Source organism: Mesorhizobium sp. WSM4808, assembly GCF_055811675.1.
This window is the reverse complement of the sequence record NZ_JBVVQX010000009.1, coordinates 78,056-135,726: the sequence shown is the minus strand read 5'-3', so window position 1 is coordinate 135,726 and position 57,671 is coordinate 78,056. Positions and strand designations below refer to the sequence as shown.

Annotated in this window: 50 protein-coding genes and 1 pseudogene (1 of these 51 cut by a window edge); 19 read left to right on the top strand and 32 right to left on the bottom strand. The window is 62.4% G+C overall.

What is annotated here, in order from left to right; translation table 11 throughout:
- The 4 genes in view from AC0L2U_RS18010 to AC0L2U_RS17995 are tightly spaced (at most 37 nt apart) and all read right to left on the bottom strand, a layout consistent with a single transcriptional unit that may run on beyond the window.
- Positions 1-1,390, bottom strand: the 5' portion of a protein-coding gene (locus tag AC0L2U_RS18010; protein WP_473602342.1) for an ABC transporter permease. Its footprint begins 725 nt before the window's first position; 1,390 of the gene's 2,115 nt are visible here — the first part of the coding sequence; it begins with the start codon at positions 1,388-1,390; its stop codon lies off the left edge, out of view.
- A 13-nt stretch (positions 1,391-1,403) separates the two neighbouring features.
- Positions 1,404-2,420: a sugar ABC transporter substrate-binding protein gene (locus AC0L2U_RS18005; protein WP_164873851.1), complete on the bottom strand. Its 1,017-nt coding sequence runs from the start codon at positions 2,418-2,420 to the stop codon at positions 1,404-1,406.
- 37 nt (positions 2,421-2,457) lie between these two features.
- Positions 2,458-3,465 carry an ABC transporter permease gene (locus AC0L2U_RS18000; protein ID WP_127270346.1) on the bottom strand — a complete coding sequence of 336 codons (1,008 nt, stop codon included), beginning with the start codon at positions 3,463-3,465 and terminating at the stop codon, positions 2,458-2,460.
- Positions 3,466-3,468: 3 nt separating this feature from the next.
- Positions 3,469-4,788, bottom strand: a complete 1,320-nt coding sequence (locus AC0L2U_RS17995; RefSeq protein WP_473602438.1) for a hydroxymethylglutaryl-CoA reductase, degradative — start codon at positions 4,786-4,788, stop codon at positions 3,469-3,471.
- A gap of 142 nt (positions 4,789-4,930) precedes the next feature.
- Here AC0L2U_RS17995 and AC0L2U_RS17990 point away from each other — a divergent pair, with 142 nt between their 5' ends.
- Positions 4,931-6,307 carry an aminotransferase-like domain-containing protein gene (locus tag AC0L2U_RS17990; protein ID WP_127380140.1) on the top strand — a complete coding sequence of 459 codons (1,377 nt, stop codon included), beginning with the start codon at positions 4,931-4,933 and terminating at the stop codon, positions 6,305-6,307.
- Between the two features lie 28 nt (positions 6,308-6,335).
- On the opposite strand, the gene AC0L2U_RS17985 is transcribed toward AC0L2U_RS17990, so the two are convergent.
- A complete protein-coding gene (locus AC0L2U_RS17985; protein ID WP_206622034.1) occupies positions 6,336-6,509 on the bottom strand; it encodes a DUF736 family protein in 174 nt (57 codons plus the stop codon).
- Positions 6,510-6,663: 154 nt separating this feature from the next.
- On the opposite strand from AC0L2U_RS17985, the gene AC0L2U_RS17980 reads away from it, so the two are divergent.
- On the top strand, positions 6,664-7,065 hold the full coding sequence (locus AC0L2U_RS17980) for an HU family DNA-binding protein (RefSeq protein ID WP_473602341.1): 402 nt from the start codon (positions 6,664-6,666) through the stop codon (positions 7,063-7,065).
- Positions 7,066-7,252: 187 nt separating this feature from the next.
- Positions 7,253-7,360, top strand: a pseudogene (locus AC0L2U_RS17975) (transposase domain-containing protein); the annotation flags it as partial.
- Positions 7,361-7,510: 150 nt separating this feature from the next.
- On the opposite strand, the gene AC0L2U_RS17970 reads toward AC0L2U_RS17975, so the two are convergent.
- Entirely contained in the window at positions 7,511-9,481 is a 1,971-nt protein-coding gene (locus AC0L2U_RS17970) for a BTAD domain-containing putative transcriptional regulator (protein WP_473602340.1), read from the bottom strand.
- A gap of 151 nt (positions 9,482-9,632) precedes the next feature.
- On the opposite strand from AC0L2U_RS17970, the gene AC0L2U_RS17965 reads away from it, so the two are divergent.
- The 3 genes from AC0L2U_RS17965 (at position 9,633) to AC0L2U_RS17955 (ending at position 12,293) form a co-directional block, all read left to right on the top strand.
- Positions 9,633-10,631 carry a DMT family transporter gene (locus AC0L2U_RS17965; RefSeq protein WP_473602339.1) on the top strand — a complete coding sequence of 333 codons (999 nt, stop codon included), beginning with the start codon at positions 9,633-9,635 and terminating at the stop codon, positions 10,629-10,631.
- A gap of 112 nt (positions 10,632-10,743) precedes the next feature.
- Complete coding sequence (locus tag AC0L2U_RS17960; protein ID WP_127810440.1) at positions 10,744-11,445, top strand: hypothetical protein; 702 nt, start codon at positions 10,744-10,746, stop codon at positions 11,443-11,445.
- Between the two features lie 41 nt (positions 11,446-11,486).
- Positions 11,487-12,293 (top strand): DUF1194 domain-containing protein, encoded by an 807-nt coding sequence (locus AC0L2U_RS17955; protein ID WP_127810441.1) that lies wholly within the window; start codon positions 11,487-11,489, stop codon positions 12,291-12,293.
- Between the two features lie 107 nt (positions 12,294-12,400).
- Here AC0L2U_RS17955 and AC0L2U_RS17950 read toward each other — a convergent pair whose 3' ends face one another.
- The 8 genes from AC0L2U_RS17950 to AC0L2U_RS17915 all read right to left on the bottom strand — a co-directional run bounded on the left by AC0L2U_RS17950 (position 12,401) and on the right by AC0L2U_RS17915 (position 20,976).
- Complete coding sequence (locus AC0L2U_RS17950) at positions 12,401-12,703, bottom strand: DUF982 domain-containing protein (RefSeq protein ID WP_473602338.1); 303 nt, start codon at positions 12,701-12,703, stop codon at positions 12,401-12,403.
- Between the two features lie 139 nt (positions 12,704-12,842).
- Positions 12,843-13,829 (bottom strand): ABC transporter ATP-binding protein, encoded by a 987-nt coding sequence (locus AC0L2U_RS17945; protein ID WP_128288106.1) that lies wholly within the window; start codon positions 13,827-13,829, stop codon positions 12,843-12,845.
- Between the two features lie 8 nt (positions 13,830-13,837).
- Positions 13,838-14,797 carry an ABC transporter ATP-binding protein gene (locus tag AC0L2U_RS17940; RefSeq protein ID WP_013531724.1) on the bottom strand — a complete coding sequence of 320 codons (960 nt, stop codon included), beginning with the start codon at positions 14,795-14,797 and terminating at the stop codon, positions 13,838-13,840.
- Positions 14,794-15,765, bottom strand: coding sequence for an ABC transporter permease (locus tag AC0L2U_RS17935; protein ID WP_127397495.1), 972 nt, complete (start codon positions 15,763-15,765; stop codon positions 14,794-14,796). The genes AC0L2U_RS17940 and AC0L2U_RS17935 overlap by 4 nt, the downstream gene beginning before the upstream one ends.
- On the bottom strand, positions 15,765-16,781 hold the full coding sequence (locus AC0L2U_RS17930) for an ABC transporter permease (protein ID WP_127810443.1): 1,017 nt from the start codon (positions 16,779-16,781) through the stop codon (positions 15,765-15,767). The genes AC0L2U_RS17935 and AC0L2U_RS17930 overlap by 1 nt, the downstream gene beginning before the upstream one ends.
- 39 nt (positions 16,782-16,820) lie before the next feature.
- Positions 16,821-18,482 (bottom strand): ABC transporter substrate-binding protein, encoded by a 1,662-nt coding sequence (locus tag AC0L2U_RS17925; protein WP_128288101.1) that lies wholly within the window; start codon positions 18,480-18,482, stop codon positions 16,821-16,823.
- 18 nt (positions 18,483-18,500) lie between these two features.
- A complete protein-coding gene (locus tag AC0L2U_RS17920; RefSeq protein ID WP_127810445.1) occupies positions 18,501-19,406 on the bottom strand; it encodes a proline iminopeptidase-family hydrolase in 906 nt (301 codons plus the stop codon).
- A gap of 55 nt (positions 19,407-19,461) precedes the next feature.
- Positions 19,462-20,976, bottom strand: a complete 1,515-nt coding sequence (locus AC0L2U_RS17915) for a leucyl aminopeptidase (protein WP_127810446.1) — start codon at positions 20,974-20,976, stop codon at positions 19,462-19,464.
- A 234-nt stretch (positions 20,977-21,210) separates the two neighbouring features.
- Between AC0L2U_RS17915 and AC0L2U_RS17910 the strand changes: the two genes are divergently transcribed.
- Both AC0L2U_RS17910 and AC0L2U_RS17905 read left to right on the top strand, forming a co-directional pair.
- Positions 21,211-22,113 carry a LysR family transcriptional regulator gene (locus tag AC0L2U_RS17910; protein WP_127397238.1) on the top strand — a complete coding sequence of 301 codons (903 nt, stop codon included), beginning with the start codon at positions 21,211-21,213 and terminating at the stop codon, positions 22,111-22,113.
- Positions 22,114-22,356: 243 nt separating this feature from the next.
- Entirely contained in the window at positions 22,357-23,814 is a 1,458-nt protein-coding gene (locus AC0L2U_RS17905) for an NCS1 family nucleobase:cation symporter-1 (RefSeq protein WP_127268714.1), read from the top strand.
- Between the two features lie 35 nt (positions 23,815-23,849).
- Here the strand turns inward: AC0L2U_RS17905 and AC0L2U_RS17900 are convergent, their stop codons facing one another.
- The 5 genes from AC0L2U_RS17900 to tpiA form a co-directional block, all read right to left on the bottom strand.
- Positions 23,850-24,386 carry a DUF1697 domain-containing protein gene (locus AC0L2U_RS17900; RefSeq protein ID WP_127268715.1) on the bottom strand — a complete coding sequence of 179 codons (537 nt, stop codon included), beginning with the start codon at positions 24,384-24,386 and terminating at the stop codon, positions 23,850-23,852.
- 18 nt (positions 24,387-24,404) lie between these two features.
- On the bottom strand, positions 24,405-26,033 hold the full coding sequence (locus AC0L2U_RS17895) for a CTP synthase (RefSeq protein ID WP_164895606.1): 1,629 nt from the start codon (positions 26,031-26,033) through the stop codon (positions 24,405-24,407).
- Positions 26,034-26,178: 145 nt separating this feature from the next.
- Positions 26,179-27,306: a L,D-transpeptidase gene (locus AC0L2U_RS17890; RefSeq protein WP_127398848.1), complete on the bottom strand. Its 1,128-nt coding sequence runs from the start codon at positions 27,304-27,306 to the stop codon at positions 26,179-26,181.
- Positions 27,307-27,517: 211 nt separating this feature from the next.
- Entirely contained in the window at positions 27,518-27,988 is a 471-nt protein-coding gene (secG, locus tag AC0L2U_RS17885) for a preprotein translocase subunit SecG (protein WP_128364538.1), read from the bottom strand.
- A 171-nt stretch (positions 27,989-28,159) separates the two neighbouring features.
- On the bottom strand, positions 28,160-28,927 hold the full coding sequence (gene tpiA / locus AC0L2U_RS17880) for a triose-phosphate isomerase (protein WP_127268769.1): 768 nt from the start codon (positions 28,925-28,927) through the stop codon (positions 28,160-28,162).
- A 145-nt stretch (positions 28,928-29,072) separates the two neighbouring features.
- Here tpiA and AC0L2U_RS17875 point away from each other — a divergent pair, with 145 nt between their 5' ends.
- From AC0L2U_RS17875 to AC0L2U_RS17855, 5 genes are read left to right on the top strand one after another with little or no spacing between them, the layout of a single operon-like run.
- A complete protein-coding gene (locus AC0L2U_RS17875; protein WP_128288098.1) occupies positions 29,073-30,965 on the top strand; it encodes a SurA N-terminal domain-containing protein in 1,893 nt (630 codons plus the stop codon).
- Positions 30,962-31,972, top strand: coding sequence for an anthranilate phosphoribosyltransferase (gene trpD, locus AC0L2U_RS17870; protein WP_127397779.1), 1,011 nt, complete (start codon positions 30,962-30,964; stop codon positions 31,970-31,972). Before AC0L2U_RS17875 ends, trpD begins: the two co-directional genes overlap by 4 nt.
- A gap of 10 nt (positions 31,973-31,982) precedes the next feature.
- The gene (gene trpC, locus AC0L2U_RS17865; RefSeq protein ID WP_128288097.1) at positions 31,983-32,795 is read left to right on the top strand and encodes an indole-3-glycerol phosphate synthase TrpC; all 813 of its coding nucleotides are present in this window, start codon (positions 31,983-31,985) and stop codon (positions 32,793-32,795) included.
- 2 nt (positions 32,796-32,797) lie between these two features.
- Positions 32,798-33,280, top strand: coding sequence for a cyclic pyranopterin monophosphate synthase MoaC (gene moaC, locus AC0L2U_RS17860; RefSeq protein WP_127271357.1), 483 nt, complete (start codon positions 32,798-32,800; stop codon positions 33,278-33,280).
- Positions 33,280-34,485 carry a molybdopterin molybdotransferase MoeA gene (locus AC0L2U_RS17855; RefSeq protein ID WP_127810451.1) on the top strand — a complete coding sequence of 402 codons (1,206 nt, stop codon included), beginning with the start codon at positions 33,280-33,282 and terminating at the stop codon, positions 34,483-34,485. Before moaC ends, AC0L2U_RS17855 begins: the two co-directional genes overlap by 1 nt.
- 49 nt (positions 34,486-34,534) lie before the next feature.
- Here the strand turns inward: AC0L2U_RS17855 and AC0L2U_RS17850 are convergent, their stop codons facing one another.
- The gene (locus AC0L2U_RS17850; RefSeq protein ID WP_128288095.1) at positions 34,535-35,365 is read right to left on the bottom strand and encodes an alpha/beta hydrolase; all 831 of its coding nucleotides are present in this window, start codon (positions 35,363-35,365) and stop codon (positions 34,535-34,537) included.
- Positions 35,366-35,675: 310 nt separating this feature from the next.
- On the opposite strand from AC0L2U_RS17850, the gene AC0L2U_RS17845 reads away from it, so the two are divergent.
- The 4 genes from AC0L2U_RS17845 (at position 35,676) to lexA (ending at position 40,603) form a co-directional block, all read left to right on the top strand.
- Entirely contained in the window at positions 35,676-37,301 is a 1,626-nt protein-coding gene (locus AC0L2U_RS17845) for an AMP-binding protein (protein ID WP_473602337.1), read from the top strand.
- Positions 37,298-38,134, top strand: coding sequence for a tryptophan 2,3-dioxygenase (gene kynA / locus AC0L2U_RS17840; protein WP_127397045.1), 837 nt, complete (start codon positions 37,298-37,300; stop codon positions 38,132-38,134). Before AC0L2U_RS17845 ends, kynA begins: the two co-directional genes overlap by 4 nt.
- 71 nt (positions 38,135-38,205) lie before the next feature.
- Positions 38,206-39,453 (top strand): kynureninase, encoded by a 1,248-nt coding sequence (gene kynU, locus AC0L2U_RS17835; RefSeq protein ID WP_127810454.1) that lies wholly within the window; start codon positions 38,206-38,208, stop codon positions 39,451-39,453.
- A gap of 409 nt (positions 39,454-39,862) precedes the next feature.
- The gene (lexA, locus tag AC0L2U_RS17830; protein WP_127272195.1) at positions 39,863-40,603 is read left to right on the top strand and encodes a transcriptional repressor LexA; all 741 of its coding nucleotides are present in this window, start codon (positions 39,863-39,865) and stop codon (positions 40,601-40,603) included.
- Here the strand turns inward: lexA and AC0L2U_RS17825 are convergent.
- A complete protein-coding gene (locus AC0L2U_RS17825) occupies positions 40,597-43,059 on the bottom strand; it encodes a ComEC/Rec2 family competence protein (RefSeq protein WP_127810455.1) in 2,463 nt (820 codons plus the stop codon). The two genes, lexA and AC0L2U_RS17825, sit on opposite strands and share 7 nt — an antisense overlap.
- A gap of 102 nt (positions 43,060-43,161) precedes the next feature.
- Between AC0L2U_RS17825 and gltX the strand changes: the two genes are divergently transcribed.
- Together gltX and gltA are read left to right on the top strand one after the other, a co-directional pair.
- Entirely contained in the window at positions 43,162-44,586 is a 1,425-nt protein-coding gene (gene gltX / locus AC0L2U_RS17820; RefSeq protein WP_128288094.1) for a glutamate--tRNA ligase, read from the top strand.
- A gap of 185 nt (positions 44,587-44,771) precedes the next feature.
- Entirely contained in the window at positions 44,772-46,100 is a 1,329-nt protein-coding gene (gene gltA / locus AC0L2U_RS17815; protein ID WP_127270290.1) for a citrate synthase, read from the top strand.
- Positions 46,101-46,168: 68 nt separating this feature from the next.
- Here the strand turns inward: gltA and lpxB are convergent, their stop codons facing one another.
- The 11 genes from lpxB to pyrH form a co-directional block, all read right to left on the bottom strand.
- The gene (lpxB, locus tag AC0L2U_RS17810; RefSeq protein WP_292335566.1) at positions 46,169-47,347 is read right to left on the bottom strand and encodes a lipid-A-disaccharide synthase; all 1,179 of its coding nucleotides are present in this window, start codon (positions 47,345-47,347) and stop codon (positions 46,169-46,171) included.
- Entirely contained in the window at positions 47,340-48,257 is a 918-nt protein-coding gene (locus AC0L2U_RS17805; protein WP_128288093.1) for an LpxI family protein, read from the bottom strand. Before AC0L2U_RS17805 ends, lpxB begins: the two co-directional genes overlap by 8 nt.
- Positions 48,229-49,062 (bottom strand): acyl-ACP--UDP-N-acetylglucosamine O-acyltransferase, encoded by an 834-nt coding sequence (lpxA, locus tag AC0L2U_RS17800; RefSeq protein WP_127810460.1) that lies wholly within the window; start codon positions 49,060-49,062, stop codon positions 48,229-48,231. The genes AC0L2U_RS17805 and lpxA overlap by 29 nt, the downstream gene beginning before the upstream one ends.
- 13 nt (positions 49,063-49,075) lie before the next feature.
- On the bottom strand, positions 49,076-49,543 hold the full coding sequence (fabZ, locus tag AC0L2U_RS17795) for a 3-hydroxyacyl-ACP dehydratase FabZ (RefSeq protein WP_127327354.1): 468 nt from the start codon (positions 49,541-49,543) through the stop codon (positions 49,076-49,078).
- Positions 49,536-50,594, bottom strand: coding sequence for a UDP-3-O-(3-hydroxymyristoyl)glucosamine N-acyltransferase (lpxD, locus tag AC0L2U_RS17790; protein ID WP_027036658.1), 1,059 nt, complete (start codon positions 50,592-50,594; stop codon positions 49,536-49,538). Before lpxD ends, fabZ begins: the two co-directional genes overlap by 8 nt.
- Positions 50,595-50,669: 75 nt before the next feature.
- Positions 50,670-53,039, bottom strand: coding sequence for an outer membrane protein assembly factor BamA (bamA, locus tag AC0L2U_RS17785; protein ID WP_127268628.1), 2,370 nt, complete (start codon positions 53,037-53,039; stop codon positions 50,670-50,672).
- A gap of 217 nt (positions 53,040-53,256) precedes the next feature.
- Entirely contained in the window at positions 53,257-54,399 is a 1,143-nt protein-coding gene (gene rseP, locus AC0L2U_RS17780) for an RIP metalloprotease RseP (protein ID WP_127273216.1), read from the bottom strand.
- A 104-nt stretch (positions 54,400-54,503) separates the two neighbouring features.
- Entirely contained in the window at positions 54,504-55,319 is an 816-nt protein-coding gene (locus AC0L2U_RS17775) for a phosphatidate cytidylyltransferase (protein ID WP_127327352.1), read from the bottom strand.
- Entirely contained in the window at positions 55,316-56,050 is a 735-nt protein-coding gene (locus tag AC0L2U_RS17770; RefSeq protein ID WP_473602335.1) for an isoprenyl transferase, read from the bottom strand. The genes AC0L2U_RS17775 and AC0L2U_RS17770 overlap by 4 nt, the downstream gene beginning before the upstream one ends.
- Before the next feature lie 34 nt (positions 56,051-56,084).
- Positions 56,085-56,639: a ribosome recycling factor gene (gene frr, locus AC0L2U_RS17765; RefSeq protein WP_013531759.1), complete on the bottom strand. Its 555-nt coding sequence runs from the start codon at positions 56,637-56,639 to the stop codon at positions 56,085-56,087.
- A gap of 99 nt (positions 56,640-56,738) precedes the next feature.
- Positions 56,739-57,461 carry a UMP kinase gene (gene pyrH, locus AC0L2U_RS17760; RefSeq protein WP_013531760.1) on the bottom strand — a complete coding sequence of 241 codons (723 nt, stop codon included), beginning with the start codon at positions 57,459-57,461 and terminating at the stop codon, positions 56,739-56,741.
- Between the last annotated feature and the right edge of the window lie 210 nt (positions 57,462-57,671).

The window sequence follows — 57,671 nt, the reverse complement described above, 5'->3', positions numbered from 1 at the left end:
TGGTTTCGTCGGTGACCTTCGCCACCGCCCCGTCCGGCGAGACGCGGTAGACGCCCATGCCGCCGACGCAGGTGAGCAGGTCGCCATTCGGCGCGAAGGCTAGCCCCAGCGGATGACCGCCGATACGGGCGAAGACCTCGCTGCGCGTATAGTCGGGCGCGAGGAAACGGACGATCGTACCGTGCCGCGTACCGGTATAGAGATTGTCGTCGCGGTCGAGGACGACGTCCTCGGGACCTTCGACCGCGCCAAGCCCTATGAGCTCCGCAGCGCCAAGCCTGTCATTGACGGCAAGCACGTCGGTTCCGGTCGGCGGCGTCAAATTCGGCAGCTTCAGATAGGTCGGGGAGACATAGACTTTGCTCAACAGCTTGCCGCGGTTCTTCACCCATTTGGCGTCGAACAGCACGGCGGCGATCAGCACCAGACCGAGGATCAGCTGGTTGACCGAGCCGGGCATCGACAGGCGGATGAGGCCGCTGGTCAGGATCAGCACCAGGATGGAGCCGATCACCGCATTGCCGACCGAACCGCGGCCGCCACCCAGCGAAACGCCGCCAAGCACCACGGCGGTCAATACGGAAATCTCCAGCCCTATGCCGGTGTCGGCGCCGGTGCTGCCGAGCCGGGCTGAAAACAGAAAGGCAGCGATCGCGGTCAGCAGGCCCGATGCGACATAGGCGAGGCAAACCGTCAGCTTGACGTTGATGCCGGCATTGTAGGCGGAGCGGCGCGCACCGCCGACGGCGCGCAACCGCCATCCTGGCCTTAGCCTTGACAGGACGATATGCGCGCCAAGGGCGATGACGGCGAAAATGGCGAAGGAGACGGGCAGGCCGTAGAAGGTGCCGAAGCCGATCAGGTCCCAGGTCGGGGAGACCGGTATCGAGCCGACGATCGCGCTGGCAAGCCGGGGAAAGATGATGTCGTAGAGCGCCCGGTAGATGACCAGTGTCACCAGAGTGGTTATGAAGGCGCGCAGCCTGAGATAGCCGATCAGCACCCCGTTGAGCAGCCCGCAGACGAGGCCCGTGGCTAGCGTCGCGATCAATGCCACGCCGACCGGCAGGCCGGCAACGTTCATCGATACCAGGGCGGCAAGCACGCATAGCGCGAACATCGAGCCGACCGAGAGGTCGATGCCGCCCGAGAGGATGACGATGGTGAGCGCCAGTGCGATCAGGCCGAATTCCGACACCTGGCGGGCGAGATCGGTAAGGTTGCCGACCGAGAAATAGCCAGGGATGATCCACGTCATGACGAGGATCGTGACCACCAGCGCCAATGCCGGAATGACGTTGTCGATCCAGCTCTTGGTCAGCAATTCGCCGAACAGGCGGTCCGGCAAAAGCCGGTACCGCAGCCGTGAAAGCGCATCGCTGGTGGCCATAAGTCAGGATTCCCTACTTCAGATCGTCCAGCGTCCAGCAATTGCGCTGGTTGACGTTGGCCTTGGTGATCTGCGTCAGAGGATTGAAATAGAGCGTCTTGGTCTCGCCGGCGGTACCGTCGGAGAGCAGCAGCCTTGCGATCTCCGCATTCAGGATTTCGCCCTGCAGCGGCACGTTGTAGCTGATGTAGAGATTGAACAGGCCCTTCTCGACATTCTCGCAGCCGACCCTGTTGCCGCCGCCGCTTGTGACGAGGAAGACCTGGTCGCCCTTGCCGGCCTGCCGGATCGCAGACGCCGTGCCGGTGTCCTGATTGTCCCAGATGCCGATGGCGCCGCAAAGATCCGGATGCTGTTGCAGCACGGTCTCCATGATCGAGCGCGCCTTTTCCGGATTGTATTCGGTGGCCTGCTGCGAAACGACCTGGATGTCGGGATGCTGGTTCAAGACACGGTAGATGCCGTCGAGTTGGAACACGTCGGATGCCGCCGTCGGCACGCCGGTGTCGATAGCGACCTTGGTCGAAGCACCCTTGCCGGGGCTGCATTTGTCGACCACGGCCTGCGCCGCCTGTTCGCCGATCTCGGTCCAGTCGGCGCCGACATACGAATCGGTCTGGGTGTTCGATTCCAGGTTGATCTGCACAACTTTGATGCCGGCGGCCTGCGCCTGAGCCAGCAACCGGGCGTAGGACTGGATGTCGGGATTGTGCGCGACGATCAGGTCCGGCTTCTCGCTGATCAGCGACTGCAGCGCGCGGGTTCCCGCGTCGGTGCTCCAGGCGGGGTCGCGGATCTCGAAATCATACTTGAGGCGCTTGGCCTGCTGGCGCATCACCGCCGCCCAGCCTTCGGTCAGGTCGAAACCCATCGACAGCGGCAGGAAGACGACCTTCTTGCCTTCCAGCGTCTTGTGGAACGTCGTCGAGCGCGGATTTTCCAGGCCCTTGTCCTGGGCGCTGGCGGTGACGATACCGGCAAGCGCGATGCAGGCCGCGGCCAGCCACTTTGTCGTTTTCAGAAGTCGCATGGTTTCCTCCCATTGCATTTTGGCGTTGAAATTGGTGTCAGAGATCCCCTTGCTGGGACGTCTGCTCGTCGCGTGGGTTGACGAGCGAGTCGATGACGATGGCCAGAAGCAGGACCACGCCCTTGACCAGGTTCTGGATCGTGTAGGCGATGTTCATGATCGTCATGCCGTTGAGCAGGATGCCGACGAAGATCGTGCCCAGAATGACGTTGCGAACCTTGCCGTGGCCGCCATTCAGGCCGATGCCGCCCAACACGACGACCAGAAGGATGTCGTAGATCATCGTCGAATTGAAAAGCCGGGCGTTGATCGCCGACGCCGACGAGGCAAGCACCAGCCCGGCGCCGTAGGCGATCAGCGCGCTGATCGCATATTGCGCGACGATCATCGGCCGGTTGGAAATGCCGGTGATCCTGGCGGCGCCCGGATTGTTGCCCATGGCATAGGTCTGCCAGCCGAACCGCGTGCGGCTGAGCACCAGATGCAGCGCCAGGCAAAGCATGGCAAAGACCACCACCGTCACCGGGACGCCGAGGATGCGGCCCTGCCCGATCAGCGAGAACCATTCGGCGCCTGGCGGCACATTCTGCATCTCCAGCGTGAAGAAGAAGGTTCGGCCAAGGCCGTAGATGACGGAGCCGGCGGCAAGCGTCGCGAAGATCGGCGCGACCTCGCCGAAAGCGATCAGCATCCCGATCAGCACGCCGGCGACCACCGCGAACAGCGCGCCGATCAGCAGCGCGAATTCCAGCGAATAGCCCGAGCGGGCGATCACGAAGGCCCAGGACACCGACACCACCATCGTTGCGATCATCGAGACATCGATGCCCCTGGCGATGACGACCAGCGCCATTCCCAGCGCCAGGATGCCGAGAATCGAGACGCTTCTGATCAGGGCTAGGATGTTGCCGGGGCTGAAGAAGGACGGCAGCAGCAACGAGAACAGCACGAAGGCCAGCACCGCCAGCACCAGCACGATGCCTTCCTGGCTTTTGAGCAGGCTGGAAAGCCGAGCCTGATTTCCGCGTGCGGCTGCCTCGCTCACCGCTCAGGCCTCCTCTTTGCCCAGTCTGAGCAGGATTTCCCTGGCGCGATCGACGCGCACATCGTGATCCGCCGCAAGTTCCTTTGCCACCGCATCGATATTCGCGCCGCTCGCGCCCGCCACGATGGCTATGTTGCGGGCATGCAGCGCCATGTGTCCACGCTGGATGCCTTCGGTTGCCAGCGCCCTGAGCGCCGCCATGTTCTGCGCCAGCCCGACCGCGACGGTGACCTCGGCAAGCTCTTGCGCCGTGGTCACGCCGAGGAGTTTCAGCGCTGCGCGCGCGGCCGGGTGCGTCTTGGTGGCGCCGCCGACCATGCCCAGCGCCATCGGCATTTCCAGCGTCCCCACGAGGTTTCCGGCGGCGTCGATCTCCCAGCGGCTCAACGACGTATAACGGCCGCCGCGCGCCGCCCAGGCGTGGGCGCCGGCCTCGATCGCCCGCCAGTCGTTGCCGGTCGCGACGACGATTGGATCGATGCCGTTCATGATGCCCTTATTGTGCGTGGCCGCGCGGTAAGGATCGACGATCGCCAGCGAACAGGCCTCGACGATGCCGGCAACGATACGCTCGCCGGTGAACTCCTTCGTCGCCAGTGCCTTCGGCGTCAGCCGCACCCGCGCCCGCGCCAGCCTGAGGTCGGCCAGGTTGGAGAGGATGCGCAGCCGGACGGTGCCACCCGAAATGCGCTCGATCATCGGTGCGACTGCCTCGGCCATGGTATTGACCGTGTTGGCGCCCATCGCGTCGCGCACGTCGACGAGCAGATGCAGCACCACCATCGGTCCGACTTGCGTCTCCTCGAACACCTGCACTTCAATCTCGCTGCAGCCGCCGCCGAGGCCGATCAGCACCTGGTCCTTCTCGTTGGCGGCGGCGATGATCTGGTCGCGGGCGGACAGCAGCCTGGCGCGTGCGCCGTGCGGATCGGACAGACCGAGTATCTGCACCTGTGCCCGCATGATCGGTGCGGTGCTCGATGTCTCGAAGCCGCCGCAACCGCGGGCGATGCGCGCCATGTAGGAGGCGGCGGCGACCACCGACGGCTCTTCCACCGCCATCGGGATGAGGTAATCGCGACCGTTAATTGTGAAATTGGTGGCGACGCCGAGCGGAATCTCGAAAGTGCCGACCACATTCTCGATCATGCCGTTGGCGAGATCGAGCGGCAGGACGCCGCCGCGCAAGGCATCGCGATCCGCCTGCCCAAGACGAGCGGCGTCGCCGACCGTCGCCAGGCGATCGGCCGGCGACAGGTCGCGGAATTTCTCGATGCGGGAATTCAGCCGCGGCTCGACACCGCTGTCCTGGACAGCCACCATCACGATCGCCTCCCTGCGAATGCTTGTCGTTGAGGCAGCTATCGTTTAACTGATACCATCTATCAAGGTACAGCTACAGGAAACAGCGACAAACTGTACCAGTCCATATCAGGGCACGCAGCCCATCGGAGGATGTTCTGGGATGACGCGCGCCGAGGCCGTGGCGGCAGAGATCAGAAGGCGCATCGAGACCGGCTCGATTGCCGTCGGCGCCAAGCTTCCGTCGATACGCAAGGCCGCCGAGCAATTCGACGTTTCCAAGAACACCATCGTCGATGCCTATGACCGGCTGGTATCCGCGGGCATCGCGTTTTCGCGGCCCGGCGCCGGCTTCATGGTTGCCGAGCGTCGCCGGCAGACGCCGAGCGAGCGTCCCCGCCATGTCGCGGAAGCGGTCGACATCGCCTCGCTGCTCAATGCGCAGTTGGAGGAGAGCTTTTCGATCCGCGTCGGCGACGGGCGGCCGCCCGCCTCATGGATGGAGGAATCGGAAGTGCGGCGCCATCTCGGGCTGCTCGGCCGGCACCAGAGGTCCAGCAGCGACGGCTATGGTTCGGCGATGGGCCTGCCGGCGCTGCGCGAGCGCCTCGCCTTCGACCTCATGGAGCGCGAGGTGCAGGCGAGCCCGGACCAAATCCTGCTGACATTCGGCGCCAACCACGCACTGGACCTGATCATACGCCGCTTCCTCGTCGCCGGCGATACCGTGCTGGTCGACGACCCCGGCTATTACCCGCTTTTCGCCAAGCTGAAGCTGGCGCAGATCCGCATGATCGGCGTGAAGCGGACGCCGACCGGTCCGGACCTCGACGATCTCGCCGGCAAGGCCGAGCGCGAGCGTCCGAAGCTGTTCTTCACACAATCGCTTGCGCACAATCCAACCGGCAGCTCGACCAACCTGCCGACGGCTCACTCGATCCTGACGATCGCCGCGCGCTGCGACATGCTGGTGGTCGAGGACGACCCGTTCGTCGACCTGCCGACGGTCCGTGGCGTTGGCCTTGCGCCTCTCGACCAGTTGCGGAACGTCATCTGCGTGCGCACCTTTGCCAAGACGTTGTCGGCCAGCCTGCGCTGCGGCTATATCGCCGCGCGCCCCGACCTTATCGCTTCCCTTGCCGAGTTGAAGATGCTGACGACAGTCAACAGCTCAGGACACATTGAGCGGTTGATCCATGGATTGATCAGTGAAGGTCACTATCGGCGCCACCTCAAGCGTTTGGCGCAGCGTGTGCAGCAGGCCACCGAGACGGTCGTTCCCCGCCTTCAGAAGATGGGTCTTAAGCTCTTTGCCGAGCCGACAGGTGGATACTACGTCTATCTGGAACTTCCCGACTATGTCGATGACATCGCCCTCGCCCGGGAAGGCGCTCGCCAGGGGATTTTTATCGCACCTGGTACCGTGTTTTCGCCGGAGCGCCAACCTGCCAAGGCAGGCATCCGCGTCAACATCGCCTGGGCCTCGGATCCTCATTTTTTTGACTTCATGCTGGCAGAGCTTAGGCATCGGCGGACTTGAACATGACAAAGCCCCGCCTTGGCGGGGCTTAGTGCTTGACGGACCACTCCGCGGCGCGTCGTGACCAGATGAGCGAGAAGTCGCCCCCGGTGTCGGTCTCGGCCAAGCTCGCGTAGAGCGGAGCGGGGAAGTTGGGATCGTCGAGCTTGGGCAGCTCCGAAGGCCAATTGATTGCTGAGGGCAGCGGCTTCCAAGCCGCCAAATGCCGTGACGATTCCCGTCACACCCGATCCTCCACCGCATGGCCGAATGTGCAATTACGCCTCACACCGGCGAGGCATTGCTGGGAAAGGGTCGTCTACACGCCGGGCGTCTGATGCCGAGGTCATGCGCTGCGGGACTTTCGAGACAGAGTGGTGGAAATTCCCGGTTCGAGCGTTGGTTTGCACCGGATTCAGTTCCATGACCCGATGACAGTGTGGAATTTCCTGTGCCATAAGGCCAATCGGTTGAACCAATTCAGAAGGGATGGAACGATGGCTGTAAACACGATCGATATTGCCGAACGCCTTGCAGACGCGCACGGCCTGTCGAAAACCCAAGCGAAATCCGTGGTCGAGGATGTGTTGAAGGGCATTGCGGAAGCCGCTGCCAAGGGCGAGGAAATCAGCCTCAATGGCTTCGGCAAGTTCAAGGTACAGAACAAACCAGCACGTGATGGCCGCAACCCGTCGACTGGAGCCACGATCAAGATCGCCGCATCGAAGAAGATCGTCTTCCAGCCGGCAAAGGCTCTCAAGGACTCGGTGAACGGCTGACCATTTTATGACGATACATCTCGTCTGATAGTAACGCGCCGTTCTGTTGGGCGATGGTGTCTCATGCCAAGATCATCAGTTTCTCATTGCTGCCGTTCTTAGGTCGGGGTCCCAAGCCGCGCCATTGGCGCGGCCGGAAAATTCTCCAACACCTATTTTATCACAATCTAATGTGAGCCTCGCAATCTGCAAACTCAATGACGTCGACCCACTCGGCTATCTCGCCGACGTGCTCACTAGGGTCTTCAACCGCCATCCGAACAGCCAGATAGACGGCCTGCTACCTTGGACCTATATCTGGGCGCTTGAGCTAAGGACGTGGCCTGAGAACACCGCTTACGATCCACACATCCCGACCTCCTTCAGAAGCGCGCGCATCTCGACGGGAGTTGCACGACAGAAAGTTCGAAAACCTTCCAGGCACCCCAGGCAAACTGGACTGTGGCTAGGAACTGGGGAGGCCAGCCCTCGACAGCATCTCAAGGAACCGGGAATGGTGATGATCCTTCACATAGCGCGGCACAAAGCCAGGGCAGACATTGCTCAGATTGAGATGCGGAAGTTGTGACAGGCAATGGTGGATGGCCCGGGACGCTTCTTCGTTGTTTCCGGTGGCCGACGCGGTCGCGGCCCAATAAAGGGCGCCGCGAACGAAGCCCGGCTTTGTCCTGACCACTTTGCGGGCAGCTTCGAGCGCCCGCTGGTTGTCTCCGCCAGCGAAGAGCGCCACAACCAGGCCGTGGTGGCGCCAGAAATCGATCACATCGTGCGTTCCGAGCCGGATTGCTTCGTTGGCCTCGCGCACCGCTTCGTCGACCTGTCCGCGCAACGCAAAGAGCATCGAAATATCGCCGTGGCCAGTCGGGTAGCTTGGGTTGAGGCTGATCGCGTGGCGGCATTCGGCGATCGCCTCGTCGATACGACCGCAACTTTCGAGAGCGAACGACAAGATACATCGGGCAATTTCATCGTCCGGTACCGCCCGCACCGCGGCTTCCGCACGCTCGATCACCCCTCGCTCCCGAGGCAGCGCACCAAACGCCACGCCCATGGATATTACGATCGAGAGCGTCCGCTTTGCACGGGCGTTGTCGGGACCAAGCGAGAAGGCCTTCTCGGCAAGCTCTATCCCGACCAGAAGTGAGTCCCGAGTCATCTCAAAATATTTCATGAGAGCTTCGTTGACCAGCCTGCGCACTTCAGGGGCACCCGGCGGGCTTTTGTCTCGAACCTTCCAGTTGGTCAGTTGAAGTTCGAGGATCACGGCAAGTACAACAGACTGTGCGATCCTGTCCTGGAATTCGAGCGCGTTCTCGGAGTGGCCGTCGAACTTCTGGGCCCAGACGTGGTGGCCGCCGGCGGCATCGACGAGCTGGACATTCACCCTCAACCCATTGCCGGATCTCTGGACGCTGCCGCTGAGCATATATCGCGCCCGGAGTATCCCTGGCGTCTTGGCTTCTTCGCCCGGACCGCTCTTTTCGGGCGGAAGCGCGGCGAGCACGACATAGTCGGCCACTTCGGAGAGGGCTGTCGTGATGTCCTGGACAAGTCCCTTGGCGAAAAAGTCGTCGCCTTGCTTTCCGGTCAGATTGACGAAGTCGGCAACGCTGATGGAGGGACGCCCAAGGCGCTGGCTGGCCGGAACACCACTTGTCGACTGCACATTTGAGGTGTCGTCGGCGGCAAGCAACAGAGATTGCCAAAGCGCCCGCGTTTCAGGGCCGGCTTCGACGCCGAACTCCTTCTTCAGCATGCTTCTGCAAGCTTCGTATGTCCTGATTGCCCTGTCGCGTTGGCCACATGCGAGCAGCAATTCCATCTTGAGCCGATAGGATTCTTCCCGTGTCGGTTCCATGGTCACAATACGATCGGCCAGGATCAGCCCGGCATCAGGGTCGACGAGACGGGCCAGTTTTTCGAAGGACTCAAGCGCGCGGCCGAGCAGCCTGTCGCGTTCCGATGTGATCCAGTCATCGAACGCATTGCTTCCCAGGTAAAGCCCGTCGAGGAAGGGCCCGGTGTAGTTCGCCAAGGCCTTCGCGAGGTCCTGGGCGGAACGTGCCGAGAGACCCGTTTCGAACTTCTCCACGTCGACTTGAACGGCCTCTGGCCTCAGGGCGATCAGCTCACCGCTGGAATGAATGAGATCCACCCCCTCTCGCGCCAGATCCTGGCGCAGGACACTGAGGGCTTGCCGAAGGCTGTTGCGCGAATGTTCGCCGTCGCTGTCGCCCCATAGGAGGTCAGCCAGCCTCTCCCGCGTCGCCGCCATGCCAGGACATCGGGCCAGATAGGCGATGATTGCCGGCCCTCGTTTCCCGGTCAGCCGAAGCGGACCGGCCGTTTCATTTTCAATCCGGAAACCGCCGAAGAGTGAGATTCTATTTGCAGCGCCCCTGTCCTCACTTTGCATTTGCTATCCCAGCCTGACGAAATCCTAACTCAAAACTAACGCTTCGCAACAGTCGGCCTTCGCGCTCAAGCGCTGCCGTAACGGCAGGCTGTTTAGGCTTTGCTAAATTAAGGTGACCAAGTCAACGAAAGGCTTGGTTCGAGGGGGACGCGTGTCCAGGACAAGAGCCAATTTGCTGCTGCTATTCGCAGCCGCTTTGTGGGGCTTCGGCAATGTCTCGCAAAAGATGGTGCTTGTGCATCTCGACGCGCTGAGTGCGGTGGGTCTGCGCTGCCTGATCGGCGGCCTGCTTGTGTTGCCCTTTGTCTTGATGGAGAGGCGGCTTCCGCTCGGGCCGGACTATTTTTCCAGCTTGGCCAAGGTGTGCGCGCTGTTTGCCATCTCCATCACGCTCCAGCAGCTTTGCTATCTCGGCGCCTCCGTCACCAATGCGAGCTTCCTGGTCAGCACGGCAACGGTAATGACACCGCTGGCCGCCTGGTTTCTCGTAGGCGAACGTCCGACAGCGAGTCTCACGGTCGCCGCCGGGCTGACCGTTGTTGGAGCCCTGCTGTTGTCGGATGGGATTGCCGGGTTCAGCAATGGCGATCTCACCGCTGTCCTCTCGGCTGCCTGCTATGCGCTCTGGGCAGTCGAACTGGGTCGGCACATGCAGGTGCATGCGCGGCCGTTCACCGCAGCCGCGACACAGTTCTTCGGCGCCGCCGCCTTCGCCCTGCCGCTCGGCGCAATGCAAGGCAATCTGTCGTTGGCCGCCGCATTCGCAGCCGGCCCGGAACTGGCGATCCTCGGCGTGTTCTCCACTGCGATTGCCTTCGGCATACAGACGGTTGCCCTCCGCTTTACGCCGGCCAGCCACGCCGCCGTGATCGTCAGCGCAGAAAGCGTTTTCGGGGCGCTGGGCGCGGCGATCTTTCTCGGCGAGCGGAGCTCGTCCGCGAGCGCATTGGGTGCCGCCATCATTCTGGGTGCGATCCTGTCCGTGGCACTGTCGAACCGAGCGCCGCAGGCACGCACGTCCTTGCGAACCGCTTCGGTTCAACCCTTCGACGGGGCCCCTGTCTTTGCAGCTGCCGCCGCAAATTGGGCAGGCGATCGTCACCCCAACAATTCAGGTCCAGTGGAGGAATGTGATGACCCTTGCCGGTGATGCGAAACCTATTCCGGCCCCGGTTGCCGCCCGACACGGGGGCAGTGGCGTCGATCAGTCAGGCGGCGGTGGCTTTGCCGATGGCGGCCGGACTTCTCGCGGGGGCGCAGTGATGGACGCGCGGAGAATCCTTCTTCCGATCGCACATTTGGCATCGGCGCTTCGCGCCCGCATGAGGGGACCGGGCGGCTACTACAACAGCGGCAACGCGCTCGGCCTCATTGTCGGTCTCGCGATCCAGATTGCCACCGCGCCGGTCGGCTTGCATGAGGGAAGCAGCGTCACCATGGCGGTGATCGAATACTTCGCTGGCAGCCATGGCACTGTTGCGCTGACCTTGACCACCCTGGTCTTCTTCTGGGGCGGCGAGGCCTATCACCGGGCCTGGGCAAGGCCGGATGCTCCCGATCCCGCCCTCAACCGTCTGGGCGACTTCCTGTCGGGCCTGGGTGCGATCGGGCTCGGCATTGCCCTGTTGCTGCTCGGCGATCCATTGCTTGCGGCGACCTCCGGCCTGCTGCATGCGCTGGGCAAATTCGGCAGCACCTTCCACAGGCCCGGCACGCCAATTCCGATGTGGCCGGCCGCTTGGCCCGATCCGTTCCGCAGTGCGGTGCTCGCCAGCCGGTTGCCGGCAATGCTGGCGACGACAGTGGCCCTCGGCCGTGCTTTGCCTGAGGTCTGGTCGGGCGGCTCCTTCGCGGCCCTCGCCATGCCACTGACTTTGCTCGGCTGTTATCTCTTGTGGACCAAGGCCGATCTGCTGCTGTTCGGCGTGGGCACCAAGGCGATCCACCAGATTTCCACATGTTGAGCTCGCTTTTGAAACGACCGGATGTCGAGATGGAGAATGACATGTTTGGCAGTGTGTATCATCAGGACGCCGGCCCCCCATCCTTTCGCAAACGGGTGCGGGCGACAGGCTGGGGCAGTCTCCTGACGCCGGCCGGTTCAATCTCGAGAGTGACAGGAATACTTGCAGCTTCGCTGTTTTGGGGAGCCTCGGCCCATGCCGCGAACGTTGACGTCGCCATCGTGTTCGCGGTCGACTTCTCGTCATCCATCGATCCGAAGATTGCCGATATGCAACGCGAGGGACATGCCGCGGCACTCACCTCGCCAGAGATCATCGCCGCCATCAGCCGGAATTATGTTGGCTGCATCGGCGTTGCCTATTTTGAATGGTCGAGCCCCGGACACGCACGCGTCGTGCTGCCGTGGACAAGCATCTGCGGACTGGAAGATGCCAAAGCGGCGGCTGCGGTGATCAGCAGGAAAGGCGATGCCGGCTTCATCCGCAGAGGGCGAGGCGGAACATCCGTTTCCTCGGCTATCGACATCGGCAGTCTCCTGCTCGACCAGTTTCCGGGAAAGGCGGCCAAGAAAGTCATCGATATCTCCTCCAATGGCGAGAACAACGACGGGCTTCCCGTCCAGCCGAGCAGGTCGAACGCCATAGCCAAGGGATATACGATCAATGCAATCGCCATCCCGACGGAGGATGAGAATCCCGACGAACCTCTGGCATCCTATTTTGCCAGATCGGTGATTGGCGGTTCCCAGGCCTTTGTCATGACGCCGAAGGGGCCAGACGACTACACGATGGCGCTTCGCCGCAAGCTCGTGACTGAAGTAAGCATGAACGACGAGCGTCCGCTGTGAAAGTGTGCCACGCAGGACGAACTTTCGACCCGCCAGACCGAGCGCATTGCACAACAAGACCCGCCCCGCTGCAGCGCGAGTCCTTGTAGGTCCGTCAGGACAATAGCCTATGGCCGCAACGCGTGCACCCTTGCCTCGCCTTCGCCGGGCACCGGCAACGCCATGTCGTCATCGAGAAGACGCGTGATGCGGGCAAAGCCGGTGAACGCTTTCCTTGCTTCCTCGGCCGACATCTGACCCGACAAGGCGGCCGAGCAACAATTCAGCGCGCACTGATAAACCGGACCGCGCCGTCCTGTCGGCCATTTCCGCAAGAACATCATGGCTTCGGCAACATTATCGATTTCTTCCACAGGGTGTCCTTGCCCGCGCGAAATCCGCACGGGCGAAAAGAAATGCAATTGATCCATCGTTTCCTCCCGGTCGACCGCAATGCGCTCGATCGAACCCCCCCAAACGCGCCAACAGCCGGTTTGGTTCCAGATAAAAATGGAATCTTTTAGAAATCTATCAGGCGAAGGCGATCACCCGTGCGGTCGTGAGTGTCGCCTACATCGTGGGGAAGTGGCAGGCGACTTTGCGACCGGGTCGGTATTCCCGCAGCTGTGGCCGCTCCGAACGGCAGCGCTCCGCCGCGATTGGGCATCGGGGATGGAAACGGCAGCCCGTTGGAGGGTTCAGAGGGCTCGGTACGTCGCCGGTGAGGATGATGCGCTTGCGCGTCCCACCGGGCGTCGTCTCCACGACGGGAACCGCCGAGATCAGTGCCTGGCTATAAGGATGGGCTGGTGCCGCAAACACCTCTTCCGCCGGACCTTCCTCGACGATCGAGCCGAGATACATGACCGCGATGCGGGTCGACACCTGGCGCACCACCGACAGGTCGTGGGCGATGAAGATGTACGTGAGATTGAGCTTCTCCTGCAGATCGGCAAGCAGGTTGACGATTTGCGCCTGCACCGACACGTCGAGCGCGGAGACGGGTTCGTCCAGGACCACGAGGTCCGGATTCAATGCAATAGCCCGCGCGATGCCGACGCGCTGGCGTTGTCCGCCGGAAAATTCGTGCGGAAACCGCATGACGTGATCCGGCAGCAAGCCGACAAGGTCGAACAGTTCCGCCACGCGTTTGGTGATCTCGCTCGACGAGGGCCTGCCATGGATGCGCAGCGGCTCGGCCACCAGGTCGCCGACGCGCCGGCGCGGATTGAGCGACGCCGACGGATCCTGGAAAACCATTTGCAGGCGGCGCCGCAGCGGCCTGAGTTCGGACAGCGACTTGGAGGTGATGTCGTTGCCTTCGAACAGAAGCTCGCCGTCCGATATGTCGTAGAGCCTCACCAGGCAACGCGCCAACGTGGACTTGCCGCATCCGGATTCGCCGACCAGACCGACCGTCTCGCCGCGCCACACGGTCAGGGAAACATTGTCGACCGCATGAACGGTTCGCTTGCCTTCGGCGGAGAAACGGCTGCCGATGGAAAAGCGCTTGCCCAGCGAACGCGTCTCGAGGATTGGGCGGTTCTTGTCGATCATCGGTCCGCTCATGCCTGTGCCACCCTGAAGCATGCCGCGGCATGGGTGCCGCTCCCGAGGTCGGGCTTGCCGGCCTCGCAGGGCTCGTAGTGAACCGGGCACCGCGGCCCGAACGCACAGCCCTGCGGCAATCGCAGCAATGACGGCGGCGAACCGGGAATGGCCGGCAAGCGCCGTGGTTTTTCGCCGGTCAGCGGCGGGATCGAACCCAGCAGCGCGCGCGTATAGGGGTGTCGCGGATCGGAAAACAGCTCCGCGCGACTGCCGCGCTCCACCACGCGGCCGGCATACATGACCATGACCCGGTCGGCGAGTTCGGAGACCACGCCCATGTCATGTGTGATGAAGACGACCGCCGACTTGTGCGTCGCGCGCAGCTTGCGCACCAGATCGAGAATGCCGGCCTGCACCGTGACGTCGAGCGCGGTGGTCGGTTCGTCAGCCACCAGAAGCGCCGGATTGCAGGACAAAGCCATTGCGATCACCGCCCGTTGACGCATGCCTCCGGACAGTTGGTGCGGGTAGCGCGACATCGCCTCGTGCGGGTTCGGAAAATTCACCTCGGCCAGCAGTTCCTCCACGCGCTCCATCGCCTTGGACTTGCTGATGTTGCGATGCGCGCGGATCTGTTCGGCGATCTGCCAGCCGATCGTGTAGACAGGCGTCAGCGCCGTCATCGGATCCTGGAAGATCATCGCGATCTCGTTGCCGCGCAGCCGCCTGAGTTCGCGCGCGGGCAGTCCCACGAGTTCGCGGCCTTTGTAGCGGATCGACCCTTCGATGGTGGCGTTGGGATCGGTGATGAGACCCATGACGGCCAGCAGCGACACGGTCTTGCCGGAACCGGACTCACCGACGACGCCGAGGATTTCGCTTTCCTCGAGGTCAAAGGAAACGCCATCGATGGCCCGCACCAGGCCATCATTTGTGCGGAAGGAAACTCTGAGGTCGCGCACCGACAGTATCATGATGTCCTCAGGCGCGGATCGAGAAGGATGTAGACGAAATCGACGACCGCATTGGCGACAACCACGAACATGGAAGCATACATCACCGTTGCCATGATCATCGGAAGATCGAGATTCTGCAGCGCGTCATAAGTGAGCTTGCCGATGCCGTGCAGCCCGAACACCACCTCCGTCAGCAAGGCCGAGCCTCCGACCAGCGCGCCGAAATCCAGGCCGAACAGGGTGACGAAGGCGATGAGCGACGTGCGCAAGGCATGGCGCAGCAGGATACGGGTTTCCGACAGCCCCTTGGCCCGGGCCGTGCGGATATAGTCTTCCTGCAGGGATTCGATGATTGCCGCGCGCAGCACGCGCCCGTAAATACCGATATAGAGAATGGACAGTGTGATCCAGGGAATGACCAGGGTCAGGAACCAGCCCTTCGGATCATCGGAGAAATTCTTGTAGCCGAGCGGTGGCACCCAGGAGAACGCCCAGCTGTCGTGATAGCGGCTCTGGGTGATCAGGTTCATCACTTCGCCCAACCAATAGACCGGCATGGAAATGCCGAGCAGCCCTAGCGCCATCAGCAGCTTGTCCAGCCAGCTGCCGCGCGTGGCGGCGGCGGCGATGCCGATGATGATGGAGACCACCACCCACAGGATCGCCGCTCCGAACACCAGCGAGAGCGTGACCGGGATCGAATCCATGACCGCCGGCACCACCTTCCAGCCACGATTGACGAAGGAGGTCAGATCGCCGGTGACGAAGATCTTCTCCATCATCGTCACATATTGCACGTAGAGCGGCCGGTCGAAGCCGAAGCTGTGGCGTACCGCCTCCAGCACTTCGGGCGATGCATTGCGGCCGGCGATGCGCGCCGCCGGGTCGGCGCCCGGCGTTGCGAAGAAAATCAGGAAGACGATGACCGAGATGCCGAACATCACGAACAGCATCTGGCCGAAACGGCGCAGGATTGCGTAGATCATCAGTCGCGCCCCAGCCGAACCTTGGAGCGCGGATCGAGCGCGTCGCGCAGGCCGTCGCCGAAGACATTGAGCGCCATGACGGAAACCGCGATCGCCAGGCCCGGCACCAGCGCCACCAATGGCCTGGTGTAAAGCAGCGCCTGTCCGTCCTGGATGATGGTGCCCCAGCTCGCGGCCGGCGGCTGCACGCCGATCGACAGGAAGGAAAGTGCCGATTCCGTAAGCATGTTCAGCGCCATCATAAGCGGCACGAAGACGATGAGCGTGGTGGTGACGTTGGGCAGGATGTCGCGCCACAGGATGCGCCACCCCGGCACGCCCAGATTGATCGCGGCCAGTACGAACTCGCTCTTGCGCAGCGCCAGAACCTGCCCGCGTATTGGGCGGGCCACGTAGGGCACGTAGACGATGCCGATGATGATGACAGGCAGCCACAGGCTGCCGGACTCGATCTGGATCGGTCCGATCGTGATGCCATGCGCGATGGTGACGATGGAGAGCGAAATCGCCAGCAGATAGATCGGGAACGCCCACAGTATGTCGAGGAAGCGCGACAGCACCGTGTCGGTGACGCCGCCGAAATAGCCGGCGATCAATCCCGCCGCCGTGCCCAGGATCAGGGTGAAGATGGTGGCTGCTCCGGAGATCAGCAACGAGCTCAGCCCGCCATAGAGCATCCTGGCCATGACATCGCGCCCCTGGCTGTCGGCGCCGAGGAAATAATTGCCCAGCCGCCAGGTCGGGCCGAGCGGTGTGTAACCAAGCCCCAGCCCTTCCGTCGATTGTTCCATCACCGGAACGTCGGCACCGTCGATCTGGATGACGGCGTCGAGCGTCGAGGCGAAGGGGTCCACGCCTGCCCATTTTGCATAAAGAGGCGCACTGAGGCAGGCAAGGACGATGAGGAGGAACACGGCCAGCGACGCCATGGCAGCCCTGTCCCTTGCCAGCTTCGCAAACGCGACGGCCCAGGGCCCTCGCGTCTTGCGCGGCATGGCGACAGCTACGTTCGACACGGGCGTGCCCCTCCGCGGTTCGTTACTGCACCCAGGCCATCACTGTACCCAGGATTGGGTGATCATCCAGTTGAACTGCCGGTTGAACTTGAAATTGCCGAGACGTTTGCTGACAAAGTCAAGCCGCTTCGGCGTGAAGAGGCCAACGGCGGGTGCCTTGTCGGTGACTTGCCTGTCGATTTCAGCCCACATTTTGTCGGCGGCTTTCTGATCGGTGACGCCGAGGTCCAATGCCTTTTGCATCTTGGCGTCGATTTCCTTGTCGCAGAAGCCGGCGATGTTGATCGAGGCATCCGAACCTTCACGGAAGGAGGCGCAGCTGAACAGGATGTTCAGGAAGTCCGAAGCCGCAGGATAGTCCTTGTACCATTGGGTAACGGACATCTGCACCTTGTTGTTGGTGTTCTGGATGTAGGTGAACTGGATGTTCGACGAGATCGGCTTGACGTCGGCGACATAGCCGATGCTGGTCAGAACGCTCTGCAGATAGACGCCGATGGACCGCGAAATGGCGGTGTCCTCGACGATGATCGTCACCTTCTGGCCCTTGGTGCCGGAGTCCTCGACGAGCTGCTTTGCCTTGTCGAGATCAGGAGCCGACCATTTGGCGCCCGGATTCTTGGTGAAGGGGCAATAGTCTTCATGGCCGGGGAAGTCCGGGGGCAGGACCTGACAGACCGGCGAGGCCAGCACCTTGCCGCCGAACAGCTTGACCAGCGTGTTGCGATCGATCGCATAGGCAACGGCCTGGCGGGCTTTTTCATTGTCGAAGGGTGCGAGACGGTTGTTCAGCGGCGCGTACCACCAAGCCGAAAGCGGTGAGATGTGCAGCTGGTCCATGGACTTGCTGCCCAGTTCGCCCAGGCGATCGCTGGGCAGAGCGTCGAACATCCAGTCCGCTTCGCCGTTCTGGATCGCGGTGACGGCTGCCTCTTCGGACAGGCCGAAATCATATTGGACGACATCCGGATAGCCGTCCGGCTGAGCTTCTTCGCTCCACTGCTTGAAATTGGGGTTGCGGGAAACCGTCATGCCCTTGTTCGGGTCGAAGGCGGAGATCATGTACGCGCCGGTGCTGGGAATGGGCTTGGAACCCATGTCTTCGGCGGGCGTGTCCGCCGGCAGGACCACGGCATGCGGCAAGGCAAGCTTGTAGAGCAGCTCGGCATCCGGCTTGGTGATGTTGATGGTGATGGTGCCGGCCGCTTCGTCGCCGACAACGCCGCCTTCCAGCGTGCAGCTCTTGGTGTCGGCCAGGCATTTGTCGGCACCGACGATACCGGCATAGAACGTGCCGGAGGTCGGTCCGGAAACCTTGAAGATGCGCTGGAAGGAAGCAACGATGTCCTTCACGCCAAGATCCTGGCCGCTGGAGAACTTGATGCCCTTGCGCAGCTTGAAGGTGAAGGTCTTACCGTCATTGCTGACCTGCGGCAGGGCCTCGGCCAGATCGGGAACGATGGTGAAGCCGTCCATGCCCTCGGCCTTGCGGAAGGCCACCAGGCCGTCATAGATCGGCTGGTACATCTGCCAGCCCTGGTCCGTGTAATTGATGTGCGGATCGAGCGTTCCGGCCGCGGAGCGGGCCAGCAGGCGGATGGTGCCGCCTCGGTGCTCCTTGAGATATTCGGCCTGTGCCGGGGCCAGCCATGTACCGGCCAGCAATGCCGCGGCTGTTGCCGCCAGAAGCAGTTTCTTCATGTCTTCATTCCCCTTTTTTCAATTGTCGTTGTGGTCCAGGAAGTCTCCCACTACCCGCATGCATGCATCTTGCTCTTCGACATGCGGCATGTGGCTGGAATGCTCGAATATCTCCCAGCGCGACCCCTTGATGCCGTCCTTGTAGGGCTGCACGGTCGCGGGCGTGGCCTCGTCGTGACGTCCGGAGATGATCAGCGTGGGAACATCGATGGCCGGCAGACGGTCGACGATGCTCCAGTTCTTCAACGTTCCGATGACGTGGAACTCGTTCGGTCCATTCATCAGATTATAGACGGTCGGATTGCGCACGACCTGGGCGAAACTTTCCGTGACTTCGGGCGGGAAAGGCACGACCCGGCAGACATGCCGCTCGTAGAACATCATCGTCGCCGCCTGGTACGCTGCGTCGTCCGTCGTGCCGGCCTGCTCGTGCCGGGTCAGGGTCTCCTGCACATCCGCAGGCAGATCCGCACGCAACCGGTTGGCCTCTTCGACCCACAGTTTCATGGAAGCCGGCGAGTTGGCGATGGTCAGCGACTTCAGGCCCTGCGGCCGCGTCACGGCATATTCGGCGCCCAGCATGCCGCCCCAGCTCTGGCCGAGGACGTGGAAGCCCGTCCGAATGCCGAGATGGTCGACCAGGTTTTCAAGCTCGTCGATGAACAGCCCAGGTGTCCAGAAATCGGCGCCTTTCTCAGGCAGCAAGGTGGAATTGCCGCAGCCCAACTGGTCGTAGTGGATGACGGCGCGATCCCTTCGCGCAAGAAGCTTGTAGGCATCGACATAGTTGTGAGCGACGCCCGGGCCGCCATGCAGGATCACCACAGGCGCCTTTTCGCCACCGAGATCACCGGTGACCCGATACCAGGTCTCGAAGGCGCCGAAAGCGGCCCGTCCTTCCATGCCTATGATCTCAGATGACATCCCAGTTCCCAGCGCGGTTGAAGGCATCTTGTATTTGTCCGTGACGGCAGGCGCCCTAACTCATGTTGCGGGTGACCTGCACCCATTCTTCCAGCATCTGCACGCCAAATGCCGTGGCGCCTTGCCTGCCGAGAGGCCGATCGGTGTCGGTCAGTTCCTTGCTGGCGATGTCGAGATGCACCCAGGGGCGGTCTTCCGTGAAGTGACGCAGGAAGGCCGCCGCATAGGGAGCGTCGCCGTCTTCCATGTCCTTGGCATGATGCCTGAGGTCCGCGAACGGCGATTGCAGACCCTCATCATAGGCCCGGTCGAGCGGCAGCCGCCAGAACCGCTCGCCGACCGTTTCTCCGGCCGCGATCATCTGTGAAGCGATGGCATCGTCGGTGCTGAATAGGCCTGCGAATATCGACCCCAGGCCACGCGTCACCGAATAGGTCAGCGTCGCCAGATCGACGATCACCGAAGGGTTGAAGCGCGTGGCTGCATAGTAGAGGCAGTCGGCCAGAAGCAGGCGTCCCTCCGCATCCGTGTCGAACACTTCCACTGTCTGTCCCGAGGCCGTGGTGATGATGTCGCGCGGTTTGAGCGCGGTGCCCGATGGCATGTTCTCGGCGATGCCGAGAACACCGACAACGTGTACCGGGCTGCCTTGCCGGGCGAGCGCGATCAGCAGGCCGACCACAGCCGCCGCTCCGCCCATGTCGGCTTTCATGTCGAACATCTGCGCTCCGCCCTTGATGCAGAGGCCTCCCGAATCGAAGCAGACGCCTTTGCCGACGAAAGCGAGTGGTTGGGCGGGAGCACCCTTGCCGCGGTAGCGCAGGACAGCGACCCGTGGCGGACGCGCCGAGCCCGACCCAACGGCGAGGAGCGCGTTCATGCCGAGCTCCTTCAGTTGCGCGGCATCGAGCATTTCGATGTCGATGCCGGCTTCACGCAGCGGCTCCAGATGATCATGGAAATTGTCGGGGTGGAGATGGTTTGGCGGCAGGTTGACCAAGGTGCGTGCATATTCGACGCCGTCGGCGATTGCATTGATCCGCGTCAGCGCCGCGGTCAGATCCGGGCCGCCGGCTCCGACCAGTTTCACCCGCAAGGTTCGATCCGCTCCCGCTCCTTGCCGCCGGTTGCGCATGTCGAAACGATAGCGGCGCAGCCGCATGCCAAGCGCGACACGCGCCAGGATTTCGGCGCCGGATAGTTCAATGCCAGCGATGGGGTCCAGGACCAGAGTGGCCGCGCATTCCCCCTTGCCTTCCAGATGTGCGGCAAGCAGACCGCCGGCGCGCGCCAACGAGAGGGTGGTTACGGCTTCGGCTTTGCCCAAGGCCAGGACAACCACGCGCTTGGTCGATACTGCCTGCGGGGCGATAAGATCGATGCAGGTGCCGAATCCGGCCAAGGCGGCCGGGTCAGAGCATGCACGAGAGAGAATCCCGCTCATCTCAGCGTCCAGAGCCGCTGCCCGGGGACCAAAGCCTGGTTGGGCAGTTTGCAAAATCACGACGACGGAGGTTTCCGCGGAAATCTCCTCCGCAGCTTCGAAGACCGGCGCTGGCGATTGAGGCATAGGCTGGCGCTCTCTCCAATTGCGGCGATACCGAGCAAAGCTTCGCTCTCCACCGGTGAGACTGGTCAAGCCGGTCTCAGCCGTCGATGGTATGGTACCGGTGTTCCCAAACAGTCGCTTGAGACGACTTAATTGCTCTTGTCCTCTGGGTATCCCCTAAGGGGGCAGGCAATCAAACGCGAATTCTGCCCATGTCGATTGACAAAAACTCAACTGACAATTCATGATCGTCCAATGGCCCTTCCCTCACTCAATGGCATGCGCGCTTTCGAGGCCGCCGCTCGCCTCGGCAGCGTCAAGGACGCGGCGGAAGAACTGCATCTGACACCCTCGGCTGTCAGCCGCCACATCCGCGCGCTTGAACGAAATCTTGGCCAGGACCTGTTCGAACGCGGTTTTCGCCAGATAACGCCAACCATCAGGGGCTCCTACTATGCGCGCAGCCTCTCGGAGGCGTTCGAAGCCATCTGGCGCGCCACCGATGACGTCAGCCTCTCGGACGGCTCGCGCCACGGCAAGATCCAACGGGTCCGGGTCTTGTGCGTGCCCACCGTTCTGAACCTTTGGCTGGCGGACCGGTTGCCGAACTTTCGCCGGTTGCATCCGTCGGTGGATTTGGAGATCTCCACTTCAGGCAAGCGCGCCAACTTCGATTTGGCCATTGTCGACGAGTTCGTCTACAAGGCCGGCCCGGCTTTGACGCTGCTGATCCCGCTGCTTTTGACCCCGGTCTGTGCGCCTTCGCTTTTGGAGGGGCCTGTGCCGCTGCGATCGCCGGCCGATCTGGTCAATCATCATCTGATCCATGAATGCGAAACCATGAGATGGAAGCGTTGGCTGGAGCAGGAAGGCGTTCTGGAAACGACGCCAAAATCCAGCACAACACTCGATGATTGTACGCTCATCATGCGCGAAGCGATCAATGGCGCCGGAATAGCGCTTGCGGACACGATCATGGCGCAAGATTTTCTACAGCAAGGCAAACTGGTCGCGCCGTTCCATGTCCGTCACACCTATCCGGCCGGCATTTACCTGCATCAGCGTCGCAGCATCGGCAACAAACCAGGCACCGGCCTGTTTCAGGATTGGCTGCTCGCTGAAGTCGCGGACCACAAGCAGGTGATGGCCATCGCTTAGATGGCGCCGACCGAAGATGTCGGCAGCCACCGTTTCAGATTGGAATCCCAGCGTCGAACTTCGAATCATCCGTGCCGGGTTCAGCGATGACCCACCATCGCCTTGCATCGATAATCGCAGTTCTCATTGAATATCTTTAAGGCCAAAGCCGGCAAATAGGTTGCTTGTCGGTTCCCCTGCGGCAGGCTTAACCTGCACGCGGTCAACGCGTGAGGGCGCGTGCTGCAAAAGGGGAACATTGCCATGACGATACAGGGTGCTTCACCTGATCTGTACAACGAGGATCTGGCTCCGGCCAAAGTTCGAAACTGGGGACCATTCTCGATCTTCAACGTCTGGACATCGGACGTCCACAGCCTTTGGGGCTACTATCTTGCCGCCAGTCTGTTCCTGTTTTGCGGCGGCTTCGTCAATTTCATCATCGCCATCGGCATCGGATCGCTGATCATCTATGTGCTGATGAACATGGTCGGCTATGCCGGCGTGAAGACGGGCGTGCCCTACCCCGTGCTTGCCCGCGCCTCTTTCGGCATCTGGGGCGCCAACATACCGGCACTGGTGCGCGCCATCGTCGCCTGTTTCTGGTACGGCGCGCAGACGGCCGCCGCCTCGGGCGCGATCGTGGCGCTGCTGATCCGCACACAATGGTTCGCCGATTTCAACGCCAGCACGCATTTCCTCGGCCATACCGGCCTGGAGGTGATCTGCTTCGTGGTCATCTGGGGGCTGCAACTGCTGATCATCCAGAACGGCATGGAAACGGTGCGCCGCTTCCAGGACTGGGCCGGCCCCGCGGTTTGGGTGATGATGCTGATCCTGGCGATCTATCTCTGCGTCAAATCCGGGAGATTTGCCTTCACCAGCGATATCCCGATGGACGTGCTGCTGGACAAGACGAAGGACGCGGGCGTGCCGGGCACGCCGGGATCGTGGACCTCGCTGTTTGCGGTGGCGGCAATCTGGGTCACCTATTTCTCGGCGCTCTATCTCAACTTCTGCGATTTCGCCCGTTACGCGCCGGACAAGGCATCGCTGCGCAAGGGCAACATCTGGGGCCTGCCGATCAACCTGATCCTGTTTTCGCTGGTCGCCGGCGTCACCACCATTGCCGCCTTTGATGTCTATGGCGAGGTGCTGCTGCATCCCGACCAGATCTCGGCGAAATTCGACAGCTGGTTCCTGGCAGCGCTCGCAGCCTTGACCTTTGCCGTGGCAACCCTCGGCATCAACGTGGTGGCAAACTTCGTCTCGCCGGCCTTCGACTTCTCCAACGTCTTTCCCAGGCAGATCGACTTCAAGAAGGGCGGCTATATCGCGGCCGTGATTGCCCTGCTGCTTTACCCCTTCGCGCCGTGGGAAGGCAGTGCCGCTTCCTTCGTCAACATCATCGGCGCGACAATGGGGCCGATCTTCGGCGTGATGATGGTCGACTACTACCTGATCCGGAAGGGCGAGGTCGACGTCGAGGCGCTTTATCGCGAGGACGGCGAGTTCCGTTTCCAGGGCGGCTGGCACGTCAACGCCTTCATCGCCGCCGGCATCGGCGCCATCTTCTCGTCGATCCTGCCCAACTTCACCAACTGGCTGCCGTCCTGGTGGGGCGTCTATGGCTGGTTCTTCGGGGTGGCGATCGCCGGCATTATCTACTACGTGCTGCGCACCGCCGCCCTTGGCGCAGGCGCCAAGACCGCGAAAGCCTGACGAGCATCATCAGGGGCGGCGCAAAGCCGCCCCAACTACCCGATCATCTCGGCCAATTTGCGCACCGTGTTCCAGTTGCGCGACGTGCCGATGCCCATGCGCTTGTGGTTCATTGCCGCGAGCAGCCGCGAACTTGGCCTCTCTCGCGAAAAGACGACCCAGATGTCGCCGCCGAGCGAAGTCACTTTCTCGTCCTCGGCGGCATAGGCCTGCAGTGCCGTCACGGCCTGCTCGGGTGCAGGCTTACGCATCACGCGCACCGCCACCTGATCCGCGGTCGCATTCGATTCCATCGGAAACGGATTGCCGGCGGCAAGCTTCAGCCAGTCCTCGGCACCGCGCACGATGATATCGACATGGCGGCCGAAGGTTTTTTCGAAGGCTGCCTCCAACCACTGTTCGAGGTCGGCGATATCAGTTGCCGGTGCCTCGAAGACCAGATTGCCCGTCGCCACCAGCGTGCGCGGGTTGTTCAGCCCGAGCTCTTCGGCCATGGCCTTGAGGTCGGCCATGACGACCCGTCGCCCCTCAGCCAGGATGATGCTGTAAAGCAGTGCGACATAGGTCTGCATTGCCGCCCGACCTGATCGCTACACCAGCCGGCTCTGCTCCACGGCCGCCTCGATGAAACTGGCGAACAGCGGATGCGGCTCGAGCGGCCGGCTTTTCAGTTCCGGGTGATACTGCACGCCGATGAACCACGGATGGTCCGGGTATTCGACCGTTTCCGGCAACACGCCGTCGGGCGACATACCGGCAAACACCAGGCCGCAATCCTCGAGCCGCTCCTTGTAGTCGACATTGACCTCGTAGCGGTGGCGATGGCGCTCGAAAATCTGTGTGTCGCCATAGATCTCGGCGATCTTGGAGCCCTTGGCGAGCTCGGCCTGATAGGCGCCGAGCCGCATCGTGCCGCCGAGATCGCCGGTTTCGCGGCGCTTCTCCAGCATGTTGCCTTTCAGCCATTCGGTCATCAGGCCGACCACCGGTTCCTCGGTCGGACCAAACTCGGTCGAAGACGCATGTTCGACGCCGGCCAGCGACCGCGCCGCCTCGATGCAGGCCATCTGCATGCCGAAGCAGATGCCGAAATACGGCACCTTGCGCTCACGCGCGAACTTCGCCGCCAGGATCTTGCCTTCCGCACCGCGCTCGCCAAAGCCGCCTGGGACCAGGATGCCATGCACCTTTTCCAGCCAGGGCGTCGGATCCTCTTTTTCGAAGATCTCCGATTCGATCCAGTCGAGCTTGACCTTGACGTGGTTGGCAAGGCCGCCATGCGAGAGCGCCTCGATCAGAGATTTGTAGGCGTCCTTGAGGCCGGTATATTTGCCGACAACGGCGATGGTGACCTCGCCTTCCGGATTGTGGATGCGGTTGGATACCGCCTGCCACGGCTCCATGCGCGGCTTCGGCGCCGGATCGATGCCGAAGGCGGCCAGCACTTCCGAATCGAGCCCTTCCTTGTGATAGGCCATCGGCACATCGTAGATATGCGGCACGTCGAGCGCCTGGATCACGGCACTTTCGCGCACATTGCAAAACAGCGACAGTTTCCTACGCTCTTCCTTGGGAATGGCGCGGTCGGCACGGACCAGCAGGATATCGGGCGCGATGCCGATGCCGCGCAGCTCCTTGACCGAATGCTGAGTCGGCTTGGTCTTCAGCTCGCCTGCCGTCGGGATGTAGGGCATCAGCGTCAGATGGACGTAGACGGCGTTGTTGCGCGGCAGGTCGTTGCCGAGCTGGCGAATAGCTTCCAGGAATGGCATCGCCTCGATGTCGCCGACCGTGCCGCCGATCTCGCACAACACGAAATCATAGTCGTCATTGCCGTTGAGAACGAAATTCTTGATCTCATCGGTGACGTGCGGGATGACCTGCACGGTTGCGCCGAGATAGTCGCCGCGCCGCTCGCGCTCGATGATGTTCTTGTAGATGCGGCCGGTGGTGATGTTGTCCTGCTGGTTGGCGGAGCGGCCTGTGAAGCGCTCGTAATGGCCAAGATCAAGATCGGTTTCCGCGCCATCGTCGGTGACGAAGACTTCGCCATGCTGGTACGGCGACATCGTGCCTGGATCGACATTCAGGTAGGGATCGAGTTTTTTGATGCGTGCGCGATAGCCTCGCGCCTGCAGGAGAGCCCCAAGGGCCGCTGCGGCAATGCCTTTTCCAAGTGAGGAAACCACGCCGCCTGTGATGAATACATATCGCGCCATGGGAGTCATCGCTTAACGCGGCCGGATTGATTCCGCCAGAGAAAAAACCGCCGCGAAGCTTTTTTCCCAAGAAGGCGCTTGGATCGTGAACAAGGCAAAACAAAAGGGCCGGCTGAGCCGGCCCTTTCGGCAGGATGACGAAACGTCAGATGATGACGACCTTGGTGCCAACCCTGACGCGGCTGTAAAGGTCCATGACGTGCTCGTTGATCATGCGGAAGCAACCATTCGAGGCGCTGGTTCCGATCGACTGCGGCGCAATGGTGCCGTGGATGCGCAGATGCGTGTCCTTCTTGCCGTCATAGAGATAGATGGCGCGCGCGCCGAGCGGATTCTGGCCACCGCCGGGCATACCGTCCTTATACTGGCCGTAATGCTTCGGCTCGCGCTTCTGCATGTCCAGCGTCGGGATCCAGCGCGGCCATTCCTGCTTGTCACCGACTGCAACCGTACCCTTGAACTGCAGGCCGTCGCGGCCGACCGCGATGGCGTAGCGGCGCGCGGTGGAGGACGATTCGACGAGGTAGAGGCGGCGCGCGCTGGTGTCGATAACGATGGTGCCGGCAGCGTAACCGCTGAATTCCACGTCCTGCGGCACGAATTCCGGCTTCACCTTGAACTGCTTCTTGGCTTCCCTCTTGGCGAGAGCCTGGTCGAGAGCCCGTGTCTCGGGAAGATATGAAATCGACGAAGAGGAAGAGCTACCGCCGAAGAGACCGGCGAACAAACCGCCGCTGCTCGGCTGCTTCTGGCCGATGACCTCGCTGCGCAACTCGCCATTGTTGCCGGTCAGGGCGATGTTCATCGCCTCTGCCGGAAGCGGCTCGGCCGACTGGATCGGCGCGATCGGTTCGATCGGTTCGATGATCTTGGCAACCAGCTTCTTGGCCGGCTTGGCATCGGCCACCTGGGTTGCCTGCGTGCTCTTGCCCTTCTTGGCCAGGAACGCCTGCCGTTCAGCGTCGGCCTTGGCCTTGGCCGCCTCGCGCATCGCCAGTTTCCTGGCTTCGAGCGCCTTGGCTTTGGCGGCTTCCTTGTCGGCAACGATCTTGGCCTCGATCTTCTTGATCTGGGCGAGGTCGTCGGGCGTCGGGTTTTTCTTCTTCTTGAGAAGCTTCAATTGCGACGCATCACTCTTGACGGCGACGTTGATTGCAGAAGTTGTTTCAGCCGAAGGCTGTGCGGCCATATTTGCCGGCACGCCGGCGGAGGCTGGGGAACTCATGCCGAGTGCGGCGCAAAGTCCCAGGAAAATGAAGCTGCGAAGCTGCATGGCGAAGATCCGATCGTTCTATGCTTGTTGCCCACGGCGTCGCCCAGCGCCCCCCAAGGGCGCCGGAAATGCCGCGCGCAATCTATAGTCGAATAAGCGCGGCTGCCTCAAGCGCGAGGCCCCGCCTCACCCTGTCGAATCTTCGTGATCTTGCTGCATTTGCCGCGACTGTGTTCAAACGACCACAGATCGCGGTTTCAAGCGTGGAAGACTATTGGTTCGGGACCTGCGGGGTCGCCGGTGCGGCGGGAGCCGTGCCGTTGGTCGCCGGCGGCGTCGAACCGGCGGCAGGCGCCGTGGCCGGGGCAGTCGCCGGAGCCGAAGCGTCGTTGCCGGAAGGCGGCGTCGGCGTGGTGCTGCCGGCGGGCGCCGGGGTGGTCGTGCCGGGCAACTGGTTGAGCACGCCTTTGCCTGCACCGTCCGACGTCGCCGGCACGCGGTCGAGGATGTCGATCGGCTTCTCGCCGTAGCGGGCGACGATCGACAGGGTCAGTGACGTGGCGAAGAAGGCGGCCGCAAGGATCGCCGTCGCACGCGTCAGGGCATTGGCAGCACCACGCGCGGTCATGAAGCCGGATCCGCCACCGATGCCGAGGCCGCCGCCTTCGGAACGCTGCAGCAGCACCACGCCGACAAGGGCGAGCACGACCATGAGATGGATGACGATCAGTACGGTTTCCATAGTTTATCCTGGCAAGGCCTTGCCCGGCCGCGGACACGACCGGTGAATTGGAGGCGGCTCAATACAATGCTTTGACGGCATTTCCAAGCCCGTGGCCGGAATATGGGAAGCAACCCGTCCTTTGCAACGATTTCGTGCACCGGAAGCCCTTGTCCGGCGGAGCGAATGTCTTCAGGCAATATTGCGATAAGCCTCGGCGATGCCGAGAAAATCCGCCGCTTTCAGGCTGGCGCCGCCGACCAGCGCGCCGTCGACATTCCTGACGCCGAGCAGTTCGACCGCGTTGGAGGGCTTGACCGAGCCGCCGTAGAGAATGCGCATCTTCGCCGCGACGCCGCCGAGCTTTTCCGACAGCTTTTCGCGGATATGTGCATGTGCTGCGGCCACATCGCCGGCCGTCGGCGTCAAGCCGGTGCCGATCGCCCATACCGGCTCATAGGCAATGATGGTGTTGGATGGGGTGGCGCTTGACGGGACCGAACCATCGACCTGCCGCGACAGCACGTCCAGCGTGGCGCCCGCTTCACGCTGTTCATGCGTTTCGCCGACGCAAATGATGGCAACAAGCCCGGCACGCCATGCGGCGGATGCCTTGGCCTGGACAGTGGCGTCATCCTCGCCGCGTTGCTCGCGGCATTCGGAATGGCCGACGATGACATGGCTCGCACCGGCATCCCTGAGCATTTCCGCCGATATGCAGCCGGTGTAGGCGCCGCTCTCCTTGGTATGGCAATCCTCACCGCCGGCATGCACCGGCGTGCGTGACAGGATCTCCGCGGCGTGAGCAAGCAGGGTTGCGGGAACGCAAACCAGCGCTTCGGTCTCTGCGTCAAGTCCGCTCATGAAACCGTTGCCGATCATCCGGAGCTCGTTGAGGGAGGCGCTGGTGCCGTTCATTTTCCAGTTGCCGGCGACGAGCGGGCGAATTCCTGGCGTCATGGGTTTGCTTCTCCGGATGATATCGGGGCTCTGGCCCTCACTACCAAAATCAGGCCACAAAGCAATCGACAGTGGGCCGGAAGGGCGCTATTGCGCTTGTTTCAGACTCGGCGCATGCGAAAATGCGCATAAATCGGAAGTAAAAATGCTTGGTATATTGAGAAACGCGGCAGGCACCTGGGTCGCGAAGGGACTGTTGGTGCTGCTGGTGCTCAGCTTTTTGGTCTGGGGCGTTTCCGGACAGCTGATGAGCGGTCTTGCCGGCCACGATTCGGTGATAACCGCCGGCGGCACCAAAGTATCGATCAACGAATACCGTCTCGCCTACGATCGCCAGCTCGCCGTCATGTCGCAACAGTTCGGCCAACGTCTCAGCCACGAACAGGCAAAGGCGCTCGGCGTCGACAACCAGGTGTTGGCTCAGCTCGTCTCTGGTGCCGTTCTCGACGAACAGGCCCGCAAGCTGGGCCTCGGACTTTCCAAGGATCGGCTGGCCGAGTTGACACGCGAGGACCCAGCCTTCAAGGGCCCGGGCGGCCAGTTCGACCGCAGAACGTTCGAATATATGCTGCAGCAGATCGGCATGCGGCCCGAGGACTATTTGAAGAACCGTGCCCAGGTGGCCGTGCGCCAGCAAATTGTCGAGGCGGTCTCGGATGGCCTCAAGGCTCCGGACACTTTCTTCAAGGCGGTTGCGCTCTATCGCGGCGAAGACCGCACCATCGACTATTTGACGCTGCCCAAGGCACTGGTCGAGCCGATCGCGGCGCCGTCCGATAGCGTGCTCTCGGCCTATTTCGAAGCCAACAAGAAGACATATGCGGCACCCGAATACCGCAAATTTTCCTATGTCCGCCTCGAACCCGTCGACATCATGGATACGACCGCCGTCACCGACAGCCAGGTCAGCGACGACTACAACAAGAACAAGGCGCGTTACACCACGCCGGAACTGCGCACCGTCGAGCAGCTCGTGTTCAAGACGCCGGATGCGGCCAAGGCCGCACTCGATTCGCTCAAGGCCGGCGCCACTTTCGACAAGCTTGTCACGGCGGAAGGCAAGACGCCGGCCGATACGTTGCTCGGCACGCTTGCCAAGGACAAGATCGCCGACAAGGCGGTCGCCGACGCGGCCTTTTCGCTCAACGCCAATGAAGTCAGTCAGGTCGTGCAAGGCGCCTTCGGTCCGGTGCTGCTGCGCGTCACCGAGATCAAGCCCGAGGTGGTGAAACCACTGGCCGAGGTGTCCGATCAGATCCGCAAGGATCTGGCGCTGGGCGAGGCAAGCCGCATCCTTCTGGACGTGCGCGACAATTACGATGACACCCGCGCCGCCGGCAGTTCGCTGGCGGAGGCCGCGGCCAAGCTGAAGCTGAAGGTCGTCACCATCGACGCCATCGATCGTAGTGGACTGCGGCCAGATGCAACCATCGTCAAGGACCTGCCGCAATCGCCGGAGCTGATCAAAGCCGTCTTCGACGCCGAACCCAACACGGAAAACGATGCCTTGACCACAGCCGACAACGGCTTCGTCTTCTATGAGGTGGCGTCCGTCACGCCGGCTCGCGACCGCACGCTGGATGAGGTTCGTCAAAAAGTCGTCGCCGACTGGACGGCGGCGGAAATAAGCAAGCGGCTGGCCGCCAAGGCTGACGAACTGGAAAAGCGGCTCAAGGCCGGCGCAACGCTCGATGTCATCGCCAGCGAACTGAAGCTCGAAAAGCAGACCAAGCGCGGTGTCAAGCGTGAGGCTGACGATGTCGATTTCGGTAAGGAGGGTGCGGCAGCGATGTTCGGTGTCGGCGAAGGCGGCACCGGCTTGGTCCCCTCACCCACCGGAGACGGGCAGATCCTGTACAAGGTCGCCGAAGTGTTCGAGCCCGCCGGAGCCGATGCCAGTTCGGTGCCGGACGACGCGCAGAAATCCTTCACCTCCGGCATGTCGGATGACCTGCTCGACCAGTTGGTGGCGCAGTTGCAGACGCAGTACGACGTTCGCATCGACCAGGCCGCCGTCGCCCAAGCCTCGACAAGATGAGCGCGCTGAAAACCCATATCGCCAAGATCGCGACCGGTAGCGCGCTTTCCTTCGAGGAAGCGCGCGAGGCCTTCGACATCATCATGTCGGGTGACGCGACCCCCGGCCAGATCGGCGGTTTCCTGATGGCGCTGCGTGTGCGCGGCGAGACGGTGAGCGAGATTTCAGGCGCCGTCGCAACCATGCGGGGCAAGATGCTGCACGTCGACGCGCCCACCGACGCCATCGACATCGTCGGCACCGGCGGCGACAATTCTCACAGCGTCAACATTTCGACGGCATCGGCCTTCGTCGTTGCCGGCAGCGGCGTGCCGGTTGCCAAACACGGCAATCGCGGCCTGTCATCGTTGACGGGGGCAGCCGACGTGCTGGTTGCGCTCGGCGTCAAGATCGATATCTCGCCCGAATTCATCGGCCGCTGCATCCACGAGGCAGGCGTTGGCTTCATGTTCGCGCCTGCGCACCATCCGGCGATGAAGCATGTCGGCCCGACCCGCGTCGAACTCGGCACCCGCACCATCTTCAACCTGCTCGGGCCGCTCTCCAATCCGGCCGGCGTCAAGCGGCAGCTGGTCGGTGTGTTCCTGCCGGAATGGATCCTGCCGGTTGCCGAGACGCTGAAGGCGCTGGGTGCCGAGCATGTCTGGGTCGCCCATGGCGACGGCTATGACGAGATCACCACCACCGGCGAGACGCAGGTTGCCGAACTGATCGGCGGCGAGATCCGCAGCTTCACCCTGACCCCTGAAGCGGTTGGGTTGCCGCGCCACAGCAAGGACGAATTGCGTGGCGGCGATGCGGACTACAACGCCAAGGCCTTGCGCGATATGCTGGGCGGCGCCGCCGGCGCCTATCGCGACACCGTGCTGATGAACGCCGGTGCCGGACTGGTTGTGGCCGGCAAGGCGACGACGCTTGGCGACGGCATCGCGGCGGCGGCGCAAGCCATCGATAGCGGCCGTGCCCTGCAAGTGCTCGACAGGCTGGTCGAGATTTCGAACGGATAACGGATAGAGCGTGTCTGACATTCTTCGCAAGATCGAGGCCTACAAGCGCGACGAGATCGCGGCAGCAAAGGCACGCGTGCCGTTGGCCGAAATCAAGGCCCGGGCAAAAGACGCCGACGCACCGCGCGGCTTTCTTGCCGCACTGGAAGCGAAGCGCAAATCCGGCGCCTTCGCGCTAATCGCCGAGATCAAGAAGGCGAGCCCTTCCAAGGGTCTGATCCGTGCCGATTTCGATCCACCGGCGCTGGCGCAGGCCTATGCCAAGGGTGGTGCTGCCTGTCTTTCGGTGCTGACCGATGCACCGTCCTTCCAGGGTGCGCCCGAATTTCTCACCTGGGCGCGAGCCGCCGTCGCGCTGCCGGCGCTGCGCAAGGATTTCCTGTTCGATCCGTATCAGGTCTACGAAGCCCGCGCCTGGGGCGCGGATGCCATCCTGATCATCATGGCCAGTGTCGACGACGTCCTGGCCAGCGAGCTCGAGGCGACGGCCTTCGAACTCGGCATGGATGCACTGGTCGAAGTGCACGACGAGACCGAGACGCAGCGCGCGCTAAAACTGTCGTCGCGGCTGATCGGCATCAACAACCGCAATCTGCGCACATTCGAGACCAGCCTCGACACTTCCATGCGGCTGGCGACGATGGTTCCGGCCGACCGCTTGCTGGTCAGCGAGAGCGGTATTTTCTCGCATGACGACTGCCTCAGGCTGCAAAAGAGCGACATCGGCACTTTTCTTGTCGGCGAGAGCCTGATGCGGCAACAGGACGTCACCGCGGCGACGCGCCTGCTTCTGACAGGCAAAGCTTTGGCCGAGGCCATCTGACGATGGTATCGGGCCTTACCCATCTCGGCGCGCAGGGCGAGGCCAACATGGTCGACGTCGGCGACAAGGACGAAACAACGCGCACGGCGATCGCCGAAGGCTTTGTCGCGATGCAGCCCGAGACGCTGAAGATGATCCTCGCCGGCAACGCCAAGAAGGGCGATGTGCTCGGCACCGCGCGCATCGCCGGCATCATGGCGGCGAAGAAGACGCATGAACTGATCCCGCTCTGCCACCCGCTGCTTTTGACCAAGGTTTCCGTCGACATCGAGCCCGACCATGCTTTGCCCGGCCTGAAGGTCACCGCACTGGCGCGCGTCACCGGCAAGACGGGTGTCGAGATGGAAGCGCTGACCGCCGCTTCGGTCGCCTGCCTGACCATCTACGACATGGCCAAAGCAGTAGACCGCGCCATGGTCATCACCGGCATCCGCCTGGTCGAAAAGACCGGTGGCAAGTCGGGTGACTACAAGGCGAGCGCCTGATGGCGCTGGTTCCTATCGCGGAGGCGCTTGAACGCCTGCTTGATGGCGCGGCGCCTCTAGCCGGCGAAAGCGTTCCCCTGTTCGAGGCTGTGGATCGTGTTCTGGCGGAACCGGTCGTGGCACTTCGCACCCAGCCGCCTTTCAATGCTTCCGCCATGGACGGCTATGCAGCGCGCGCCGCCGACGTCACGTCGGTCCCATCCAGGCTGTCGGTGATCGGCATGGCGCCGGCTGGGCGTGGCTTCGACGGCACGGTCGGCCAGACGCAGGCCGTGCGCATCTTCACCGGCGCGCCGCTGCCCGAAGGCGCCGACACCATCGTCATCCAGGAGAATGTCCGCGATCTCGGCGGCGGCGAAATCGAAGTGACCGAGCCAACGGCGCAATGGCGCAATATCCGCCGCATCGGGCTCGATTTTTCAACAGGCGACATGCTGCTGGAAAAAGGCCGCTTGCTCGACCCGGCGGCACTGTCGCTGGCAGCATCGGCCAACCATCCTCGGGTCAGCGTGGTGAAACGGCCGCTGGTCGCCATTATCGCCACCGGCGACGAATTGCTGCCGCCGGGCAGCGATCTCGGCCCGGACCAGATCATTTCATCGAATGCCTATGGCGTCGCCGCCACCGCACACTCGGTCGGCGCCCGCGCGCTCGATCTCGGCATTGCCGCCGATCGCAAGGATGCTATCGCCGAACTGGTGCAAAAAGCGGTCGCGGCCGGTGCGGATGTCATTGTGACGCTTGGTGGCGCCTCGGTCGGCGATCACGACCTGATCCACGACGTGCTGACCGGCGAAGGCATGACGCTCGGCTTCTGGAAGATCGCCATGCGTCCTGGCAAGCCGCTGATGTTCGGCCGCCTCGGCGATATCAGGTGCATCGGCCTGCCCGGCAATCCGGTGGCAAGCCTGGTCTGCTCGCAATTGTTCCTGAAGCCGCTGCTGGCGCGGCTCGGCGGCCGCAATCATCGCCAGGACATTCGTCCGGCGCGGTTGGGTGCCGCCATGCCGGCCAATGATCTGCGCCAGGACTACGTCCGAGCCGTGGTCAGGGAAGATGACGGCGTGCTGGTGGCGACGCCGTTCGGTATCCAGGATTCCTCGATGCTGAGAATGCTGGCCGACGCCAACGGGCTGATCGTGCGGGCGCCGTTTGCCCCCGCAGCAGCTGCTGGCGAGGCCTGCAGCGTACTGATGCTGCGCTGAAGCAGAACAAGACAAACCATTAATAAAAAAATGGAAAATGATCTCGGTGCTAGCCCGATATCAAGGCGCGGCTCAGTGGGTGGGCCGGATCGGCAAGGCCGTCGACAATGCTGAAATGATGCCGGTCGGGCTCGACCACGGTGCTGGTTGCAGCACCGAGGCCCGTCCAGATGTTGGCAAGCAAGGCGTTCTGACGCAGGAACTCGGCGCGCTCGCCACCACCGGCCCAACAGGTGATGCGGACACCATCCATGGGCCGCAACAGTGCCGGGCTTTCCGCCAACGCCTCGGCCTCGTCGATGGCCAGAATCGCGTTCATCTCGGTGCGCATGATCGGACGCAGATCGTGGACACCCGAAATCGAAACGACATGGCGCACGCGCCGCGCCACATCGTCCGCCAGAGGCGTGGTTGTCGTCACCATCCGGCTGGCAAGATGGCCGCCGGCCGAATGTCCGGTCAGCATCAGCGGCCCGTCGACCATTGCCGCCGCCTTGCCGATCGCCACGCCGATCTCCTGGACGATGCCGGCGATGCGTAAGTCCGGGCACAGCGTGTAGGACGGCATCGCCACGGCAAAGCCGCTGCTGACCGCACCATTGGCGAGATGCGACCAGAAACTCTTGTCGAACGCCTTCCAGTAACCGCCATGGATGAACACCACCAACCCTTTGGGCGTGGCGCTGGGGAGGAAGAGATCGAGCCGATTGCGTCGCCCATCGCCATAGGTGATGTCGAGCCGTGCCCGGCCCTGCGCCGAGAGTGCGTCACGAAACGCTTGCGCAGGCTCCACCCACGCGGCCGGCCATCGGTCGCTGCCGGCGATATTCGCACCGTTGGCATAGGCATCATCCCAATCGACGATGTGACGTTCGAACATCTGCGCCCTTCCCCAAAAACGGCATCGCTGTTCCGCTAGCAATGGCCACCGCCACGCCATGCGTCAATGCTCTAGGGCAAAAACATTTTAGGCTTGAAACAAATTTCGACTGGTGCGATCCTGCCCGCACGAACAGCCGACAATGGGAGGTCTGCTGTGCTGCCCGAAGCCTGCAAATGGTCACCCCGTTCGGGTGGCGTCGAGCAAGGCGCGACTTGCGGCACGAAGCCTCCTCAAAAAAAGCAGGACCTTCAGATCACTGGTCAGGCGCCTCGCGCACTGGCCGTCCAGCAGACAGGAGAGCGGCGACATGCTTGGGCCTTCAGCGCATATCGACACGTTCACGCGCAATCACCTGCCGCCGCCGGAGCAATGGCCTGAAATCCTGCTCGACGGCTTCGACTATCCCGAACGCCTCAACGCCGGTGTCGAACTGACCGACAGGCTGGTCGAGAAAGGCCTGGGCGACCACACCGCGCTGATCGGCAATGGCCGCCGCCGCACCTACAAGGAACTGTCCGACTGGACGAACAGGCTGGCCCACGCGCTGGTCGAGAATTATGGGGTCGAGCCGGGCAACCGGGTGCTGATCCGTTCGGCCAACAACCCCGCAATGGTCGCCTGCTGGCTGGCCGCCACCAAGGTTGGCGCCGTGGTCGTCAACACCATGCCGATGCTGCGCGCCGGCGAACTCGCCAAGATCGTCGACAAAGCGGAAATCACCGTCGCGCTCTGCGACACCAGGCTGATGGACGAGATGACCGCCTGCGCCAAGGACAGCGCATTCCTCAAGCAGGTCATCGGTTTCGACGGCACCGCCAACCATGATGCTGAACTCGATCGTGCCGCTCTCGACAAGCCGGTGACGTTCACCGCAGTCGACACCGGCCGCGACGATGTTGCCCTGCTCGGCTTCACCTCGGGCACAACAGGCGTTCCGAAGGCGACGATGCATTTTCACCGCGACCTGCTGATCATCGCCGACGCCTACGCCCGCGAAATCCTGGAGGTGACGCCGGACGACATCTTCGTCGGCTCGCCGCCGCTGGCCTTCACCTTCGGCCTTGGCGGACTCGCCATCTTCCCGCTGCGCTTCGGTGCGGCGGCGACGCTGCTGGAGCAGGCGACGCCACCCAACATGATCCACATCATCGAGACCTACAAAGCGACGATCTCTTTCACCGCGCCGACTGCCTACCGCGCCATGCTGAAGGCCATGGATGAAGGAGCGGACCTGTCATCGCTGCGCGTCGCCGTTTCGGCCGGCGAAACCTTGCCTGCTCCCGTTTTCGAAGAGTGGACACAAAAGACCGGAAAGCCGATCCTCGACGGCATCGGAGCCACCGAGATGCTGCACATTTTCATCTCCAACCGTTTTGACGACATGAAGCCCGCGTCGACCGGAAAGCCGGTGGGCGGCTACGAGGCGCGCGTCGTCGATGACGAGATGCGCGAGGTGCCACGCGGCGCGACCGGCAGGCTTGCGGTGCGCGGACCGACCGGCTGCCGCTACATGGCCGATGACAGGCAGAAGGAATACGTGCGCGACGGCTGGAACCTCACCGGCGATACCTTCACGCAGGACGAGGAAGGCTTCTTCCATTTCGCCGCACGCTCCGACGACATGATCGTCAGCGCCGGCTACAACATCGCCGGTCCCGAGGTCGAGGCGGCGCTGCTGGCGCACCCGGACGTCGCCGAATGCGCTGTCATTGGCGCCGAGGACGCCGAGCGCGGCCAGATCGTCGAGGCGCATGTCGTGCTGGTGCAGGGCGTCGCGCCCGACGCCCTCACCACCAAGCGCCTGCAGGACCATGTCAAGGCAATGATCGCGCCCTATAAATATCCGCGATCGGTAAAATTCATCGCCGCCCTGCCCAAGACCCAGACCGGCAAGATCCAGCGCTTCCGGCTGCGCACGGAGAAAATCGATTGAGCGAGCCATACGATCCGGCGTCCGAAGGCGCCCAGATGTCGTTCAAGGAGCGCATGTCCTACAGCGACTACCTGCACCTGGAGAAAGTGCTGGAGGCCCAAACGCCGCTGTCATCGGCGCATGACGAGATGCTGTTCATCATCCAGCATCAGACCTCCGAACTCTGGATGAAGCTCGCTCTGCACGAGATCGGCGCCGCGATCCGTTCCATCCGCGCCGACCGGCTCGAGCCGAGCTTCAAGATGCTGTCGCGCGTTGCGCGGATCTTCGAGCAGCTGAACAATGCCTGGGATGTGCTGCGGACGATGACGCCGAGCGAATACACCGAGTTCCGCGACGCGCTCGGCCAGTCCTCGGGTTTCCAGTCCTGGCAGTATCGCGCCATCGAGTTCATGGCCGGCAACCGCAACCTGGCCATGCTCGGGCCGCACAAGCACCGGCCCGACCTGAGCGGAAAGCTGGAAGCGATCCTGACCGAACCATCGCTCTACGACGAAGCGCTGCTGCTGCTTGCGCGCAACGGATTCGACATCGGTGCCGATGCCAAGCGCACGGGCTGGCGTGAGACGCGAACCGAGAATGAAGAGGTGCTGGTCGCCTGGCAAACCATTTACCGCGATCCGCAGCGCTACTGGATGTTCTACGAACTGGCAGAGAAGCTGGTCGACTTCGAGGATTATTTCCGCCGCTGGCGCTTCAACCACGTCACCACGGTTGAGCGCATCATCGGTCTGAAACGCGGCACCGGCGGCACGTCGGGTGCTTCGTATCTGAAGAAGATGCTCGAGGTGGTGCTGTTCCCGGAACTGTGGACGGTCCGCACCCGGCTCTGACATCGTCGAAATGAAAACAGCGACGCGCGGCGGCGGAACACCCTTCGCGAACAACCGGGGACTGACTGACCATGAGTGGATTTCCTGATCTCGCCGCAGTCGAAGCGATGGATGCCACAGATCCGCTGCGGGCCATGCGCGACCGTTTCATTCTGCCGGAGGGGGTGATCTATCTCGACGGCAATTCACTGGGGGCAGCGTCTCATGCCGTTTTCGGCGAGCTGCAGCAGGCGGCAACCCAGGAATGGGCCCAGGACCTCATCCGAGCCTGGAATACGGCCGGATGGTTCGAGATGCCGATCGAACTCGGCGATCAACTCGGACGCCTGATTGGAGCCGCGGCCGGCCAGACCGTCGTCTGCGACACGACGTCGACCAACATCTACAAGGTGCTGCATGCGGCGCTGGAGATGCGGCCGGGCCGGTCGGTCATCGTCGCCGAGGGTGACAGTTTCCCCACCGACCTGTACATCGCCGAAGGGGTGGCCTCGACACGGGACGGCGTCCTGCTGCGCCTCGCGGGCGTCGACGCGCCCACCATCGAAGAGCTGATCGACGAAAACGTCGCGGTGGTGCTGGTCAACCACGTCAACTACAAATCGGGTGAACTGCGCGACATGGCGGCGCTGACGCGCAAGGCTCATGCGGCCGGAGCGCTGATCGTCTGGGATCTATGCCACACCGCCGGCGCCCTGCCCGTCGAGCTCGATCAGGCAAATGCCGATTTCGCCATCGGCTGCACTTACAAGTACCTCAACGGCGGTCCGGGCGCACCGGCCTTCATCTATGCCGCGCAGCGCCATCACGGCGATATCAGCCAGCCGCTCAGCGGCTGGTGGGGCCATGCGCGGCCCTTTGCCTTCGAACGGGGGTATGTTGCCGGCACCGGTATCCGCCGCTTTCTGTGCGGCACCCAGCCGGTCCTGTCGATGCGGGCGCTCAAAGGCGCGCTTGTCATCTGGAACGACGTCGACATGGCGGCATTGCGAAAAAAGAGCGTCGCGCTGACGGAACTGTTCATCCAGCTCGTCGAAGCAAAGTGCGGCGCCTATGGCCTCACGCTGGAGACCACCCGCGACGCGACCAGGCGCGGCAGCCAGGTGTCGTTCCTTCACGATCACGGCTATCAAATCATGCGGGCGCTGATCGAGCGCGGCGTCATCGGTGATTTTCGCGCGCCATCGACCATCCGTTTCGGCTTCACGCCGCTCTATGTCGGCTACAAGGATGTGTGGCTGGCGGTTGAGGTGCTGGAGGATATTCTGCGCACGGGCGCATGGAAGGACCAGCGTTTCGCCGTCAAGGAAGCCGTTACCTGACGCAACGATCTCCGCGATTTGCCGTCGCCGCCCTCACTGCCCGGCGGATGACGGAGGGCTGAATTCCAGCCACAAATGCCAACAGACGTTGGCGTTTTGGCTCCGTTTCGTTCACGGCAAACGAACGTCCGAAGATTGATAGCGTCCCTTGTGGAGGTCGATCGGCAGATGATGCCAAGCCTTGGGTCGAGGATGAGCCACAGGGTCATTAACCATAATGATTTCAATGTGAGCAGGCGCATTGCCGTGGTTGGCGCCTGTCGATCGCGACCCGCTGGCAAGCCCAAATAATTTCAGCAGCCTTAACAAATTCATTAAACTTTAAACGGTTGCAGAACACAACTGGAACAGATAGTGTTTGTTCTGGGTTTGTTTTTCGATTCTGGTTTCAGGTAATCTGGGGGCCGCCATGCTGACACGCAAGCAACATGAACTGCTGATGTTCATCCATGAACGCCTGAAGGAGAGCGGCATTCCGCCATCCTTCGACGAGATGAAGGAGGCGCTCGACCTTGCCTCCAAATCCGGGATTCATCGGCTGATCACCGCACTTGAGGAGCGCGGCTTTATTCGCCGGTTGCCCAACCGGGCACGCGCGCTGGAAGTGCTGCGATTGCCGGACTCGATCGCGCCCGGCCTCAACGCGGCAAAGAAGTTTTCGCCAAGCGTCATCCAGGGCAGTCTCGGTCAGGGTGGTGCCCTTGGCCGGCAGATCAAGCCGGCGCCTTCGCGGATGCCCTCGCCCGGCAATGATGACGATGCGGTCTCCGCCGTGTCGATCCCGGTCATGGGCCGTATCGCCGCCGGTGTGCCGATCGATGCCATCCAGCATCAGACGCATTCGATCTCGGTGCCGCCGGACATGATCATGGGCGGTGCCCACTATGCGCTGGAGGTCAAGGGCGACTCGATGATCGAGGCCGGTATCTTCGACGGCGACACCGTCATCATCCGCAATGCCGACACGGCGAACCCCGGCGAGATCATCGTGGCGCTGGTCGATGAAGAGGAAGCGACGCTGAAGCGGTTCCGCCGCAAGGGCGCTTCGATTGCTCTCGAAGCCGCCAATCCAGCCTATGAAACCCGTATTTTCGGGCCGGACAGGGTCAAGGTGCAAGGCAAGCTCGTTGGCCTGATCCGCCGCTACTGAGGCGGCTGCGTTTCAGCCACTGGCTTCTCGGGTCTCTTGAAGGGTGGCAGCCCCCTCGCCTCGCGCGAGAATTTGCGTTGCGCATGCCAGGGCCGGTATGGGCTGTCCACGGCGAAGCTGATCGTCGCCGGCGTGGTCGCCGATTGGCGATCGAAGAAGATCGCGGCACTGCCTTTGCGAGCCAGTTGCCGCTTGGTGATGACGAGAACCAGCGGGTTGTGACAGGCGTCATACGCGGTGGCGTCATTGATGACGATCAGCTCGGCGAAACCGCAGGCTTTCCAGGTGTCCTTGCGGTCCTCGACATAGGCAATGATCGCACCGGACGTGTGCCTGGCCACGCAGACGCCTGAGGTGCAATAGAACGGCGATCCCGGCGGTAGCTCAACGGCATCCGCGACGTCGAATTGCCCGTCGCCCTTGTCGAACACCTCCGGCACGACGATGGTTTCGGATATTAGTGCGCGTTTCCAGTTGTCGACGGTGAATTCGTTCGGCCGAGCGCGGCTGACGGCGAGTTCGCCACCGCCGATCGGCAAGGCAACCAGTCGGGCGTCCTCCGAGATCAGCACATCCGGCGTGCGCGTATCCGAGACGGTCAGCAAGCCTGCCAGCGCGAATGGCAGAGCAGCGAGCCGCAGCCAAGTTGTCGCCATTGTCGCGATGACTAGGGCAATTGTCACCAGCAGGACAGATTGCTGCGAAATCAGCCCAACCGCATCGACAGGCGAACGTTCGGAGATCCAACCCGATATGGCGATCATCACCGTCAGACCCTTGCCCATCAGGTAGAGGGCCGGCCAATCCAATCCGAAAGGCATCAGCAGCGCGCTTGCGACAGCCAGGAACATGACGACGGTGACGATCGGCATAACCGCCAGATTGGCGAACAGGCTGAGCGGCGACACACGCTGAAAATGCCAGATGGCAAACAGCGTCGTGGCGCTGCCGGCGATGATGGAGGTCATGGCAAGGCCGGTTGCCGCGAGCACGAACTTTCGCGTCAGGAAACCGGGCATGGATCGCTTTGGGGGCGGCGGTCTTGCTTTTCCCGCGCGGTGAACGGCCCAGCCGGCATAGGCGCCGACCAGAGCCGCGGTCGCGGCGAACGACATCTGAAAACTCGGGCCGACCACCTCATGCGGCGACACCACGATGACGGCGATCGCCGAGATCGCCAGATTGCGCATGGTGAGTGCTGCTCGATCGAACAGCACGGCAATCAGCATCACCGCCAGCATGATGAAGCTGCGCTCGGCGGCAACGACGACTCCAGAGATGATGAGATAGGCCGCGATCGAGAACAGTGCGGCGACGGCGGCATACTTCTTGACCGGGCGACGCGCGGAAAAGTCGGGAAACAACGCGAAGGCGCCGCGCAGCAAGCCCATGATGGTGCCTGCGACCAGCGCCATGTGCAGTCCCGAAATCGAGATGATGTGGTAGATGCCGGTACGTCGCATCGCCTCATTGATGTCATCGGGAATGCCGGCGCGCACGCCGACGATCAGCGCCGCGGCGATCTCGCCTTCGGCGCCGCCGACGCTCGCCCTGATATGGTCGGCGATGGCCTCGCGGGCATTTTCCACGCTAGAGGAAATTCGGGCCGGCAGCGACATGTCGCCACCATCGCTGACGACAAGCTTGGGGTTGCCGAGAAAGAACCCGCTGCCGCCGATGCCGGCAAAATAGCTGTCGAAGGAGAAATCATAGCTGTCCGGCCGCACCGGCCCGGTCGGCGGCAAAAGCTTGGCATATCCAGTGATGAGGGAGCCTGCGGTCACGTCAGCCGGGATCTTGCGTGCCGAAAGCCGCACCCGTTCCGGCGCATAGCGCAGTTTCGGTCTTGCGGTCGATGTCACGTCGATGGTCAGCCGGATACGGCCAGTTTCCATCCGGTCGAGCGAGACGACGCGGCCGGTTACCTGCGTCGAGATTTCCGAGCCCAACATTTGTGTGCCCGCACGCCACGTCTCGACCTTGGCAGCAAGCAGTCCTAGGGCGCACAAAAGCGCCGCCATGAAACACAGATGGGTCTTTGGCCATGAGCGCGAGACCAGCGCACAGATCCCCGTCAAGATGACAACCGCGACAGGTCTCGCAAAGTCGGGTTCAGCCGTCAGCGAAAAATAGCCGATCGCTCCGATCGCCAGGCAGACCGGCACCAGCAGGAAGGCCACGCCCCGGTCGAGTTCCAGGCTCGCCGCCGTGTTCACGCTGTGGCGCAGGCGAGGCAGTGATGTCAGGCTGATTTGCCGGCGCACGCGAACGATCCTGCCGGTTTCGGCAACAGGAACAGAGGCGGCGACATCCGCTTGCAAGGGCGCCTTGCCGGGATCCGGCACAAGGGGCGATGGCGGCGGTAATGGGGCTGGCCGAGGCGCAAACAGGGACCGTTCGCTGACGCCGATGGCAGCGTCCTCGCCCTGATCCGAGCCCCAGCCTCGTCCAGCCATCGGGTCTGCCCCTTGCGCCCTCGACACCCTATGCTACATGAACGCCGGGCGCGCGAAAGCCCGCGCAACCGCACCCCGCTTCAGATGGTTTCCGAGAGTTCCATGTCCGACAAGGTCGTCACCCGTTTTGCCCCTTCGCCCACCGGCTATCTGCACATAGGCGGCGCGCGCACGGCGCTGTTCAACTGGCTGTATGCGAAGCACACTGGCGGCACGATGCTGCTGCGCATCGAGGACACCGACCGCGAACGCTCCAATGAAGCCGCGACGGCTGCCATCCTCGACGGGCTTTCCTGGCTTGGCCTGAGCTGGGACGGCGAGCCGGTGTCGCAGTTCGAGCGTGCGCCGCGCCACCGCGAGGTGGCTGAGGAGCTCGTGCGCAAGGGCAAGGCGTATTATTGCTATGCCACGCCGGCCGAACTGGAGGCCATGCGCGAGGCTGCCAGAGCCAAGGGGCTGCCGCCCCGCTATGACGGCCGCTGGCGCGACCGCGACCCCTCTGAGGCGCCCGCAGGCGTCAAGGGCGCCATTCGTATCAAGGCGCCGACCGAAGGCGAGACCATCGTCCATGACCGTGTCCAGGGCGAGGTGCGCTTTCCCAACAAGGATCTCGATGACTTCATCATCCTGCGTTCTGACGGCAATCCCACTTACATGCATGCCGTCGTCGTCGATGATCATGATATGGGAGTCACCCATATCATTCGCGGCGACGATCATCTGACCAACGCCGCTCGCCAGACCGTGATCTACAACGCCATGGGCTGGAACGTGCCGTCCATGTCGCATATCCCGCTGATCCACGGCGCCGATGGCGCCAAGCTGTCGAAGCGGCACGGCGCGCTTGGCGTCGAGGCCTATCGCGCCATGGGCTACCTGCCGGAGGCGCTGCTCAACTACCTGGCGCGCCTCGGCTGGAGCCATGGCGACGACGAGATCATGTCGATCAAGGACATGATTTCCTGGTTCGATATCGGCGATGTCAACAAGGGTGCGGCGCGCTTCGACTTCGCCAAGCTGGAGGCGATCAACGGCGCGCATATGCGCCGCATGAGCGATGCCGAACTGTTCGACATCTTCATCGCTACCCTGCCCTATCTCGAAGGCGGCCCGGCGATCGCCGCGCGCCTGAACGACAGCACCAAGGCGCAGTTGCTGGCAGCGCTTCCGGGCCTGAAGGAGCGCGCCAAGACGCTGGTCGAGCTCGTCGATGGCGCGGCCTTCCTGTTCGCCACGCGCCCCCTGCCGATCGACGACAAGGCGGCCCTTCTGCTTACCGACGATGCCCGCAAGATCCTGCGCAGTGCTCACGAAGCTTTGAACGGGCTTGCGAGTGACTGGACAGCCGCCTCGGCGGAGGCGGCGATACGCGAGGTGGCAGCGGCCGGCAGTCACAAGCTCGGCGCGGTGGCCCAGCCTTTGCGCGCTGCGTTGACCGGCAAAAGCACCTCGCCGGGCGTGTTCGATGTGCTCGCCGTGCTCGGCCGCGAGGAAAGCCTGGCGCGCATCTCAGATCAAATCGATTAGGAGCAAACTGGCCCAAGAAGATTGGCATTGAAAGGCGGGTTTCGCAGTGCAACATTAGGCCTTGGCCCAATCTGGCACGCACCTCCTGAAATGCGGTGGCGAATACGCGCATTGCGGTGATTTTCGACGTGTCGCTCTGCAGAATTTTGCCTTTGCCGGCATGAGGAAACAAGAAGGAGTTTGCAATGACCGAAGCTGCGAAAAAAATGGATTTGGGCGGCAAGACCCAGGAGGCCACGGCAACGCTTGCATTCGCCGGCAAGACCCATGAATTCAAGGTGCGAAGTGGTTCGGTCGGGCCTGATGTCATCGACATCGCCTCGCTCTACTCAACCACCGGCGCCTTCACTTACGATCCCGGCTTCACCTCGACGGCAAGCTGCGAGTCCGAAATCACCTTCATCGACGGCGACGCCGGCATCCTGCTGCACCGCGGCTATCCGATCGACCAGTTGGCCGAACATGGCGACTTCCTCGAAGTCTGCTATCTCCTGCTTTACGGCGAACTGCCGACCAAGGCGCAGAAGGACGACTTCGACTATCGCGTGACGCGCCACACCATGGTGCATGAGCAGATGTCGCGCTTTTTCACCGGCTTCCGCCGCGACGCGCACCCGATGGCGGTGATGTGCGGCGTGGTCGGCGCGCTGTCGGCCTTCTACCACGACTCCACCGACATCTCCGACCCCTACCAGCGCATGGTTGCCTCCATGCGGCTGATCGCCAAGATGCCAACGATCGCGGCGATGGCCTACAAATACCACATCGGCCAGCCGTTCATTTACCCGAAGAACGAACTGAACTTCGCCGCCAACTTCCTGCACATGTGCTTTGCCGTGCCGTGCGAGGAATACAAGATCAACCCGGTGCTGGCGCGCGCCATGGAGCGCATCTTCATCCTGCACGCCGACCACGAGCAGAACGCCTCGACCTCGACCGTGCGTCTCGCCGGCTCGTCGGGCGCCAATCCGTTTGCGTGCATCGCCGCCGGCATCGCCTGCCTGTGGGGGCCTGCGCATGGCGGCGCCAATGAAGCGGCGCTCAACATGCTTGGTGAGATCGGCCATGTCGATCACATCCCCGAATTCATCGCCCGCGCCAAGGACAAGAACGATCCGTTCCGGCTGATGGGCTTCGGCCACCGCGTCTACAAGAACTACGATCCGCGCGCCAAGATCATGCAGAAGACGGCGCATGAGGTTCTGGGCGAGCTCGGCATCAAGGACGATCCGCTGCTCGACATCGCCATGGAACTGGAAAAGATCGCGCTGACCGATCCCTATTTCATCGAGAAGAAGCTCTACCCGAATGTCGACTTCTATTCCGGCATCACGCTGAAGGCGCTGGGCTTCCCCACCACCATGTTCACCGTGCTGTTCGCGGTCGCCCGCACCGTCGGCTGGATCGCGCAGTGGAAAGAGATGATCGAGGATCCGCGCCAGAAGATCGGCCGCCCTCGTCAGCTCTATACCGGCGCACCCGAGCGTGACTACGTGCCGATCGCCAAGCGGTGAATTGGGAGTAGGGATCGGGCAGTAGGCAGTAGGCAGTAGGCAGTAGGCACGGTCAACTTCCCTACTCCCTACTGACTATTCCCTCTCTTGACATACCGCATCACCACCTGCGCGGCGATCTCGCCGGACGGTCTATCCGTCGCCATGCGCCGCGTGATCTCTGCAAATCCATTCTTCTGCCAGGCGCGCATGCCGCTGTCGGCGAACAGGGCTTCCAATTGCCGGGCCAGATTGTTCGGCTTGATGTAGCCGTCGTAGAATTCCGGAATAAGCGCTCGATCCGATATCAGATTGGGCAGCAGCGCCGACCAGACGGAAACGAGGTACGGCGCCAAGACCCGCGCGACCGGGTCGAGCCTGTAGCAGGAAATCATCGGCACGCCGGCCAGCGCCAGTTCCAGCGATACCGTCCCGGACGCGATCAGCGCCGCATCGGCTTTGCCGAAAGCCTGCCATTTGCGCTGGGAATCGACGATGATCTCAGGCTTTTCATCCCAGCGGTTGACCGAGGATTTGACGAGCTCGGCGACATGCGGAACGGTCGGCAGCAGCAGCCGCAGGCGGTGGCCACGCGCACGCAGAATCGACACCGTCTCGCCGAACGGCTCGAGCAGCCGCCGTACCTCGCCACGCCGCGAACCGGGCAGGACGAGCAGGGTCTTGACGCGATCAGGAGAAAGGTCGCGCGGTAGTTCCTGCGCCTTGGCTGCGGCCAGCAAACCCGCATCGTGGGTCAGGCGATGCCCAACATAGGTGCCCGGTGGCCCGCCGAGCCGCTCGAGCTCCTTGACCTCGAAAGGCAGGATGCAGAGGATGTGGTCGACATAGGGCTTCATCGCCACCGCCCTGCCCGGCCGCCACGCCCACACGCTCGGGCAGACATAGTGGATGATCGGAATCGACGGGTTGGCCGCACGCACCTTTTTGGCGACGCGCAACGAAAAGTCCGGACTGTCGATGGTGACCATGCAGTCCGGCTTTTCGTCGGCAACGGTCTTGGCCAGTTGGCTGATCCGCCGCATCAGGCGCGGCAGGTCGCGCAGAACGGCGCTGAACCCCATGAGGGCGATCTCGCCGGCATCGAATGGCGAGACCAGTCCCAGCGCCTGCAAATGACGGCCGCCGAGGCCGACGAGTTGCACCTCGCGCCCCACAGCCTGGCTGAGCGAGCGCACTATGTCGGCACCGAGCAGGTCGCCGGACTCCTCTCCGGCAACGATTGCGATCTTCAATGCCCTGTCAGCCATTGCGCGGCTCCGTGGCGGCACGCAGGCCAAGGACGAACAGGCCGAGTGCATTGGCGCGCGCGATGGTTTCAGGACCTTCGAGGATCAGCGAGCGTCCCGCCTCGACGGCAATGCCGGCGAGTCCGGCCGCGTGCGCTGCCTCGATCGTCTGCGGACCGATGGATGGAAGATCGGCGCGCAGTTCCTGACCGGGCTTGGCGCACTTGACGAGGACGCCGCGGGTCTTGCCCGCAATACGGCCGTGGCCGCGCAGCAGCTTCGCACGATCAAGCAGGCCGGCTGTTCCTTCGATGCCTTCCAGCGCGATTGCCCGGCCGCCAACCGCGATCGCCGCCTGGCCGACATCCAGCGCCCCGATGGCCTTTGCTGCCGCAAGGCCTGCCTCAATATCGCGCCAGTCCAATTTTCGCGGTTCGGCCTTGGTCAGCACGCCTTCGGCGGCGACAAGATTCGGCACTACTTCGTGGGCGCCAACGACCTTTACTCCGCGCGCTTCGAGGCCTCGTGCCAAGACCTTCAGAAGACCATCGTCGCCACGCGCGAGCGCCATGACGACCAAAGGAATCACCGCGAGCAGGCTGAGACTGGGGCGCAGCGCAAGCAATCGCGGCCGGCGCTTGATCTCGCCTGCAAGCACCAGATGGGTGATCCGGTGCCGCCGCAGCAAAGGGACGAGCGAGCCTATACCTTCCAGAGCGAGGCTTTCGTGATCGTATCGGGAGAGTTCCGCGATGCGGTCCACCTCGCCTTCCATCAGGATGACGAAGGGCGGATAACCTTGTTCAGCCGAACCGGCCGCGACTTCGACCGGCAGACTGCCGCCGCCGGCAATGATGCCGACCCTGGAGCCCGGCGGAAGATCAAGACGCGCAGCCGCTGTCTCAGTCTTCGTCATCGACATCGTCGCCATCGCCGCCCTTGAGCGACGGCACAGCATAGTGCCGCTTGCCGCGACTGGTGATGAAATCGATGATCTTCATGGCGGTCGGCGACGACGCGAACTCCGCCTTGGCGAACTCGATGTTCTCGCCAACGGTGCGGGAACGATCGAAGATCATCCTGTAAGCCTTGCGCAGCACAAGGATTTCGGACCTTGGCAGGCCGGAGCGCTTGAGGCCGATGATGTTGAGGCCGCGTAGGCTGGCGCGGTTGCCGACCGCTATGGCAAAGGGGATGACATCGCCGACGATCGCGGAGCAGCCGCCGAGAAAGGCGTTGTCGCCGATGCGGACAAACTGATGCACTGCGGTCAGGCCGCCGATATAGACATTGTTGCCGACCTCGCAGTGGCCGCCCAGCGTTGCGCCATTGGCGAACGTCGCATTGTTGCCGACGACGCAATCATGGGCGATATGGGCGTAGGCAAGGAAATTGCCATTGTCGCCGACCGTCGTCTCGCCGCGGCTGGAATCGGTGCCGAGATGCATGGTCACGCCTTCGCGGATCGTGCAGTTCCTGCCGATGACCAAGGTGGTGCGACCGCCCTTGTGCTTGGTGTTCTGCGGCGGTGCGCCCAATGTCGCCATCGGATAGACCTTGGTCGAGGCGCCGATCGACGTCGCGCCCATCACCGAGACATGACTGACCAGTTCGACGTCGTCGCCGATCACCACATCGGCACCGACATGGCAGAACGGCCCGATGCGTGCACCTTGGCCGATTTGGGCGCCTTCCTCGACAATGGAGGAAGCATGAATGGATGTCTTGATTTTCATAAGCACTCGATCGTCAGTCGCTGGTGACCATCATGGCTGAAATCTCGGCCTCGGCCGCCTTGGCGCCGTCGACCATGGCTTCACAAGCGAATTTGAGCAGGTTGCCGCGTTTCTTGATTTTCTTGACATGGATCTTCAACTGGTCGCCGGGAACCACCGGTTTGCGGAATTTGGCGTTGTCGATGGTCAGGAAATAGACCAGCGACGGCTTTTCGGTACCCAGGCTGCGGATACAGATGGCGCCGGCCGTCTGCGCCATCGCCTCGACGATGAGCACACCCGGCATGACCGGCTGCTCAGGGAAATGGCCCTGAAAATGCGGCTCGTTTATGGTCACGTTCTTGATGCCGATGGCGGATTCGTCGCCATCGATGTCGACGATACGATCGATCATCAGGAACGGATAGCGGTGCGGCAGGAGCTTCATCAGCCCCATAATGTCGACCGCCTCCAGCGTCGTCGACGCGATCATGTCAGCCATTGCCTCCCTCGCCCTGTTTGCGGGTCCTGGCGAGCTTGCGCAGCATGGCTATCTCCCGCATGGCTTCCGCCATCGGCTGTGCCGGATAGCCGCCCCAGATCTCGCCTGCAGGGACATTGCTCATAAATCCACTTCTGGCGGCAAGCTTGGCCCCTGTCCCAATGGTCAGGTGATCCGCAAGCCCGACGCCGCCGCCCATGGTGACATTGTCACCCACCACCACGGATCCCGAAATACCCGAAAGCCCCGCTATTATGCAATTGCGGCCGATGCGGACGTTATGGGCGATCTGCACGAGATTGTCGATCTTGGTGCCCTGGCCGATGATCGTATCGGACATGGCGCCGCGATCGACGGTGGTGTTGGAGCCGATCTCGACGTCGTCCTGGATAACGACACGGCCGATCTGCGGCACGCGCTCAGGCCCCTTGGCCCCGCCGACGAACCCAAAACCATCCTGGCCTATCCTCGCGCCGCCATGAATGATGACGCGATTGCCGATCAAGGCATACTGGATGCTGGCTCCTGGACCGACATAGCCGTCGCGGCCGATCTGGCAGGATTGTCCAATAACCGCATTTGGGGCGATGACGGTGCCGCTGCCGATCGAAGCACCTGGCCCGATCACCGCGCCGGCCTCGATGACGGCACCGGCTTCGACATGCGCGGTCGCATCGACGTGAGCGTGCGGCGAGACGCCGGTTTCGCTGGTCATTGGCCCTGGTGTCGCCGCCCTCGGAAACAGCAGACGCCCGATCAGCGCGAAGGCCTGTTGCGGACGCGGATGAATGAGAACGGCAACGCTTGCCGGCGCCTTGCCGGCAAATTCCGCCGGGCACAGGACCGCGGCTGCCCGCAACGACGGCATCAGCGCGGAATTACGCTTGCCATCGACAAAGACGAGCGCATTCTCGCCGCCCTCGCTGGCAGGCGCGAGTGCTTCGATCGAAATATCGGAGTGGCCGGAATCGACGAGCACCGAGCCGGTCAGATTCGCGACTTCGCCCGCCGTATACCGGCGTGATGGCGCGAAGAACACCGGATCGGTCATTCCAGAAGCTATATCCAGCTAGGTCGGAACATTTCTCCCGGACCCTGAGGACCCGGGAGCATCGTTGGCCGCCGATCAGAAGCGGGTCGATATGCCGAAGTTGAATTCCTGCACGTCGTCGCGCGCTTCCTTCTTGACCGGGATCGCATAGTCGATACGGATCGGACCGAATGGCGATGCCCACATCAGGCCGAGGCCGACCGAGGCACGCAACTTCATGCCGACCGAGTCCTGAGTGACGCCAGCGGTGTCGACCTTGCTTCCATAGAGCGTTGCCGCGTCCGCGAAGACCGCGCCACGCAAGCCAAAGCTCTCCGGAATGACCGGGAGCGGGAACTGGGCCTCTGCCGACGCATTGAAATAGGTCGTGCCGCCGAGATGGTCGCCCGTAGCAGTATCGACAGGACCGATGCCGCCATAGGCGAAGCCACGGATCATGCGATCGGTGCTCTGGAACTGATCGAAAATCCGCAGACCATCGCTGCCGTATCCTTCAACATGGCCAGCGCCACCTGAAATGAGCCCGACCAGGTCGTACTGCTCCGACAGCGTCTGGTAGATGCTGCCGCGGCCCGTGACTTTCACGAACTTGGCATCACCACCGAGGCCTGCGACTTCCACGGTCGTGGTGGCATAGATACCCTCGTGCGGGCTCTTCATATCGTCGATGGTGTTGTAGACCAGCCCGAGGCTGACCGACGACTTGATCCAAGGGCTTTGTTCGATGCCGTCCAGGATAGCCGTGGAAACACTGCAACCGGGATCAGGAACCCCGTCGCCATTTGCATCGCAGCTGTCATCCAGCTCATATTTCTCTTGCGAGATGTTGTACGCCAACTGGGTCGAGATGCTGTCGGTGATCGGCAGACCGAAGCGCACCGTCGCACCCGTGGTATCGCTGTCGTAGTTGTCGTATTCCCTGGTCGACTTGAAGATGTCGAAGCCGGCGGCGATGCGCCGTCCGAGGAAATAAGGCTCGGTGAAGGACAGGCTGTAGTCGCGTGAATTCTTGCCGCCGCCCGCCGACAGCTTGATGAACTGGCCACGACCGAGGAAGTTGCGCTCGGTCACCGATCCTTCGACCGACGGACCGGCCGTGTCGCCACCGGTCGAATAACCAGCGCCCACCGAGAACTCGCCGGTCGATTTCTCGACCACATCGACCACCAGAACGACCTGGTCAGGCTGCGAGCCCGGCACGGTCGAGATGTCGACTTTCTCAAAATAATTCAAGTTTTCCAGGCGCTTTTTCGCGCGCTGGATGAGCACCTGGTTGAAGGCGTCGCCTTCGCTGACGTCGAACTCGCGGCGAATGACATAGTCACGCGTGCGATCATTGCCGCGGATCTCGATGCGCTCGATATAGGCCTTGGTGCCCTGGTCGATCGTGTAGACGACCGAAATGGTGTGGTTCTCGAAATTCCGGTCGCCGCGCGGCGTTACCTGCGCGAAGGCATAGCCGGAACCGGCCACCTTCTCGGTCAGCGCGATGATGGAATCCTCGACGTTCTTGGCGTTGTAGACGTCACCCTTATGGGTCTCGATCACCGATTCCAGCGACTTGCCGTCGACTTCAGGGATTGAGCTCTCGACGCTGACGTCACCGAACGTGTAGCGGTCGCCTTCCTGGACGGTGATGGTGACCGTGTACTTGTTCGTCGCGCTGTCGAGCTCGCCGACAGCAGACACGACCTGGAAGTCGGCATAGCCGTGATTGTAGTAGAAGCGGCGCAGCAGCTCCTCGTCCGCGCGCAGCTTGTCATCGTCATAGACGTCGTCGCGCAGGACGAAGGAAAGCCAGGACGAGCGCTTGGTATTGATGATATCCGCCAGGCGGCGGCTGGAATAGGCACTGTTGCCGACGAAATTGACCGCCGCGATCTGCGTGCGATCGCCTTCAACGATGTTGAAGACAACGTTTACGCGATTGTCGCCAAGCTGCATGACCTGCGTGGTCACGGTCACATCGTCACGACCAATGCGCCTGTATGCAGCCTTGACCGATTCCACGTCGGCATCGAGCGTCGCCTGTGAGAACGTTCCGCGCGGCTTCAGCTGCACCGCCGCCGCAAGCGCATTGTCCTTGAGCTTCTTGTTGTTCTGGAACAGCACCTGGTTGACCACCTGGTACTCGGCGACCTTGACCACCAGCGTCGAGCCGACCTGGTTGATCTGCACGTCCGAAAACAGGCCAGTGCCGAACAGTGCCTTGACCGCACCGTCGATATCGGAACTGGAGAAAGCCTTGCCCGGCTTGATGGTGATGTAATTGCGGATGGTCTCAGCGTCGATACGCTGGTTGCCGCTCACTTCCACTCTGCTGACGACAGCGGCTTCAGCCGCCGATGTGGCAACGAACTGCACTGCGAGCGCGCCTGGCACGACCATGGCCGCGGACAGGGTCACCGCGGACGCGGCGCTTAGAAACTTGGATGCTGCCTTCATCGGGCTTAATAACCTTTTCTCGTAGTCCCCACGGCGAGAAAACCGGACGTGCGGTAATTTCCCCTACCGTATTAACCGGATTTTCCCTACACGCAAGGCTTCTGGTTAATTTGTATTTACTTAACCCTGCGGCGTGGCTTTCGCGTCACTCATATCCCCTTGCATGGTAAACGGCGTCTCAACATCGTCCATGCAGAAGCCAAATTTCTTCATGATTTCAGCACCCAAACAGATCGTTCCAAAAAACGAACCCCATGAAGCACAGCACAAGAAGCAACCCGGCCCGATAGGCCATTTCCATCATCCGTTCCGACACCGGACGGCGAATGACAGCCTCCACCCCGTAGAACAAGAGGTGACCGCCGTCGAGGGGGGGAATCGGCAAAAGGTTCAGAATTCCGATGCCAACGGATAGCAGTGCAACCAGCTGCACGAGCCATTCGAATCCCAGTTTCGCAGCCCTGCCCGCCATGTCGGCGATCTTCACCGGACCGCCCAGCTGACATTTGTCTTCGCGTCCGACAACAAAGCGCTGCAGGAATTGGCCGGTGCGCTGGATGACGTGACCGGTTTCCTCAACCGCCGCCGCGACCGCTCCGACCGGCGTGTAGGTGATGAGCCTCGGCTGGCCGAGTTCCTTGTTGTTGACGACACCGATCACGGCGACCTTGACCTTGTTGCCGAGCGCGTCTTCCTGTTCCATCAGCCGCGGCGCCGCGGTCACAGTGACCTCCTGGCCGTCGCGCAACATGACGAAGGTGATTGCGTCGTCGGCACGGCCCGAGACCAGGCGCTGGACGTCGCCAAAGGTTTCGACCTTGTTGCCGTCGACACTGACGAATCGGTCGCCGGGAAGGATGCCGGCCTTCGCCGCCGGGCTGTCGGCGGTCACCTCGGCCACCATGGGCTCGGCGACATAGCGGCCATAGGCGGTGAACAGCACGGAAAAGACGACGATCGTCAGCAGGAAATTGAACAATGGTCCGGCCACCACCGTTGCCGCGCGCTTCCAGATCGGCTGAGTGTGAAAGGCGACCTTGCGCTCGTCCTCGGTCAGCGTTTCAATTTCTTCCGACGTGGGCTGGCTCGATGTGGCGTTCATGTCGCCGACGAATTTTACATAGCCGCCAAGCGGTATCGCACACAGTTTCCAGCGCGTGCCGTGGCTGTCGTTGAAGCCGAAGAGTTCCGGGCCGAAGCCGATCGAGAAGGCCCTGACGCCGATGCCGCACCAGCGCCCGACAAGGTAATGGCCCATTTCGTGGACGAACACGACCACTGTCAGCACGAAGAGGAATGGCACCAGCGTGCCGAGGACAAAGCCTTCTGTGCTGAAAAGCGCGTGAAGAATCTCGTTCAAGACAAACCCTCAAATTCTTCCACGGCGCAGACTGCGCCGTGACTGTGACACCAATCCGGGCGAATCCAAGGCGCACCGCGCAAAGGACCCTGAAATGACATCGCTCAAACGGGAAACAGACCCTGTGCCGGATGATCGGCGTTCGCCGAAATCCAGCCGATGACGTATAGGGCGAATGCCGCTGCGACAAGCCCGTCGACACGATCCATGACGCCGCCATGGCCCGGGATGAGCGCCCCCGAATCCTTGCGGCCATGGCGGCGCTTGATCCAGGATTCAAACAGGTCGCCTGCCTGCGAGACAATCGACAGCACGAGCGCGATCAGGCCGAGCAATACCAGATTGCCGACACCGGCAGCTGCGGCGAGGACCAGCCCGGCGACGACGCCGCCGACAGCGCCGCCGAGTGCGCCGCTGCGCGTCTTGCCGGGCGAGATAGAGGGCGCCAGTTTCGGCCCCCCAACGGCTCGGCCAACGAAATAGGCAAGGATATCGGTGGCCCAGACGACAGCGAACAGGAACAGGATGGCAATGAGGCCTGAACGATCGCCATCGCGCAGCAAGGCGAGCGACAGGCCTGAAACCGCGGCATAGGCAAGGCCGCTCGCATCCCATTGTCCGGTCTTGCGAACCGAGGCGGCTATCGCCGTTGCGGCAACGATGGCCGCCACAAGCGGCAGCAGCCAGGAGGCGGCCAGACCGCCAATCAAGGCGCCAATGAAGACAACCAGCAGTGCTTCCGGCAGGAAACCAAGGCCCGTTGCCCCGGTTGGCCGCGACATGCGGGTCCATTCATAGAAGATCGCCGCTACGATCACGGCACACAGCAGCCGGAACGGCAAACCGCCGATCCAGGTCAAGCCGAGAGTGATGATGGCGAGCACGATCGCCGAAACGATACGCAGTTGAAGATTGCTCATCCCGCGGCCGGTCGCGAAGCGACGTCATGGCCCCCAAGTCCGCCGAAACGGCGTTCGCGGCCAGCAAACTCACGCAAAGCTTCCGCAAGGTGCTCGCGGCTGAAGTCGGGCCAGTAGCAAGGCAGGAAGACGAGTTCGCTATAGGCGGCTTGCCACAGAAGGAAGTTCGACAGCCGGAGCTCGCCGCTGGTGCGGATGACCAGTTCCGGGTCGGGAATGCCGTGCGTATCGAGCGCGCCGGCAAAGCTTTCGGCTGATATCGCCTCGGCGTCGAGTTCGCCACGCGCCACGGCCGCCGCAAGCTTTTGTGCCGTACGAACGATTTCGTCTCGTCCGCCATAGTTGAAGGCGATCACCAGCGTCAGCGATTCGTTTGCGGCCGTCAGCGTTTCGGCCTCGTCGAGCAGTCCCCTGATATCAGACTGCAACCCTGCCCGGTCACCGATGATTCTAACCCGCACACCGCTCTGGTGCAGTTCAGCAAGGTCACGGCGAATGAACATTTTCAAGAGGCCCATCAGGTCGCTGACCTCGGACTTCGGCCGCGACCAGTTCTCCGACGAGAAAGCATAGACGGTCAGGTAGGAAATGCCGAGCCCAGGTGCCGCGCGCACCGTCTTGCGCAGCGCCTCGACACCGGCACGGTGGCCCGCAAGACGGGGCATGCCGCGCGCCTTGGCCCAGCGTCCGTTTCCGTCCATGATGATCGCGACATGCGCGGGCGTTGCCATGTTCTCGCTTTCGGGTCAGCCGGCGGCCATGACCCTAAACCTGCATGATTTCAGCTTCCTTATCGGAAAGCAGGTGGTCGATGGTGCTGATCGTCTCGTCGGTAAGTTTCTGGACCTGGTCCGAGCGCTTGCGCTGATCGTCTTCGCTGATGTCGCCGTCTTTCTCCGCCTTCTTCAGGAAGTCCATGCCGTCGCGGCGCACATGGCGCGCGGCGACACGGGCGTTCTCGGCGTAGGTGTGCGAGATCTTGACCAGTTCCTTGCGGCGCTGTTCGTTAAGTTCGGGAAGTGGAATCCTGAGGTTGGTGCCGTCTACGATCGGGTTGAACCCCAAATTGGATTCGCGGATCGCGCGGTCGACCGCGCCAACCATCGACTTGTCCCATACCGATACCGAGATCATGCGCGGCTCCGGCACCGAGACGTTGGCGACCTGATTGATCGGCATGGTGGTGCCGTAGGCCTGCACCTGGATCGCATCGAGCAGATTGCTGGAGGCGCGACCGGTCCGCAGCGAGGCCAGATCATGCTTGAACGCGGCAATAGCCCCATCCATGCGCCGCTTGAGATCGTCGTACTCACCACTCATCTTTATCTCCTCGACCCGTCTAATGCGGGCTCACTGCTTCGGGCCGTCTTCGAATCGGACTTTCGAAAACCGGCTTCCCTTTTCGGGTCAGGCCGCCGATCAATCGTCCGCGACGACGGTGCAGCGGCCGCCGCCCCTCAGAATATCGCCGAAACCACCTTTTTCGTGGATCGAATAGACGATTATCGGAATGTTGTTTTCGCGCGCAAGTGCAATCGCAGCAGTATCCATGATGGAAAGGCCGCGATTTATGACTTCGCCATGGCTGATGCGCTCGAAACGCGTCGCATTCGGATCCTTCTTCGGGTCCGCCGAGTAGACGCCGTCGACCTGAGTGCCCTTGAACAGCGCGTCGGCGCCGATTTCAGCGGCGCGAAGGGCCGCGGCCGAATCAGTGGTGAAGAATGGATTGCCGGTGCCGCCGGCAAAGATCACCACCTTGCCCTGGTTCATGTAGGCGGTCGCCTGGCGCTGCGAAAAGCTCTCGCAAAGTTCGGGCATGGCGATCGCCGAAAGCACCACGGCGTCGACGCCGATCTTGTTCAACGACGTGCGCAGCGCCAGCGAGTTGATCACCGTGGCAAGCATGCCCATGTGGTCGCCGGTGACACGGTCGCCGCCCTTGGAGGCAACGGCCACGCCGCGAAAGATGTTGCCGCCGCCGATGACGACGCCGACCTCGATGCCCAATGCACGCGCCTCGGCGATGTCGCCGGCGATGCGATCCACCACTGACACGTCTATGCCGAAATGCTGCTCGCCCATCAACGCTTCGCCCGACGCTTTCAGCAAGACACGTCGGTAGAGGGGCTTCACCGTCATCTGGGCCTCTTCATTTGCATGTGGCGCGTTCCGGGTGGCTGCTCTCGCGCAGGCGCGCCATCCGAAACAATGGCGTTCCGATACACGAAGGGGGGGGCCCGGGGAACCCGCGCCCCCCACCCCAAAAAAGCCGGGTGGGAGTGGATAAAAAAAAAATTTGTGACCCCGGGCCCCCCCACCAGCAAAAGAACCCCGGACGCCGAGGTTGTT

Bases quoted from the DNA above. Each gene is read 5' to 3' on its own strand.
- AC0L2U_RS18005 (WP_164873851.1), bottom strand. From the start codon at position 2,420: ATGCGACTTCTGAAAACGACAAAGTGGCTGGCCGCGGCCTGCATCGCG.
- AC0L2U_RS17995 (WP_473602438.1), bottom strand. From the start codon at position 4,788: ATGGTGGCTGTCCAGGACAGCGGTGTCGAGCCGCGGCTGAATTCCCGC.
- AC0L2U_RS17990 (WP_127380140.1), top strand. From the start codon at position 4,931: ATGACGCGCGCCGAGGCCGTGGCGGCAGAGATCAGAAGGCGCATCGAG.
- AC0L2U_RS17970 (WP_473602340.1), bottom strand. From the start codon at position 9,481: ATGCAAAGTGAGGACAGGGGCGCTGCAAATAGAATCTCACTCTTCGGC.
- AC0L2U_RS17960 (WP_127810440.1), top strand. From the start codon at position 10,744: ATGGACGCGCGGAGAATCCTTCTTCCGATCGCACATTTGGCATCGGCG.
- AC0L2U_RS17955 (WP_127810441.1), top strand. From the start codon at position 11,487: ATGTTTGGCAGTGTGTATCATCAGGACGCCGGCCCCCCATCCTTTCGC.
- AC0L2U_RS17950 (WP_473602338.1), bottom strand. From the start codon at position 12,703: ATGGATCAATTGCATTTCTTTTCGCCCGTGCGGATTTCGCGCGGGCAA.
- AC0L2U_RS17945 (WP_128288106.1), bottom strand. From the start codon at position 13,829: ATGATCGACAAGAACCGCCCAATCCTCGAGACGCGTTCGCTGGGCAAG.
- AC0L2U_RS17940 (WP_013531724.1), bottom strand. From the start codon at position 14,797: ATGATACTGTCGGTGCGCGACCTCAGAGTTTCCTTCCGCACAAATGAT.
- AC0L2U_RS17935 (WP_127397495.1), bottom strand. From the start codon at position 15,765: ATGATCTACGCAATCCTGCGCCGTTTCGGCCAGATGCTGTTCGTGATG.
- AC0L2U_RS17925 (WP_128288101.1), bottom strand. From the start codon at position 18,482: ATGAAGAAACTGCTTCTGGCGGCAACAGCCGCGGCATTGCTGGCCGGT.
- AC0L2U_RS17920 (WP_127810445.1), bottom strand. From the start codon at position 19,406: ATGTCATCTGAGATCATAGGCATGGAAGGACGGGCCGCTTTCGGCGCC.
- AC0L2U_RS17915 (WP_127810446.1), bottom strand. From the start codon at position 20,976: ATGCCTCAATCGCCAGCGCCGGTCTTCGAAGCTGCGGAGGAGATTTCC.
- AC0L2U_RS17910 (WP_127397238.1), top strand. From the start codon at position 21,211: ATGGCCCTTCCCTCACTCAATGGCATGCGCGCTTTCGAGGCCGCCGCT.
- AC0L2U_RS17905 (WP_127268714.1), top strand. From the start codon at position 22,357: ATGACGATACAGGGTGCTTCACCTGATCTGTACAACGAGGATCTGGCT.
- AC0L2U_RS17900 (WP_127268715.1), bottom strand. From the start codon at position 24,386: ATGCAGACCTATGTCGCACTGCTTTACAGCATCATCCTGGCTGAGGGG.
- AC0L2U_RS17895 (WP_164895606.1), bottom strand. From the start codon at position 26,033: ATGGCGCGATATGTATTCATCACAGGCGGCGTGGTTTCCTCACTTGGA.
- AC0L2U_RS17890 (WP_127398848.1), bottom strand. From the start codon at position 27,306: ATGCAGCTTCGCAGCTTCATTTTCCTGGGACTTTGCGCCGCACTCGGC.
- secG (WP_128364538.1), bottom strand. From the start codon at position 27,988: ATGGAAACCGTACTGATCGTCATCCATCTCATGGTCGTGCTCGCCCTT.
- tpiA (WP_127268769.1), bottom strand. From the start codon at position 28,927: ATGACGCCAGGAATTCGCCCGCTCGTCGCCGGCAACTGGAAAATGAAC.
- AC0L2U_RS17875 (WP_128288098.1), top strand. From the start codon at position 29,073: ATGCTTGGTATATTGAGAAACGCGGCAGGCACCTGGGTCGCGAAGGGA.
- trpD (WP_127397779.1), top strand. From the start codon at position 30,962: ATGAGCGCGCTGAAAACCCATATCGCCAAGATCGCGACCGGTAGCGCG.
- moaC (WP_127271357.1), top strand. From the start codon at position 32,798: ATGGTATCGGGCCTTACCCATCTCGGCGCGCAGGGCGAGGCCAACATG.
- AC0L2U_RS17855 (WP_127810451.1), top strand. From the start codon at position 33,280: ATGGCGCTGGTTCCTATCGCGGAGGCGCTTGAACGCCTGCTTGATGGC.
- AC0L2U_RS17850 (WP_128288095.1), bottom strand. From the start codon at position 35,365: ATGTTCGAACGTCACATCGTCGATTGGGATGATGCCTATGCCAACGGT.
- AC0L2U_RS17845 (WP_473602337.1), top strand. From the start codon at position 35,676: ATGCTTGGGCCTTCAGCGCATATCGACACGTTCACGCGCAATCACCTG.
- kynU (WP_127810454.1), top strand. From the start codon at position 38,206: ATGAGTGGATTTCCTGATCTCGCCGCAGTCGAAGCGATGGATGCCACA.
- lexA (WP_127272195.1), top strand. From the start codon at position 39,863: ATGCTGACACGCAAGCAACATGAACTGCTGATGTTCATCCATGAACGC.
- AC0L2U_RS17825 (WP_127810455.1), bottom strand. From the start codon at position 43,059: ATGGCTGGACGAGGCTGGGGCTCGGATCAGGGCGAGGACGCTGCCATC.
- gltX (WP_128288094.1), top strand. From the start codon at position 43,162: ATGTCCGACAAGGTCGTCACCCGTTTTGCCCCTTCGCCCACCGGCTAT.
- gltA (WP_127270290.1), top strand. From the start codon at position 44,772: ATGACCGAAGCTGCGAAAAAAATGGATTTGGGCGGCAAGACCCAGGAG.
- lpxB (WP_292335566.1), bottom strand. From the start codon at position 47,347: ATGGCTGACAGGGCATTGAAGATCGCAATCGTTGCCGGAGAGGAGTCC.
- AC0L2U_RS17805 (WP_128288093.1), bottom strand. From the start codon at position 48,257: ATGGCGACGATGTCGATGACGAAGACTGAGACAGCGGCTGCGCGTCTT.
- lpxA (WP_127810460.1), bottom strand. From the start codon at position 49,062: ATGAAAATCAAGACATCCATTCATGCTTCCTCCATTGTCGAGGAAGGC.
- fabZ (WP_127327354.1), bottom strand. From the start codon at position 49,543: ATGGCTGACATGATCGCGTCGACGACGCTGGAGGCGGTCGACATTATG.
- lpxD (WP_027036658.1), bottom strand. From the start codon at position 50,594: ATGACCGATCCGGTGTTCTTCGCGCCATCACGCCGGTATACGGCGGGC.
- bamA (WP_127268628.1), bottom strand. From the start codon at position 53,039: ATGAAGGCAGCATCCAAGTTTCTAAGCGCCGCGTCCGCGGTGACCCTG.
- AC0L2U_RS17775 (WP_127327352.1), bottom strand. From the start codon at position 55,319: ATGAGCAATCTTCAACTGCGTATCGTTTCGGCGATCGTGCTCGCCATC.
- AC0L2U_RS17770 (WP_473602335.1), bottom strand. From the start codon at position 56,050: ATGGCAACGCCCGCGCATGTCGCGATCATCATGGACGGAAACGGACGC.
- frr (WP_013531759.1), bottom strand. From the start codon at position 56,639: ATGAGTGGTGAGTACGACGATCTCAAGCGGCGCATGGATGGGGCTATT.
- pyrH (WP_013531760.1), bottom strand. From the start codon at position 57,461: ATGACGGTGAAGCCCCTCTACCGACGTGTCTTGCTGAAAGCGTCGGGC.